Source organism: Streptomyces spinoverrucosus (genome assembly GCF_006539505.1).
Lineage (GTDB): Bacteria > Actinomycetota > Actinomycetes > Streptomycetales > Streptomycetaceae > Streptomyces > Streptomyces spinoverrucosus.
The window spans coordinates 110,993-167,634 of the sequence record NZ_BJND01000004.1 but is presented as its reverse complement, the minus strand read 5'-3'; the positions used below and the strand labels follow the sequence as shown (position 1 = coordinate 167,634).

Here is a 56,642-nt window from a genome sequence, read left to right as displayed (position 1 = left end):
GGTTCGGCTTCGTCGGCAGCGACCGCCGACGCGGCCTCGCCACCGAGCTGATCGACCGCCTCGACATTCACGCCGAAGGCCCCGACCAGCCCGTCTCCGACCTGTCCGGCGGCAACGCACAGAAGGTCGTCATGGCCCGCGCCCTCGCCTCGGACCCACGTCTGCTGGTGCTGATCAACCCCACCGCGGGCGTCGACGTGAAGTCCAAGGAATCGCTGCTGGCCCGTGTGGACAGCGCCCGTGAGGACGGCACCGCCGTGCTCGTCGTCTCCGACGAACTCGACGACCTGCGCCGCTGCGATCGTGTCCTCGTCCTCTTCCACGGCCGCGTCGTCGCCGAACACCCCGCGGGCTGGCGCGACCACGAGCTGATCGCCTCCATTGAAGGAGTGGACCATGGCTGACACCAAGGCGGCCCCGCCGCTCGCGCCCCTGCGCGCCCCCGCCGCCGCGTCCGCCAGAACGGTACTGCTGCGCCGCGCCCGCGAACTGGCCCTGCTCCCGGCGCTGTTGCTGCTCATGGTGCTCGGCGCCGTGGTCAACGACTCGTTCCTCACCGAGCGCAACCTGATCTCCATCCTCGGTGCCTCCGCCGCGCTCGCGATGGTCGTACTCGCCGAGTCGCTGGTCCTCATCACCGGCAAGTTCGACCTGTCCCTGGAGTCCGTCGTCGGCATCGCGCCCGCCGTGGGAGCGCTCCTGGTGCTGCCCGTCGCCCAGTCCGGCTGGGGCACCGAACTCCCGGCTGCGCTCGCCCTGCTGGCCATCCTCGTCGCCGGGGCCGTCGTCGGCGCCTTCAACGGCATCCTGGTGGTGAAGTTCCGGCTCAACGCGTTCATCGTGACGCTCGCCATGCTCATCGTCCTGCGCGGGCTGCTCGTCGGTGCCACCAAGGGCAAGACCCTGTTCGGCATGCCCGAGTCCTTCTACTCGTTGGCGACCACCACCTTCATCAACGTCCCGATGTCGGTGTGGCTGGCCGCCGGCGCCTTCGCGGCCGCCGGGCTGGTGCTCAAGTACCACCGGGTCGGCCGCGCGCTGTACGCCATCGGCGGCAACGCGGACGCGGCCCGCGCGGCCGGTATCCGCGTCGAGCGCGTCATGCTCGGCGTGTTCGTGGTCGCCGGAGTGCTCGCCGCGGTCGGCGGCATCATGCAGACGGGGTACGTCGGCGCGATCAGCGCCAACCAGGGCAACAACATGATCTTCACCGTGTTCGCGGCCGCGGTGATCGGCGGTATCAGCCTCGACGGCGGCAAGGGCAGCATGCTCGGCGCCCTCACCGGCGTTCTGCTCCTGGGAGTCGTACAGAACCTGCTCACCCTCGCCCAGGTCCCGTCCTTCTGGATCCAGGCCATCTACGGCGGAATCATCCTGGTCGCCCTCATGATCGCCCGGGTGACCACCGGCCGCGCCCAGGACTGACCGCCGCAGCCCTCTGCACCCGACCGAAAGGCCTGCTGTGTCTCCCTCTCCCGCCCGCATCACCGCCGTCGACACATACGACATCCGCTTCCCCACCTCCCGCGAGCTCGACGGCTCCGACGCGATGAACCCGGACCCCGACTACTCGGCGGCCTACGTCGTGCTGCGCACCGACGCCGCGGACGGGCACGAGGGGCACGGCTTCACCTTCACCATCGGGCGGGGCAACGAAGTCCAGGTCGCCGCGATCGAGGCGCTGCGCGGGCATGTCGTCGGCCGCCCGGTCGACGAGCTGTGCGCCGACCCGGGCACCCTGAACCGCGATCTGATCGGCGACAGCCAGCTCCGCTGGCTCGGGCCCGAGAAGGGCGTGATGCACATGGCGATCGGCGCGGTCGTCAACGCCGTGTGGGACCTCGCCGCCAGACGTGCGGGCAAGCCGCTGTGGCAGCTGCTCGCGGGCGCCGAGCCCGAGTGGCTGGTGCGTCAGATCGACTTCCGGTACCTCACCGACGCCCTCACCCCCGAGGAGGCGCTGACCATCCTGCGCCGGGGCCGGGAGGGCGCCGAGGAGCGCACGGCTCGGCTGCTGGAGCGCGGCTACCCCGCCTACACCACCTCACCGGGCTGGCTCGGCTACGACGACGCCAAGCTCACCCGGCTCGCCACGCAGGCGGTCGCCGACGGCTTCCGGCAGATCAAGCTCAAGGTCGGCGCGGACCTCGACGACGACATCCGCCGCTGCCGGGTCGCCCGCGCGGTCGTCGGCCCGGATGTGCGCATGGCGATCGACGCGAACCAGCGCTGGGACGTCGACGAGGCGATCCGCTGGACCAAGGCCCTCACCGAGTTCGACCCCTACTGGATCGAGGAGCCCACCAGCCCCGACGACATCCTCGGCCATGCCGCGATCCGCCGGGCCGTCGCCCCCGTCAAGGTCGCCACCGGCGAACACGCCCACAACCGGATCGTCTTCAAGCAGCTCCTCCAGGCCGGCGCCATCGACGTCCTCCAGCTGGACGCGGCCCGCGTCGGCGGCGTCAACGAGAACCTCGCCATCCTGCTGCTCGCCGCCAAGTTCGGCGTTCCGGTCTGTCCGCACGCCGGCGGCGTCGGCCTGTGCGAACTCGTCCAGCACCTGGCGATGTTCGACTATCTCGCGGTCTCCGGCACCACCGACGACCGGGTCGTCGAGTACGTCGACCATCTCCACGACCACTTCCTGGACCCGGTCCGCATCCGGGACGGCCACTACCTCGCACCCACCGCGCCCGGCTTCTCGGCCGCCATGCGCCCGGAGTCCATCGCGCGCTACACCTTCCCCGACGGCACCTTCTGGGCCGCCGACCGCGACGACACCAACAAGAAGGGGCAAGCGGCATGACCGACTTCGAGGGCATCAGGGCCCTGGTGACCGGCGGCGCCTCCGGCATCGGCCGCGCCACCGCGGAACTCCTGGCCGAGCGGGGAGCCCGGGTCGCCGTCCTGGACCTGGCAAAGGCCGACGCACCCTTCCTTGCCTACGAGGCCGACGTCACCGACGACGCCTCCGTACGACAGGCGGTGACGGACGCGGTCGCGGACCTCGGCGGACTCGACGTGCTGGTGAACAACGCCGGTATCGGCGCCCAGGGGACCGTCGAGGACAACGACGACGCCGAATGGCACCGGGTCCTGGACGTCAACGTCGTCGGCATGGTCCGCACGGCCCGCGCCTGTCTGCCGCACCTGCGCGAGTCGTCGCACGCGGCGATCGTGAACACCTGCTCCATCGCGGCCACCGCGGGCCTCCCGCAACGCGCCCTCTACAGCGCGACCAAGGGCGCCGTGTACTCCCTCACCCTCGCCATGGCCGCCGACCACGTCCGCGAGGGCATCCGCGTCAACTGCGTCAACCCGGGCACCGCGGACACCCCGTGGATCGGCCGCCTGCTCGACGCGGCCGACGACCCGGCCACCGAACGCGCCGCGCTTCAGGCCCGCCAGCCCACCGGCCGCCTCGTCACGGCGGCCGAGGTGGCGGGCGCGATCGCCTACTTGGCGAGCCCGCTGTCCGGTGCCACCACCGGCACCGCCCTCGCCGTCGACGGCGGCATGCAGGGCCTGCGCCTCCGCCCGGCGGGCCGGCGATGAGCGGCGCCCAGCTCGCCTTCGGCGCCGCCGGGATCGGCAACCTCTACACCGAGATCACCGACGAGCAGGCGTACGACGCCGTGGGCGCGGCCTGGCGACAGGGCATCCGCCACTTCGACACCGCCCCGCACTACGGCCTCGGCCTGTCCGAACGCCGACTCGGCGCGGCCCTGCGCGAGCACCCCCGCGAGGCGTACACGATCTCCACCAAGGTCGGCCGCCGCCTGGAACCGTCCGACGGCACCGGCGACGACCTGGCCCACGGCTTCGCCGTCCCCGCCACCCACCACCGCGTCTGGGACTTCACCGCCGACGGAATACGCCGCACCCTGGACGCCTCCCTGCAACGCCTCGGCCTCGACCGCGTCGACACCGTCTACCTGCACGACCCCGACGACCACGCCGAACAGGCCTTCCGCGAGGGCTACCCGGCCCTGGAGAAGCTGCGCTCCGAGGGCGTCGTCGGCGCGATCGGCGCGGGCATGAACCAGACGGCGATGCTCACCCGCTTCGTCCGCGACACCGACGTGGACGTGGTGCTGTGCGCCGGCCGTTACACGCTCCTCGACCACAGCGCCCTCACCGACCTCCTGCCCGCCGCACAGGAACGCGGGACGGCGGTGGTGCTCGGGGGCGCCTTCAACTCCGGCCTGCTCGCGGACCCGAAGCCGGGAGCCACGTACGACTACACCGAGGCGCCAGGTGAACTGCTCGACCGCGCCCTGCGGCTGAAGTCGATCGCCGAGCGCCACGGCACCACCCTGCGTGCCGCTGCCCTCGCCTTCTGTTCCGCGCACCCGGCGGTCAGGAGTGTCCTCGTCGGTGCCCGCTCGGCCGCCGAGGCGGACGACTGCGCCGAGCAGTTCCGCACGCCCGTGCCCGCGGCCCTCTGGCAGGAGCTGCGGGAGACGGGGCTGCTCCCCGCCGATGCCCCCGTACCCGCTTGAGGAGCCGTCATGAGAGTCGCCCTGCACACCAAGGTCCGCCCCGACCGCATCGACGCGTACGAGGCCGCCCACCGCGAGGTGCCGAAGGAACTCACCGACGCCATCCGTGCCGCCGGCGCCACCTCCTGGACGATCTGGCGCAGCGGCACCGACCTCTTCCACGTCCTGGAGTGCGAGGACTACGCCCGTCTCCTCGCGGAGCTGGAACAGCTGCCGGTGAACGTCGCGTGGCAGGCCCGCATGGCCGAGCTCCTGGACGTGGTCCACGACTACTCCCACGACGGGGCCGCCGCGGGCCTGCCCGTCGTATGGGAGCTGCCATGACCGTGGACGCGCACCACCATGTGTGGGACCTGTCCGTACGCGACCAGGACTGGATCAGCGGCGACGAACTCCTGCCGATCCGGCGGAACTTCACCGTCGCCGACCTGGAACCCGAGGCGCGGGCCGCCGGAGTGGATCGTACCGTCCTCGTCCAGACGGTCACCGTGCCGGAGGAGACCCCGGAGTTCCTCGCCCTCGCAGCCGCGCACGAGCTGATCGGCGCGGTCGTCGGCTGGACCGACCTCACCCGCCCGGACATCGTCGACGAGCTGGCCCGGCTGCGTGAACTCCCCGGTGGCGGCTACCTGAAGGGCATCCGCCACCAGGTCCAGAGTGAACCCGACCCGGAGTGGCTGCTGCGTCCCGACGTCCGCCGGGGACTCGCCGCCGTCGCCGACGCCGGACTGGTCTACGACCTCGTCGTGCTGCCCCACCAACTGCCCGCCTGCGCCAAGGCCGCCGCGGACCACCCGGACCTCACTTTCGTCCTGGACCACCTCGGCAAACCGCCCATCGCCTCCGGCGCACTGGAACCCTGGGCGAGCGCCGTCCACGCCCTCGCGGCGCTCCCCAACACCGTCTGCAAGCTCTCCGGCATGGTCACCGAGGCCGACCCGAGGTCCTGGACGGTCGACGACCTCCGCCCGTCCGCCGACACCGTCCTTGAGGCCTTCGGTCCGGATCGTCTGATGTTCGGCTCGGACTGGCCGGTGTGCACGCTGGCCGCGACATACGGTGAAGTGCTGTCGGTGGCAGCGGAGTTGACGGACGCGGCGGACCGCTCCCGTATCTTCGAGGGCACCGCCACCCGCGTCTACGACCTCTGAGCAGGCTCCGCCAGCCGCGTCGGCGGCAGATACTCCCGCACATATGTCCGGTCCCAGCACGCGCCCGTCTCACGCAGCTCCCGCCAGGTCGTGTACCGGTAGCGGAAGAGGCGGGCGCGGATGAAGCGCGGGGGTTCGTCGGGCGGGAAGGGGGAGCGGCGCAGCAGCTTCAGGGTGGCGCGGTCGTTCTCCAGCAGCCGTTCCACCAGGGCGCCGAACCACGCACCCGCGTAGGCCGGGGACAGCGCCGCGAACCACATCAGCCAGTCCAGCCGCAGATGGTACGGCGCGAACTGGCGCGGCCAGTGCCGTGGATCACCGGGCTTGCCCCTGAACTCGTACTCCCGCCAGTCGGAGTCCTCGCACGGTACGGCGTCGGCGGTGCCCTCGATGACCACCTCGTAGCGGATCCGGCTGACGCTGCCGAAGGCGCCGTAGGTGTTGACCAGGTGGAGCGGGTCGAAGGAGCGGTTCATGACCTGGGCGCGGGAGATCATGTTGGCGACCGGGCGGTAGCTGAGGAACGCGATCAGCGCGGCCACGGCCAGCACCACGACCACGTACCAGAGCGGGGCGTCCGGGACGGACGGCGGGTCGGCGGGGAACTGGATCGCCGAGAGGCCCAGCACGATGGTGATCCAGTTCAGCCAGGAGAAGTTGCCGGACAGGACCAGCCACAGCTGGGTGACGATCATCAGCGCGGCGGCGGCCGTGGCGATCGGCTGCGGGGTGAAGAGGAGCACCGGCACGACGAGTTGGGTGAAGTGGTTGGCGGCCACCTCCATCCGGTGCAGCGGACGGGGCAGATGGTGGAAGAACCAGCTCAGCGGGCCCGGCATCGGCTGTGTCTCGTGGTGGTAGTCCAGGCAGGTCAGCTTGCGCCAGCAGGCGTCGCCGCGCACCTTGATCAGGCCCGCGCCGAACTCCACCCGGAACAGGATCCAGCGCAGCAGGAACAGCACCACGATCGGCGGCGCCACCTCGTCGTTGCCGAGGAAGATCGCGAGGAAGCCGACCTCCAGAAGCAACGACTCCCAGCCGAACGAGTACCAGGTCTGGCCGACGTTGACGATCGACAGATACAGCAGCCAGGGCAGCACCCACAGCAGCATCGCCGCCCACAGCGGGACCATCGCGTCCACGCCGGCCAGCAGCGCCGCCGACACCGCGCAGCCCGACCAGGCGCACACCGCGAAGAAGCGGTCCGAGTAGTGGAGTTGGAAGAGGCTGGGCGCCCGCTTGAACGGCACGTACTGGGTGTAGCGCGGGACCGGGAGCATGCCGCGTGCCCCGATCAGCGCCCGGAACTGCAGGGCCGCCGTCAGGAACGCGACCAGATAGACGGCCGCCAGGGCCCGCTGGAAGACCAGCCGGGTCAGCCAGTAGTCGGGTGCGGTGAACCACTCCACGGTCGTGCGCTCCTCTCCTTCATTCTGGCGCCGTCACCCCTGCCTCCGGGCGTGATGTCACTGTCGGTAGTCATGCTCTCCGTTTGCGTGACCCGAGAGAGTGAAGCAGACAATAGTGCCGAAATGCCCAGGACGAGGCGGGAGAACGTGGTGCGCGTACCCACCGGAACCTTCGTCACGGCCTGCGCGCTCTCGGCGGCCCTGCTCGCCGCCGGCTGCGGCGTCGGCGGTGACGAGGGCACGAAAGCGAGCGGGGAGCTCTTCCTCCAGCCGGTCAAGGACCAGGGCCCGGACCCGTTCACGGACTCCACGGCCACCTCCTCGGCTACCCCGACCCCTGTCACCCGAACGCCGCAGTCGGCCCCGACGGCACACTCGGCCCCCGGCGTCACCGCCCCGGCGACCCTCACCGGCGTGCGCACGTACTCCGGCTGGACCCCCGGTCTCTACGGGGGCCGGGCCAGGTCCGGCAGCTGCGACGTCGACCGCCAGATCCGCCTGCTCACCGCCGACCAGGGCCGGGCCCAGGCCTTCGCCCAGGCCTCCGGCGTCTCCCGGGCCGCGATACCGGGCTATCTGCGCGGGCTCACCTCCGCCGAACTGCGCGCCGACACCCGGGTCACCAACCACGGATACCGCGACGGCCGCGCCACCGGCCACCAGGCCGTCCTCCAGGCGGGCACCGCCGTCCTCGTGGACAACCGGGGCGTGCCCCGTGTCCGCTGCGCCTGCGGCAACCCGCTCGGCGCGCCCGTCGCCATGCGGGGCACCCCGGGCAACAGCGGGCGGGCATGGCCCGGGTACCGGCCCACCGAGGTGATCGTGGTGACCCCGGCGCCCCAGGCGATCACCAACATCACCCTCATCAACGTCGTCAACAACACGTGGATCGAGCGGCCGATCGGGCACGACGTCCGCCGCGACAAGGTCGTACCCAGGCCGCAGTCGCAGTCGCAGTCGCAGCCGGACCGGCCGAGCCCGTCGCGCTCGCAGCCGCAGCCGCAGGTCACCGAGTCCGACGGCCTCCCGAGTGACGGTGCGTCCTCGGCGGAGGGTGGCGAGGAGGCGGCCCCGGCGCTGGAGGAGCCCACGACCGCGACGGCCACGCCGGTGGTGGAGAGCGACGCCCCGCTCCTTACACCGGAGGAGGGCAGCACGGCTCCCTCGCTGCCGGGCGAGCCGACCCTGCGGGAACCCGTCGAGCCCCTGGCCCCCTCCGTCGAGGTCGGCCCCGAGATCGGCCCCGAGACCGTCCCGGAGAGCCCCGACCTGCCCGACGGCGGCGGACTCATCCCGGACGACCCGGACGCGAGCGACGACATGGGCGACACGGACGCCTCGGACACCCCGGACGCCTCGGATGCCCCGGACACCCCGGAGACCGCCGACAGCATCTTCGGCAGCCTGACGGACGTCTTCGCGAGCTGAAGCGAACGCGAGCCGAAGCGCATCGAAGGAACGCGAGCCGAAGCGCATCGAAGGAATATCGAAGGAATTCAGCCAGAGAACCTGAGCTGATCCGGTCGAAGAATCGGTCGAATCCTGGCAAGGTGGGCCCATGGTTGATCGGGGAGCGAGCGCCCTGTCACTCCCGGACGACTGGCCCGCCCACCCGGACCCGATCCTGGCGCTCAACCAGATGGGCAGCTTCGACTGGGACCTGGACAACGGTCTGTTCTACATGGACGCCCAGGCCCACGAGGTCTTCGACCTGCGCCCCGAGGAATTCGACGGCTGCCCAGAGTCCCTGAACGTGCGCGTCCCGCCGGCCGAGGCACGGCGCCTGGACAGCCTGGTGGCCCAGGCCATCAAGGACGGCAGCGAGAACTACGGCGCGTACTTCCGCATCCGCCGCCGCGACGGCACCCCGCGCTGGACCCACACCCAGGGCTACATCCGCCGCGACGACACGGGCCGGCCGCGCAGGATCATCGGCATCGTCCGGGACGCCACCCGCGAGCTCAACGAGTCGGCCACGCGCCGCGACCAGACCGCCTGGAACCTGGACGGCCGCCGGGACAAGACCAACGTCGTGCAGCTCATCACGGCCGCCCTCGCCAACGCCCGCACCGTCCAGGACGTCATCGACGTCCTCAAGGACACCCACGGCGTCACCCACCTGGGCGCGACCAGCCTCGTCATGGGCCTGGTCGAGGCCGGGCGCATCCGGCTGGTCGCCGAGGGCCCCGAGGGCAGCTTCGTACCCGGCACCCTGATCACCCGGATCGACGAGCCGTACCCGATGAGCGAGGTCGTGCGCACGCTCAGCCCGCGCTTCATCGAGTCCCCGGAGGAGTTCGCCGAGGGCTACCCGATCCTGTGGCCGCACATCACCGACCTGGACATCACCTCGGCCGCCTATCTGCCGCTCATCGTCCAGGCCCGCCCCATCGGTGCGATGGGCCTGCTCTACAACGACCGCCACGGCTTCACGACCGAGGAACGCGACATCCTGGTCGCCCTCGGCAGCAGCATCGCGCAGAGCCTGCAACGCGCGATGTTCTACGAGCAGGAGAAGGACCTCGCCAGCGGCCTCCAGCAGGCCATGCTGCCGCGCACCATCCCCAGCGTGCGGGGCGCCGACGTCGCCGTCCGCTACCGGTCCGCCTCCCTCGGCCGGGACATCGGCGGCGACTGGTACGACCTGATCCCGCTGCCGGGCGGCCGGGTCGGCGCGGTCATCGGCGACGTCCAGGGCCACGACACGCACGCCGCCGCCGTGATGGGCCAGCTGCGCATCGTGCTGCGCGCGTACGCCGCCGAGGGCCACACCCCGGCCACGGTGATGGCCCGGGCCTCCGTCTTCCTGCACGAACTGGACACCGACCGCTTCGCGACCTGCCTGTACGCCGAGGCCGACCTCGCCACCGGAGTCGTCCAGGTCGTCCGGGCCGGCCATATCGACCCCCTGATCCGGGCCCCGGACGGCAGCTGCCGCCGCGCCCCCGTCCAGGGCGGACTGCCGCTCGGCCTGTCCGCCGAGTTCGGGCGCCTGGCCTATCCGGTCGGCACCATCGAGCTCGACCCTGGGCACACGCTGATCCTGTGCACCGACGGCCTGGTCGAACAGCCCGGCGCCGACCTCGACGACGGCATGCAGGTCCTCACCGCGCTCGTCGCCTCCGGCCCGCAGGACGTGTGGAAACTCGCCGACCTGCTCATCGACGTGGCCGAGGAGCGCGGCGGCGACGACGACGTGGCGCTGCTCCTGCTGCGCCGCCGCGGCGCGGACGTCCCGCAGAGCGGCGGCCGCCTCCAGCAGCACGTCGCGCCCGGCGACCCGGAGGCCCTGCGCCAGGCCCGGCACATGATCCGCGCCGCCGTGCGCGCCTGGGGCGCCGCCGACCGCTCCGACGACGTCGAACTCGTCGCCGACGAACTGGTCACCAACGCCCTGATGCACACCGAGGGCGCCGCGATCGTCACCCTGCGGGTCCTGACCGACACCGACCGCCGACTGCGCGTCGAGGTCGAGGACTCCTCCAGCGCCCTGCCTCGCCGCCGCGAGGCCGGCGTCTCCGGCGTCTCCGGCCGCGGCCTGCTCCTGGTCGACATGCTCACGGACGTGTGGGGCGTGGAGGCGCGGGGCGGCGGCAAGTGCGTGTGGTGCGAGTTCGTGGTGCCGGGACGGGACTGACCCATCGATGCCCGCCCATGAACCGTCGGCACCGCCGGTCCCGGATGGCACTCTGTACGTATGCCGGAACTGCCCGAGGTCGAAGCGCTCAAGGACTTCCTGACCGACCACCTCGTCGGTCACGAGATCGTCCGCATGCTGCCGGTCGCGATCAGTGTGCTGAAGACGTACGACCCACCCCTGTCGGCCGTCGAGGGTCACGAGGTCGTGGCCGTGCACCGGTACGGCAAGTTCCTGGACGTCGAGACGGACGGCGGCCCGCATCTGGTGACCCACCTGGCCCGCGCGGGCTGGCTCCAGTGGAAGGACCGCCTCCCCGACGGCCCGCCCCGCCCCGGCAAGGGCCCCCTCGCGCTGCGCGTGGCCCTGGAGACCGGCGCGGGCTTCGACCTCACCGAGGCCGGCACGCAGAAGCGGCTCGCGGTGTATGTCGTGCCCGACCCGCAGCAGGTGCCCGGCGTCGCCCGGCTCGGCCCCGACCCGCTCGCCGACGACTTCGACGAGGCCCGCTTCACCGCCCTGCTCCAGGGCGAACGCCGCCGGCTCAAGGGCGCCCTGCGCGACCAGAGCCTGATCGCCGGCGTCGGCAACGCCTACAGCGACGAGATCCTGCACGCCGCGAAGATGTCCCCGTTCAAACTGGCCGCGTCCCTCACGCCCGAGGAGACCCGAAGACTGTACGAGGCCCTGCGCACGACGCTCACGGAAGCCGTCGAGCGCTCCCGGGGCCTGGCGGCCGGGCGGCTGAAGGCCGAGAAGAAGAGCGGCCTGCGCGTGCACGGCCGCACCGGCGAGCCCTGCCCGGTGTGCGGCGACACCATCCGCGAGGTCTCCTTCAGCGACTCCTCGCTGCAGTACTGCCCGACCTGCCAGACCGGAGGCAAGCCGCTCGCCGACCGCAGGCTGTCCCGGCTGCTGAAGTGACCGTTCAGCGGGTCGGCGGCCACCACTCGACCAGCAGGATCGTCGCGTCGTCCCGGAGCCGGCCCGGCTGCGCGTCGAGGATCGAGTGGATCAGCTTGCGCAGCGTCTCCGGCGCCAGCTCGCCCGCGGCGGTGGCACGGATGACATAGTCGGCGAACCGCTCCAGACCGAACTGGTCGCCGTCCCGGGTCCGCGCCTCGGTGACCCCGTCGGTGTACAGCAGCACCCGGTCACCGGGCTGCAGCGCGGTCTCGTGCACTTTCCGCCCCTGTTCGGTCAGCAGCGACGGCAGCCCCATCGGCGGATCGGCCTCCCGCTCCAGCGCGTCTACGAGCAGCCGCTGGTCCCGGATCAACAGGGGTGCCGGGTGCCCGCAGTTGGTCCAGCGCAGCACGCCGCTCGCCAGGTCCAGCTGGGTGAGCACGCCGGTGCAGAACTGGTCCGGCAGCCACTGGGCCAGCGCGTCGTCCACGCTCTGCACCAGCTCCGGCAGGTCGGCGCCGGTGCGCCGGGCGTTGCGGCAGGCGGCCAGCGACACAGCCGTGGTCAGCCCCGACGCCAGGTTGTGGCCCATCGCGTCGAGGACGGCGGCGTGCAGGGTGGTCTCGGTGAGGGCGTGGTCGAAGGCGTCGCCGCCGAGCTCGTAGGCGGGCTCCAGTACGGCCGTGGAGACGACGTGCGCGGTGCCGATCGTGCGGGGCGGCAGAAAGGCGCGCAGCATCTCGGCGGGCAGCTGCATCGGTTCGGTGCGGGTCCGTCGTACGAAGGACTCCTTGTACGCCCGCGCGGACGTCACCATCATCGCCAGCAGCGCGGCGAGGGCCCGGCTGCGGCGCAGCGCGGTGGGGCTGAGCACCGGGCAGTGCACCGCGAGCACGCCGAGCCGCTCGGCCCCGTCCAGCAGCGGGAGCCACGCCGTGATGCCGCCGGTATCGGCCTCCTCCACGCGCAGGGACTGGGTGCGGTACGACCAGCCCGCGAGGGAGTCGTCGACGGGCAGTGCGGAGGCGACGTCGGTCAGCGGGACCAGCTGGCGCTGCTGGAGGTCGGCGAGGTAGACCACGCAGTGCTGCAGGCCGAGCGCCTTGGAGCAGCGGGCCACGGCGGTGGACAGGTCGAGTGCCGTGTTGCCCGGATCGGCGAGGAACTCCTCCAGCCTGCCCTCGCCGGGGTCCGCCGTCGCCACCTCGTCTCCCCTCGTCGGGACCGCGCCGCGGTCGGTCACGTCGTCCAGCAGTCTCACACCGCCGCCCGGGCCCTGCCCGGCGACCGGGGCGGGAGGGGCAACGAGGGGAGTGACGGCACCGCCGTACGGGTGAGAGTCCCGCCCGGCAAAGTCTCGGGCAAGGTCTCGGGCAATGTCTTGGCAAAAGGGACGAAAGTCATGAATAAGGGCAAGGGGGTCATGGGCAAGGGCCGTCGGGAGGAACAACCGCCACACCGGACCGAAAGGCTTCGAGGACCACACGATGACGACCGTCGTCACCACAGCCCCGACCGAGACCGCCCCCCGCCCGACCGGCGACGCCCCCGACACCGCAGCCGCCTTCCGCCGTCTCACCGTCCTGCCCGACGGGCCGGAGAAGGAGCGGGTGCAGGAGGTGTTGCTGCGGGCGTGGCTGCCGATGGCCCACCGGATCGCCTGGCGTTTCCGGGGCAAGGGGGAGAGCGCCGACGACCTGCGGCAGGTCGCCGCGCTCGGACTGCTGAAGGCGATCCGCCGGTTCGACCCGGGCCGGGGTCCCTTCGAGCCGTTCGCGATACCGACGATCAGGGGCGAGCTGCGCCGCCACTTCCGTGACCGGATGTGGGACGTGCGCGTGCCCCGCCGGGTCCAGGACCTGCGCAACCGGGTCCGGGCCGCCAGTGCCGAACTGGCCCACACCCCCGGCAGCCCGCACCCCACCGTCGCCCGGGTCGCCGACCGCACCGGCCTGTGCGAGGAAGAGGTCCGCGAAGGCATGACGGCCATGGAGAGCTACAGCGCGCTGTCCCTGGACGCGGCGAACGGCGACTCCGACGCCGACGGACCGAACCTTGCGGACCTCTTGGGTGAACCCGACGACGGATTCGATCTCGTCGTCGACCGCGAGAGCGTCAAGGACGCGGTACGGCGGCTGCCCCAGCGTGAGCGCGCCATCCTCTACCTGCGCTTCTTCGAGGACTGGACCCAGAGCCGGATCGCCGACCGGATGGGCATCTCGCAGATGCACGTCTCCCGGTTGCTCACCCAGACGTGCGCCCGAATCCGCGAGGAGACGCTGAGCCCGGCCGAATCCAGTGCGCCCTGATGCCGCATCCGGCGCGCCCTAGTGGGGATCCAGCGTCACCAGCCGCTCCCCGGTCGTCGTGCGCACCTCGTAGCGGTCGATCTGGTCGGGGTGCAGGGCGGTGGCGCCCTGCATGGTGTTGGGGCGGGCGTCGTGCCGGGGGACGGTCCAGTTGGTCGCCGTCTCCTCCGAGCCGTCGCCGCCGATCACGACCAGCCGGCAGGCCCGGGGCCCGGCCGCGTCCTTGACCTCCAGCACCACCTTGCTGCCCCAGGGCACGTCCTCGGTCGTGACCTGCGCCCACACGCCCGAGCGCTCGTCGGTCGCCGAGATCCGCCTCGCCTGGTCCCCGCGCTCGGCCACGATCGCGATCGCGGGTCCGGCGACGGCACACACCACCGCGGCGGCCACGGCGAACAGCCGCAACCGGCGCCCGGCCCGATGCCGCGCCGCGACCTCGCCCAGCAGCCGGTCCAGCAGCCGCGGCCCGGGCCCCGCCATGGGGTGCACCGAGCGCGGGGTGGCCCGCCGGTAGAGCATCAACTGCCGTGCCGTTGCGCCGAATTCAGTGACGTGCAGGGAGCACTGAGGGCACTCCATGAGGTGGTCCTCGAAACGGAAGGCGTCCGCCTCGTCCAGCACGCCGAGCGCGTACGCGCCGACGTCGCGATGCCTCTCCAGGGACCTCATGCCGAATCCTCGTGATCCTCGTGCCGGTGGGTGTGGGTGGGGTTACTCCTTGCTCCCACCGGTACGCACCAAGCCGGGGAATCACTCAAGCCCTATACAGAATCGCAACCAAGGGATTCGGAGCGGCTCGCCCCGAGGATTGGTCGGATTCCCGACGAATCACAGAGGGATCCAGAAGACCAGAGGGATCTAGAAGAGGTGGATGGCCAGGTGCCCCAGTGGCAGCCCCAGCTGCCACGCCGGTGTCCACACCTTCGGCCCGTCGTCCTCGCCCACCAGTGGACCGCCGCCCGGGACCGCGTTCAGGTCGGGCGCGAGCAGCTCGGTCTCCTCCAGCCAGCGCCAGGCCGCCTCCGCCAGCTCCAGGTCCGGCGAGGGCCCGCCGGACTCCACCGCCTCGCCGGCCACCTGCGCCATCCGCTCCCGCACCCAGTCCTGCCACGGCTGGTCGTACGCCGTCAGCGACAGCCAGGTCTCCAGCTGGGAGACGACCCGGATGCCGGAGAGCTCGCCCTCGGTGTCGGACAGGAAGATCGTCAGCGCCAGGGCATCACGCCCTGCGCGGAACTCGAAGGACGTCGGCGGCATCAGGTCGCCGGTCCGCAGCAGTTCGTCGGCGATGTACTCGGCGTACAACCACGCCATGGGGACGGTGAGTTCACCGCCACCGGTGCCGCCCGTACTCTGGTGACCTCTGTGCTGCATCCCTTCCTGCCTTCCTCCGGTGGTGCGCGTCGCCCGACCCGGGTCCCTGGGCCCGGGCCCAATCCGGAACACGGATGAGGACAGCCGATTACTCAACCGGGGTCCTCAGCAAGGCGCTTTACGGAGGTTTGACTCGGCGATTGGTTTCACCGCAGGTCGGCCGCGTATCCCGGAAGCACCCGGCGCAGGGCGCGCAGCGCGTAGTACGCGCGGGACTTCACGGTACCGGGTGGGATGCCCAGAGCCTGCGCAGCTTCCGCCACACTCGCCCCCTGGAAGTACACGAGCACCAGGACTTCACGGTGTTGCGGCGTGAGTGTCTTCACAGCCTCGCGGACGTCGAGGGTGGCGGCCGACCGTTCGGCGTGATCGGCGCACACGCGCGCGTTCTCCAGGATCGCGTCGCCGACCTCGGGCGGGCGTGCCTGGCGGGCCCGCCGGGCGTCGATCGCGAGCCGCCGGCCCACGGTCAGCAGCCAGGGCCGTACGGACTCGAAGGCGTCGGCGCGCAGCGCCTCGGGGTGTTGCCAGGCGCGGACGAGGGTCTCCTGGACCAGGTCCTCGGCGCGCTGCCGGTCGCCGTCGCAGAGCCTGAGCAGCAGTGCGAAGAGCGGTCGGCCGTGCTCCCGCTGGAGCGCGGCGAGCTCGTGCTCGGCGGTCGTCCCGTTGGTGATGGTGGTTCCGGCCGTCATGGCCGTATGGCATCGCAGGGTGCGGTTTCAGGACAGGGCGCGCACACGATGGTGCGACGGACGGTCAAACGCGTCGGCGAACGGTTCGACGAACGGTCCGGCTCGCCCGCTCGCGCGACGCGGACGGGTTAAAGGGGCCCCTGGGGCTGTTTGGGGCTGTGTTCAGCTTCGTACCTATTTGTAGGTAAGTACGACCACACTGGGGTGAGCTGATGCTCGTACACATCGCACGCAGACGGCAGGTGGCGCTGGCCCTGACGGCGCTGCTCGCCGCGGGTGCCGCCTGCCAGGCCCGCGACGAGGAGCCCGCTGCCCGCACGGGCCCGCAGGCCGCCGCAGCCACCGCCGCTGCCGGTCCTCGCGCCTTCACCCTCGTCGCCTCCGGCGATGTCCTGCCGCACACGTCCGTCATCGAGCAGGCCCGCTTCGACGCGGGCGGCGTGGGCCACGACTTCCGGCCCATGTTCGCCGCCGTGGCGCCCGTCGTCTCGGCCGCCGACCTGGCGCTGTGTCATATGGAGACGGTGTACGGCGAGAACGGCGACTATTCCGGCCGCGCCCCGTTCAAGTCCCCGCCGGAGATCGCCCAGGCCCTCGCCGCCACTGGCTACGACAGCTGCTCCACCGCCTCCGAGCACAGCCTCGACGACGGCGCCCGGGGCATCCGCCGCACCCTGGACGCCCTCGACCGGGCCGGCGTCCGGCATGCCGGGTCGGCGCGCACCGAGCAGGAGGCGCGCACGGTCACGATCCTGCCCGCGGGGACGGCGCGGGTCGCCCACCTCGCCTACACCCTCGGCGCGGGACGTCACCCGCTCCCCGCCGAGCAGCCCTGGGCCGTCAACCCGGCCGACGAGGGCCGGATCCTCTCCGACGCCCGGGCCGCCCGGCAGGCGGGCGCCGACGTGGTCGTCGTCTCCCTGCACTGGGGCACCGAAGGACAGGACGAGCCGGACCAGCGGCAACTGTCCATGGCCCGCACTCTCACCGCCGCCGCCCCCGGCGGCCGCCCCGAGATCGACCTGATCCTCGGCACCCACGCCCACGTCCCGCAGGCGTACGAGAAGGTCAACGGCACCTGGGTGATCTACGGCATGGGCGACCAGATCGCCGGCGAGATGACCGACCGCCGGGGCACCCCGGATCCGCGCGCCAACCAGTCCACGATCGGCCGCTTCACCTTCGCCCCGCCCGCCCGTCCCGGCGGCCGCTGGGAGGTGAAGAAGGCCGAGTTCATCCCGCAACTGTTCGACATCGACGCCGGCCGCGTGCTCAACCTCAACGCCGCCCTCGCCCAGGGCGCCGATGTCGTCGGCGTCCGCGACCGCATCCAGCGGGTCGTCCTCAGCCGGGGCGCGGCACAGGACGGGCTGGTGATGGGGGAGTAGGCATTCTCTAACGGCCGGCCAGCTTCGACTTCCGGTACGAGTAGCCGAAGTAGATCACCAGGCCCAGCGCGAACCACACGGCGAACCGCGCCCAGGTCTGCCATGCCAGGAACGTGATCAGCCAGATCGAGAAGATGACACCCAGCGCCGGCACGAACGGCATCCACGGCGTCCGGAACGTACGCGGCAGTTCGGGCTGCCGGTAGCGCAGCACGATCACCGCGATGCACACCACCACGAACGCCAGCAGAATCCCGATGTTGGTCAGCTCGGCCGCCTCGCCGATCGGCAGGAATCCGGCGATGACGGCCGACGCCACCCCGGCGATCCACGTCACCCGCGTCGGCACATGGCGGATCGGGTGCGTCTTGGCGAACCACGGGGGCAGCAGCCCGTCCCGGGACATCGCGAACCACACCCGGGTGACGCCCAGCAGGAATGTGAACATCACCGTCAGGATGCCGATGATCGCGCCCACCGCGATCACATTCGCCAGGGCGCTCAGCCCCACCGCATCGAACGCCGAGGAGAAGCCGCTCTCCGGGTCGATCTCGGTGTATCGCTGCATGCCCGTCAGCACCAGACAGGCGGCCACATACAGCACCATCGAGATCACCAGCGAGTAGACGATCGCCTTCGGCATGTGCTGCTGCGCGTCCTTCGACTCCTCGGCCGCCGTGGACATCGCGTCGTACCCGAACACCGCGAAGAACACGGTCGCCGCACCGGTGAACGCCCCGCCGACGCCGTACGGGAAGAACGGGTTGTAGTTCGCCGTGTTGATGTGGAACACGCCGACGCCGATCACCAGCAGTACCACCAGCACCTTCAGTACCACCACGACCATCTCGAAGCGGGCCGCGTTCTTGATGCCGAGGTTCAGCAGATAGGCGATGAACAGGCACAGCACCGCCGCGAACAGGTCGACCCGGTGCCCCTCGCCGGTGCCGGGCGCGCCCAGCATCCAACTCGGCAGGTCGGCGCCCAACTGGCCGACCAGGAAGTTGAAGTAGCCGGAGATGCCGATCGCCACCACCGCCACGATCGCCGTGTACTCCAGCAGCAGGTCCCACCCGATGAACCAGCCCGCCAGCTCGCCGAGCACCGCGTAGCCGTACGTGTAGGCGGAACCCGCCTTCGGGATGAGCCCCGCGAACTCGGCGTACGACAGCGCGGCCGCCGCGCTCGCCACGCCCGCGATGAGGAAGGACACCAGCACCGCGGGCCCGGCCGTGCCGTTGGCCACCGCGCCTGCGAGGGTGAAGATGCCGGCGCCGATGATGCCGCCGACGCCGATCGCGGTCAGCTGCCACAGGCCCAGCGTCCGTTCGAGCCGGGTGCCCTCGACGACTTCCGTCTCTTCGATGTGCTCGATGGGTTTGCGGCGGAGAATCCCCTCGCCCATGTGGAGCCGGGCCATGCGCCTCACCTCTTCGCGATCGCCAAACGGCTGACGGCGGATCATGATGGCTCAGTCGCGCACGCGAGGAAAGACGCCACGCACCTCTACGGCACGACTGTCACCGGCCAGCGTCCCGCCTTCACCAGCCTGATCGCCACCGAGCCGACGATCCGGTGGCCGGCCTGTTCGGAGGCGCCCACCACCACGGCGTCCGCCTTGAGTTCGTCCGCCGCCTTGACCAGCCCGTTGTAGGGGTCGCCGCGGAAGGTGTGGAACTCCCAGCGGACGTCGAATATCCCCTTGACCTGTTCGGTGGCATCCCGGATCTGTGCCACCAGGTCCTCGGCGATTTCGTCGGTGGTTGCCGCGACCGGCGCCCCGAGGGCGGCGCCCGCCGCCAGCACGGGCTGTACGTACACGAGCGCCAGCAGCGCGCGCTGCCGCCGGGCCAGGCCACCGGCGTAGGCCGCGGCCCGCAGCGAGGAGTCGGAGCCGTCCACTCCGACCACGATCACCTTCGGCCCGTCCGTACCACGCTCGAACTGGTGCGAGTGCTGTTCCGTCACGGCCCGAGGCTATCGGAAGCGGCACCACGGCCCGCCGGGGGCGGCTCCGCTCGACGCGCGGAGCGCGGGCGCTGTTCCTACAGTCGGAACCATGGGTGCCACCGTGGACGCCGCGACCGCCCGGGAGACCCCGGGCGGCCCGATACGGCGGCCGGGCACCGGCCTCCTCGGCAGGGTGCCGGAAGGCTTCGCGGCCTTCCTCGGCGCCCTCGGCGTGCTCTGTGCGCTGCTGGCCCTCATCCCGCCGCTGCGCACCGCGCTGCAGTCCGTCGTCAGCTTCCTCGAACTGCTCATCGTCCCCGTCAGCGCCAACCTCGCCTACGCCGTCTTCCTCTTCCTGCTCGCCGCCGCGACCGCCGCCCGCAAGAAGGTCGCCTGGTGGCTGGTCGTGATCTATCTGGGCCTGCTGGTCCTGACCGACGTCCTCGTCGTCGCCTTCGGCGACTACGCCGATTCCCTCCCCTCCCTGATCGTGTGCGCCCTCGCGCTGGTGCTGCTGATCGCCGCCCGCCGCGAGTTCTACGCCGCCTCCCGCCGCGGCGCCGTACGGCGGGCCATCGGCGTCCTGCTGGCCGGGCTGGTCGTGGGGATCCTGGTGGGCTGGGGGCTGGTCGAGCTGTTCCCGGGCACGCTGCCGCGCGGTCAGCGGCTGGCGTGGGCCGCGGACCGGGTGTGCGGCGGGCTGATCTCCGGCGGCGCCTTCGACGGGCGGCCGCCGCGCCTGCTGTTCTTCCTGCTCGGCCTGTTCGGCGCGCTCGCCCTGCTGAACGCCGCCGCGACGCTCTTCCGCTCGCAGCGCATGGAGGCCGCCCTGCACGACGACGAGGAGGCCCGCATCCGCGCCCTCCTCAAGGCGTACGGCGAGCAGGACTCGCTCGGCTACTTCGCCACCCGGCGTGACAAGGCCGTCGTCTTCTCACCCAGCGGCAAGGCCGCCGTCACCTACCGCGTCGAGGCCGGCGTCTGCCTGGCCAGCGGCGACCCGGTCGGCGACCGCGAGGCCTGGCCGCACGCCATCGCCGCCTGGCTGGACCTCGCCCGCCGGCACGCCTGGGCGCCCGCCGTGATGGGCGCCTCCGAGGCGGGCGCCAAGGCCTTCGCCCGCGCCGGACTCGGCGCCCTCCAGCTCGGCGACGAGGCGATCGTGCACGTGCCCGGCTTCGACCTCGACGGCCGCGACATGCGCGTCACCCGGCAGGCCGTCCACCGCGTCCGCCGCACCGGCGCCACCACCCGCATCCGCCGCCACGCCACCCTCACCGCCGAGGAGATGGAGGAGGTCGTCGGCAAGGCCGACGCCTGGCGCGACACCGAGACCGAACGCGGCTTCTCCATGGCCCTGGACCGGCTCGGCGACCCGGCCGACGGCGACTGTCTCCTCGTAGAGGCCCTCAGCGCGGACGGCAGCCTGCTCGCCCTGCTGTCCTTCGTGCCGTGGGGGAGGGACGGCGTCTCCCTGGACGTGATGCGCCGGGACCGGCAGACCGCGCCGAACGGCGTCATGGAGTTCATGGTCGCCGACCTGTGCGCCGCCGCCCCGAAGCTGGGCGTCCGGCGGATCTCCCTCAACTTCGCCGTCTTCCGCTCGGTCTTCGAGGAGGGCGCCCGCATCGGCGCCGGACCGGTGCTGCGGCTGTGGCGGCGCCTGCTGCTGTTCTTCTCCCGCTGGTGGCAACTGGAGGCGCTGTACCGCTCCAACGCCAAGTACCACCCCGAGTGGTATCCGCGTTTCCTCAGTTACGGCGACGCCGCCGCCCTCGCCCGCATCGGCCTCGCCTCCGCCATCGCCGAAGGCTTCGTCTCCGTGCCGTCGCTGCGCACACTCCGGCAGAAGGGGCACCCGAACGGCCGGCACCGGCCCGCGACCACCGAGGGCCTGCCGTCGCTGTCCGCGCTCGGCCTCGCCGCAGGGGACGAGGCCGGGCCCGCTGATCCGCTCGCCGCACTGCCGGAACAGGTCCGCGTCCGGCACCACAAGCTGGACCGGCTGCGCGCCTCCGGGACCGACCCGTACCCGGTGGGCGTCCCACCGCCCACCCACACCCTGGCCGAGGTCCGCGAGGGCGAGCAGGTGACGGTCGCCGGGCGGATCATGCTGGAGCGCGACTTCGGAGGCATCGTCTTCGTGCTGCTGCGCGACTGGTCGGGCGACCGCCAACTCGCCCTCACCCGCGACGACCTGGGATCAGAGGCGCTGGACCGCTTCACCGCCGACACCGACATCGGCGACCACATCACCGCGAGCGGCCGCGCGGGCGTCAGCGACAAGGGCGAACCGACCGTCTTCGTCACCTCCTGGCAGCTCATCGGCAAGTGCCTGCGCCCGCTGCCCGACAAACGCCGCGGCCTTGCCGACCCCGAGGCCCGGGTGCGCCGCCGCTATCTCGACCTGGCCGTCAGGCCCCAGGCCCGCGAGGTGATCCGGGCCCGCTCCACCGCCGTACAGGCGCTGCGGCAGGGCCTGATCGACCGCGGCTACCTGGAGGTCGAGACACCGATGCTCCAGCAGATCCACGGCGGCGCCAACGCCCGCCCCTTCACCACCCACATCAACGCCTACGACCTCGACCTCTACCTGCGCATCGCGCCCGAGCTGTATCTGAAACGGCTGTGCGTCGGCGGCCTGGAGAAGGTCTTCGAGATGGGCCGCACCTTCCGCAACGAGGGCGTCTCCTACAAGCACAACCCCGAGTTCACGATGCTGGAGGCGTACCAGGCGTTCGCCGACTACGACGTCATGCTGGACCTGACGCGGGAGCTGATCCAGGGCGCGGCGAGCGCGGCGTTCGGCAGCCCGGTGGTGCGCAAGGACGGCCGGGAGTACGACATCTCCGGGCCCTGGCCGGTCAGGACGGTGTACGGGGCGATCTCCGAGGCGCTGGGGGAGGAGGTGACCGTGGACACGGACCTGCCCGCCCTGAAGCGGCTGTGCGACCGCGCGGGCGTCCCCTACACCGCCGACGACGGTTCCGGCGACATCGTCCTGGAGATGTACGAACGCCTCGTCGAGGAACGGACCCAGCTGCCGACCTTCTACAAGGACTTCCCCACCGACGTCTCCCCGCTCACCCGGCAGCACCGCACCGACCCGCGGCTCGCCGAACGCTGGGACCTCGTGGCCTTCGGCACCGAACTCGGCACGGCCTACTCCGAACTGACCGACCCGGTCGAACAACGCCGCCGCCTCACCGCCCAGTCCCTGCTCGCCGCGGGCGGCGACCCCGAGGCCATGGAACTGGACGAGGACTTCCTGGACGCCCTCGAATACGCCATGCCCCCCACCGGCGGCCTGGGCATCGGCGTCGACCGCCTGATCATGTTCCTCACGGGCCTGACCATCCGGGAGACGCTGCCGTTCCCGCTGGTCCGCCGCCGATGAGGGGTTGGTCGCCGGGGTCCCCCGGACATCGGCCGCCCGGGTGTTTTCCTGCCGCCGCGCCGGTGGCGCTGTGGTGGGTCGGGGGCGGGTGGGGCGACTGATGAGTCATGAAGAAGGATCAGTTGCTCACGCGACGACGGGCGTTGCTCGCCGGTGTCGGTGCCCTGGGCGCGGCCGGTGTCGCCGGTCTGCTGATGCCGGGGACGGGCGGTGAGGCGGGTCCGCCCGCCGCGCCCGCCCCGGGGCCCCCGGCGCGCCGACCGCTCAGACCTTCCGCGTACCGACTCCAGCCCCTGGCCGGTTACGGCCCGCCGGCCGCCGCCGCCCGCACCCCGGTCCGCAGCGAACCCCTGCTGCGCATGTCCGGAGTCGGCCGCACCATGGTGCTGACCTTCGACGACGGCCCCGACCCGCGCTACACCCCCGACATCCTGCGCACGCTGCGCGAGTACGACGTACGGGCGATGTTCTTCGTGTGCGGCGAGATGGCCGCCGCGAACCGGGACCTGCTCGCCGAGATGGCCGAGGACGGCCACGTCGTCGGCAACCACACCTGGTCCCACCCCCTGCTCACCCAGCTCGGCCGCGCCCGTATCCGCGACGAGATGGTACGCACCAGCGAGATCATCGAGGAGACGTGCGGCGAACGCCCGCTGTGGTTCCGCGCCCCCTACGGCGCCTGGAACCGCGCCGCCTTCCAACTCGGCGCCGAGCTGGACATGGAACCCCTCGCCTGGACCGTCGACACCCTCGACTGGACCGAGCCCGGCACCCGCACCATCGTCGACCGGGTGGAGGACGGCGCCGGTCCCGGCGTCGTGCTCCTCGCGCACGACGCCGGGGGCGACCGGTCGCAGACCGTGTGGGCGCTGCGCGACTATCTGCCCCACCTGCTGGACGCCGGGTACCACATCACCGTGCCGCGCCGGTACCAGGTGTGAGCGGCGGCCGCCCGCCCGGTCGGGGCACGCTCAGCGAACCTCGACCAGGCGGGCGAAGGCGACGACGTTCCCGTCGTAGCCGTTCTGCTTGGAGAAACCACCGCCGCAGGTGATGACCCGCAATTCCGGGACGCCCTTTGAGCCGTAAACACGGTCGCCGGGGAAGTTGTCCTTCGCGAAGACCTCGACGCCGTAGACCTCGAACACGGCCGTCTTTCCGTCCTGCCGTACCACGTCGACCCGGTTTCCGCGCTTCAGCGCACCAAGGCCGTAGAACACGGCCGGACCGAGCTGGTTGTCGACATGGCCCACGACCACGGCGGTGCCCTTTTCGCCGGGTGACACGGCACCGGTGAACCAGCCCGCCAGATTGGGGTCCTCGGCGGGTGGCGCGTCCACCCAGCCCGCCGCGTCCAGACCGACCGGCGTGATGGGCGCGTCGACCTGGATCGCGGGAATCCTGATCCAGTCCGGCAGGGCATACGGCAGCGCCGGCGGGGTGTTCGCGAAGGTGCTCGGAGTGGAGCGGCTGTCCGCGGCCGCCGCCGACGCGGGTTGTGGCGGACCCACGTTGAATTCTCCCGAGCCATTCCGAATGAGCGCGAGTCCGGTCAGCAGCACAAGCGCTATCACGCCCCATGGGGCACGCTTCCGCCGAGGCTCCTCCTCTTCCTCCAGTTCGGAAAGGTACATGGTGTCATCCCCTCTCGACGCGGCCGTCGCCACGTCATTCAGCGCATGGGAGAACGCTAAGACGCCGGAGGGAAACCGGCGACGGGGGAGATACGAATGGGTGGTCCCGGCCCGGGGCGGTGCGCCATCCGAGTTGCCGCGCGCAGGATTTTTCTGACGGTCCGTGACCTGCGGCAATATCTGATTGTGTGGTTTACCCCCGGCGTGTTGCCTCACCAGGACGGACCATCGCCGAAATGCGAGTTTTCCTGTGGCAACTGAGGGTTTTGCTGGGAGACGCTTTCTCGCCGATCGACCGGGGACGGGCCCCGGGGCGTCTTCCGCGGAGGATGACATGCGAAACTCTCGTGCCCTGGCGGTCTCCGCCGCGGTGGCCGCCGTAGTCGGGGTCGCGGCCCCGGCGGCCGTCGCGGGGAACACCCCGAGCAATATCGTCGCCCTGCCCAGCGTCATCGCCCGCGGGGGCCAGATGACGGTCACCGTCGACGGCTGCCCAAGGGGCGGCACCATGACGTCCGAGGCCTTTTCCCCGGCCAGACTGTCGCCGATCAACGGTGCCAACGGAACCTCGAGGGGGCAGGCGACGATCGACAGCAACGCCGGCCCCGGCACCTACGACATCCTCATCCACTGCTCGGGCCGGCGGCTGATCCGCCCGAACGCCTTCACCGTCATCGGCGGTGTCCGGGGCGGTCTCGGCGGCAGCAGCACCACCGGGGCGACACCGGCCGACATGGCCATCGGCGGCGGCCTGGTCGCCGCGGCCCTCATCGGCGGCGGCGTGTTCTGGATGCGCCGCCGCTCCGAGAAGCGCCTCTGACGCGCCGCCCCGCGCCTGGAGACCTGATCGCACGTACGGACGTTGGCCCCGGACCCCAGGAGGTTCCGGGGCCGACGTCATGTGCGAGGTGTATTGCGCGCATCTGGATCCTCCGGTCCCCGAGGAGCAGCTGCAGATCTCCATTGCGATCGCACCGGAAATACTCCTCGTTGACCGAAACGCTAGGAACGGGAGTGCCTGCGCGCGATCGCAGTCGTGCGAACGGGGCAACCCTGTGGGCCGACCGGGGTACGTCGTTGCTGTGGCCGGGGGACGGCGGCGGCGCGCCACACGCCCCCCGACGTCAGCCCTTGGCGTCCGGAAAGAGAGCCAGGAACGGATCGTACGAGGCCGTGACGCCCCGGCTGTAGGGCGCGTCGAAGTCCCAGATCAGGAAGAGCAGAAAGGCGATCAGCGCGGAGAACAGCACCGCGAGGACCAGCTCGCGCGGGGTGCGCCTGATCTGCAGGGCGAGGATCATCCCGACGGTGATCACCGCCCCGGTGATGAGTCCGAACCACACCACGCCCGGCATGGTCGGCTGGGTCGAGTCCGCCCGCGCATGGCGCGCCCGGTCCGCCTCGGCCACCTGGTCGACGAGCGGCTGGTAGGCCTGGGCCTCGAAGTCGGTCCTCGGCTCGTAGTCCGTGACGCTCGCGCGCACCTGGTTCAGCAGCACGGTGCCGCGCTCGGTGACCTCGCCCTTGTCGGTCATCGCCTTCCACTCGGTGGTGACGACGTGTCCGACATAGGTGTTGACATCCTCCCGAATGCGGTCACGTACCTCGGGTGGATAGACCCGGACCCGTTCGGTGATCTCGTGCAGCGCCTGGGCCTCCGCCCGTACGTGCTCCTGGGCGGAGTTGCGGGCCTCCCAGACACCGGCGATGGCCAGGCCGAGCACGATGGCGTACACCACGCCGATCCACATCGTCATGTACTCGATGACGTCCGGCGTTTCGGAGGGATCCTCGTCCTCGGACACCGCACGGTGCCGCAGCAGGGTGATGACGACCACCAGAGCGCAGGCGGCCAGCATCGCGAGGGTGAGAACAAGCCATTCCGGCAACGGATGCCTCCAGGGATCAGCGGGGACGCAGCGCGGCGACGGCGAGCAGCGCGGGCACGGTGATGAGCAGGACGTAGGTGACCGGCGACTGACCGCCCTGCGACGGCCGGTTGCGCGGCGGGGTGCGGTAGCGGGGGTAGCTCACCGGGGTCACGGTCGGACGCGGGGTGGCCTTGGTCGACGGGGACGGTGACGGTCTGGGGGTGGGTGTCGGAGTCGGAGTCGGCGTCAGGGGTGGCGGGGGAGCCGGGGCTGGTGGGGGTGCGGGGGCCGGTGGCGGCGGTGCGGGCCGGGGTGGTGGCTCGGGACGCTGGCTGGGTGTGGGTGTCGGTGTGGGCGGGGGCGTGGGCTTCGGCTCGGGTGGGGGTTGTGGCGTCGGCGTCGGGGTCGGTGTCGGCGTCGGACTGTGGGTGGGACTGGGGCCGGGGCACGTCGGGGGAGTGGGCCACGTCCGGCTCCCCGCGACCGCCACCACCTCCGTGCCTCCCGGTCCGGTCGACGCGTACGCACAGGAGTCGGCCACGGCCGCGCCGACCGGGGCGCCGACGAGCGCCGCGGCCAGTGTGACCAGGGCCAACATGCGTACGCCGACAGACGATTGGGTCGGTTCGGAACCATGCACGGTTCGAGATCATGAGGCTTCCCGGGCCGCCACACGCCCGGGCTTCCGGGGGATTGCCCCGAACGGGGGAAGTGGGCGCCGCGGGGTTTGATCGGCGGATCCTCGGCCAAGGGCCCGGCCACAGGCCGATCGCAGGCCCCGATCGCAGGCCCCGATCACAGGTTCCGATCACAGGTTCGGGAAAGAAATCTCCGATCCGGTTGAACACAACCGGCGCCCGCGTTCGTACCCATGGTCGTGCGGCGGCGCAGCAGGGCGCTGCAATAACCCTTGCGATTATGGGAGTTGACGATGAAGACCTCCTGGCGGAGCGCCTCGCTCGTGGCGAGCGCCGCGGCCGTACTGGTGCTGACGACGGCGTGCGGTCAGGAAAGTGGCACCCCGCCGGCCAGTCAGAACGTGGGCGCGACCGCCCCGGCCGGCGGATACGGAAGCTCCGGGCTCGGCGCCACCACCGCCGGTACGGGTACCGGCACCGGAGCCGACGCGGGTGCCGCGGCGGGCGAGCAGAACGCCGGGGCGCAGTCCGCCTCCGCGGGCAAGCTGTCCGTCTCCGCCAACACCGAACTCGGGCAGGTGCTGACCGACAGCGCCGGCCGCACCCTCTACCGGTTCGACCAGGACACGGCCGAACCGCCCAAGACCAACTGCGAGGGCGACTGCGCGACCGCCTGGCCGCCCGTTCCCGCGGACGACGCCACCGCGGGCGAGGGCATCGACGAGTCGATGCTCGGCGAGGTCACCCGCCCCGACGGCACCAAGCAGCTGACCGTCGGCGGCTGGCCGGCGTACCGCTATGCGAAGGACGTCAACCCGGGCGACACCAAGGGCCAGGGTGTGGGCGGCACTTGGTACGCGCTGGCTCCCGACGGCAAGAAGGCCTCGGCCTCGGGTTCGGCGGAGGACCTGCCCGGACTGTCCACCCGTAACGACCCGAAGCTCGGCGAGATCGTCGTCGACAAGAACGGCCACACGGTCTACCGCTTCATGAAGGACTCGCAGTGGCCGATGAAGACCGCGTGCACCGGCGAGTGCCTGGAGAAGTGGCCCGTCATCGCGCCGGTCGACGCGAAGGACACCAAGGGCATCGACCTGCAGGGCTCCACTCCCAACCGGGGCTATGTCGTCTTCGACCGCCCCGACGGCATCAAGCAGCAGACCATCGACTGCATTCCGATCTACACCTTCGCGGGCGACAAGAAGCCCGGTGACACCAACGGTCAGGGCGTGGGCGGGACATGGTTCGCCATCCGGTCCGACGGCAAGCCGGTCGGCGCTCCCGGGGAGTAGCGGGCGCGTACCGTCCCCGGTTCGAGACCCGGCGCACAACCCAGCGGTCCGTATCCCACGCCACCACGCGGGATGCGGACCGCTTTGCCGTCATTCACCGGGAGTCTTCATGAATCACCGGTAGTCTTCTGGACTGTCAATTCGGCACGTGCCGCAGGCAGTGACCGGGAACGGACGGTCAATTTCCGTTTCGGCTCGCTCCGTTGGCGGGCGATCAGTAGCCTCTGCTCGAACACCGGATCGCCTACGCCTTGGAGAGATAGATGGAGCGTCCCGCCTGGGCCCCACGAAGCATCGACATCTCGGTGCCGAGTGTTGCGCGGATCTACGACTACTACCTGGGCGGTTCGCACAACTTCGAGGTCGACCGGGAAGCGGCCCGCAGGGCCATGGAGTTCATGCCGGGACTGCCGAAGATCATGCAGGCGAACCGGGCGTTCATGCGCCGCGCCGTGCGCTACGCGGCCGGCGAGGGCATCACACAGTTCCTGGACATCGGCTCGGGCATCCCGACGTACGGCAACGTCCACGAGGTGGCCCAGACGGCCAGCCCCGGCGCGCGGGTGGTCTACGTCGACCACGACCCGGTCGCCGTCGCGCACAGCCAGGCCGTTCTGGAGGGCAACGAGAACGCGGGCGTGGTCGCGGCCGATCTGCGCAAGCCGGGGGAGATCCTGTCCAGCCCTCAGGTGGAGCAACTGATCGACCTGAAGCGGCCGGTGGCGCTGCTGCTCGTTGCCATACTGCACTTCGTGGAGGACGCGGACGACCCGTACGGGGCGGTGGCTCAACTGAGCGACGCACTGGCGCCCGGCAGCATGCTGGTTCTCACGCATGCCTCGTACGAGGGAATCCCGCTGCCACCCGAGCGGGCGGGCGGCACGGTCGACGTATACAAGGACCTCCGCAACCCGCTGATCATGCGCTCGCGCGAGGAGATCGCGCGGTTCTTCGAGGGGTACGACATGGTGGAACCGGGACTGGTGCCGATGCCTGTCTGGCGACCGGACACCGCGCCGGAGGACGAGGATCCTTATGCCTTCTCCGGTTTCGCGGGCGTGGGGCGTACGGCGTGATCGCGGAGCCGGACGGGCCGGAGGACAGACTGCGGCGGTTCGCGACGATCTGGAGCCGGGCGGTCTACCCGGCCACCTCGACGTCGCTGACCAGACCGGAGTTCGAGGAGCTACTGCTGCCGCTGGCCCGGAGGTTGAGCGGGGCGCTGCGCGCCCGGACCTTCGACGCGGCCGAGGGCCGCGCGGTCGGCGCCGCCCTGGTCGACGCGCACTGCACCGACCCGGAGGCGCTCAGCCGGGCCCTGGACTGCGTCGACGCCTACCTGGTGCTCTACTGCGGTGACGACCGCCCCCAGGAGGACCTGCGGGCCCGGTCGGCACGGCTGCAGCACGCCATGGCCGCCGGGTTCGCCCAGGCGCTGCGCGCCCGCACCCTGGCCGAGCAGGAGTCCATCGCGCAGGCCGCGCTGCGCGCCCAGGGCGTGGTGGCGCAGGCACTGCACGCCAGCGAGGCCCGCTTCCGCGCGGTGTTCGAGGGCGCGGCCATAGGTATCGGCATCGCCGACCTCGACGGCAACGTCCTTGAAGTCAACGGCGCGTTGACGCGCATGTTCGGCGGGTCCGAGCAGAACGTGCGCGGCCGCAACGTCCGGGAGTGGACCCACGCCGACGACGCCCCCCAGGTCTGGCGGCTCTACGAGGAGCTGGTGCGCGGCGAACGCGAGCACTACCACGTGGAGAAGGCCTTCTACCGGCCCGACGGAACGGTCCTGTGGACCAACCTCACCGTCTCCCTGCTGCGCGACCCCGACGGCAACCCGCAGTACCAGCTCGCGCTGATGGAGGACACCACCGAACGGCGGCTGCTCAACCTCCGGCTGCGCTACGAGGCCACCCACGACGCCCTCACCGGACTGCCCAACCGCACCCTGTTCTTCGAACGCCTGGAGAAGGTGCTGAGCGCGGGCGAGGGCCAGCGCTTCGGCCTGTGCTATCTCGACCTCGACGGCTTCAAGACCATCAACGACAGCCTCGGCCACGCGGCCGGCGACCGGCTGCTCGTCGAGGTCGCCGACCGGCTCCAGGCCTGTGCCACCGCGCCCGGCGAGATGGTCGCCCGGCTCGGCGGCGACGAGTTCGTGGCGCTCACCACCGGCCCCGACACCCAGCGCGAGGTCGACGAGCTCGCCGCCCGGATCATGAACGCGCTGGTCGCCCCGATCAGCGTCGACGGCCGGGAGCTGACCGTGCGCGGCAGCATCGGCGTCGTCGAGGGCGCGGCAGGGGAGCGCAGCGCGGCCGAGGTGCTGCGCAGCGCCGACATCACCATGTACCGGGCCAAGTCGGCCGGCGGCAACCGCTTCGAGGTGGCCGACGCCGAGGCCGATGCCCGCGCCATCACCCGGCACGGGCTCACCACGGCGCTGCCGACCGCGCTGGAGCGCGGCGAGTTCTTCATCGAGTACCAGCCCCTGGTCCACCTCGGCGACGGCAGTGTGCGCGGCGCCGAGGCCCTGGTCCGCTGGCTGCACCCCCAGCACGGCGTCCTCGGCCCCGACCGTTTCATCCCGCTCGCCGAACACACCGGGCTGATCGTCCCGCTGGGCCGCTGGGTCCTGGAGCAGTCGGTACGCCAGGCCCGCGACTGGCGGGAGCGCTACGCCGGCACGCCCTCCGCGCCGCTGCGCATCAACGTCAACCTCTCCCCGTGCCAGCTCACCCACCCGGGCCTGGTCCAGGACACGGTCGAGATCCTGCAAGCAGAGGGTGTCGCGCCCGACGCCCTCTGCCTGGAGGTCACCGAATCCGCCCTGATCGGAGCCGACGACGACCTGCTCAAGCCGCTGCGCCGGCTGGCCGAGATGGGCGTCGACATCGCCCTGGACGACTTCGGTACCGGCTACTCCAACCTTGCCAACCTCCGCCGCCTCCCGGTGAGCATCCTCAAGCTGGACCGCTCCTTCACCCAGAGCATGCAGCAGTTCCCGGCCGACCCCGTCGACCTCAAGATCGTCGAAGGCATCGTCTCCCTCGCCCACAGCCTCGACCTCGCGGTCACGGTAGAGGGCGTGGAAACCGGCGCCCAGGCCGAACAACTCCGCATACTCGGCTGCGACACAGCCCAGGGCTGGTACTACGCCCGCCCGGGCCCCCCGGAGCGCCTACACGAGCTGGCCCTGGCCGACGCAACGCCGTAAGCTGCACGCCGCCAAGGGGCGCGGGGAACTGCGCGACCAGCCAAAGACAACCCGCACCCCCGAACGGCGCTGAAGCACAACGGCGCTACCGGAACCGACCCCCCTCACCGCTCAAGAAGCATCCGCTGCAACTCCCGAGCGGCCCGAGGCGGAGCCACATCACTCCGGTGCGCCAACGCGATCGTCCGATCAAGTCCGGGCCGGGCCAACGGAGTGACCCGCAGACCCCGCCCGGACCGCGCGGCAACCATCCGAGGCACCACAGCCACCCCCAACCCCGCCCGCACAAACCCCAACACCGCGTCCATCTCCCCACCCTCCACCGCGAAATCCGGCTCGAACCCAGCGGAGCGACACGCGGCGACGGTCAGCTCCCGCAAGTCGTACCCGTGCCGGAACATCACCAGCCGCTCCCCCTCCAGATCCGCGATCCGCACGGTCCGCCGCCCCCCACCCGGCCGCGGCGCCTCCGGCGACGACACCACCACCAGGTCCTCCCGCAGCAGCTCCACCGTCGTCAGCGCCGGCGACGGCGTCGGCAGCGGCAGCACGACGAGGGCGAGATCGAGCGCACCGCGCGCGAGATGCCGTACGAGATCGTGCGAGCCGCCCTCCTCGATCAGCAGCTGGATGCCCGGATAGCGGTCGTGGAAGGCGCGCAGCACATCCGGCAGCAGCCCGGTGCACAGACTCGGCGTGGCCCCCAGCCGCACCCGCCCCCGCCGCAGCTGCACCAGCTCCTGCACCTCGTGCCGCGCGGTGTCCGCGTCGGCCAGGATCCGCCGCGCCAGCGGCAGCAGCGCCTCGCCCGCGTCGGTCAGCGTGATGTTCCCGCGCGCCCGCAGGAACAGATCCGCGCCGAGTTCCCGCTCCAGCGCCTTGATCTGCTGCGACAACGACGGCTGGGCGACATGGACGAGATCCGCGGCCCGGGTGAAGTGCCGGGTCTCGGCCACCGCCACGAAGTACTGGAGCTGCTGGAACTGCATACAGCCAGCATAGGCCTCACCTATCGAATCAAGCCGGACCATGTCTTGGACTGATGAGGTTGCGCACGCCTAGCGTGCGTGACATGGCTCTGGCAACGCGGACGGACCGACGGCCGTCCATGGCGCGCACGATGTGGGACAGCTCCGTCGGCAAGAAGACCGTGATGGCGGTCAGCGGGCTGATCATGCTGCTGTACCTGGTCGCCCACATGATCGGCAACCTGAAGATCTTCTTCGGCGCGGGCGAGTTCAACGACTACGCCCACTGGCTGCGCACGGTCGGCGAGCCGTTCATGCACTACGAGTGGACGCTGTGGCTGATCCGCGTCGTCCTCGTCGTCGCGGTCGTCGCCCACGCCGTCTCCGCGTACCAGCTCAGCCGCCGCGACATCAAGGCGCGCCCCAGCAAGTACGTGCACAAGAAGCCGCGCGCCTCCTACGCGACGCGCACCATGCGCTGGGGCGGGATCATCCTGGGCCTGTTCATCGTCTGGCACATCCTCGACCTGACCACCGGCACCGTGCACCCCGGCGGCTTCGAGACCGGCAAGCCCTACCAGAACATCCTGGACACCTTCTCCACCTGGTACGGCAACGTCATCTACATCGTCGCGATGCTCGCCCTCGGCCTGCACATCCGGCACGGCTTCTGGAGCGCCGCACAGACCCTGGGCGTCGGCAGCCGCACCCGCGACCGCGCCCTGAAGACCGTCGCCAACGTCCTCGCGCTGCTGCTCACGGCCGGTTTCATCGCCGTACCCGTGGGCGTCATGACCGGAGTGGTGAACTGAAGATGACTTCCTACGCGGACTACACGACCGGCGAGCCGGTCACCGACACCAAGGCTCCCACCGGGCCGATCAACGAGCGCTGGGACAAGCGCCGCTTCGAGGCCAAGCTGGTCAACCCCGCCAACCGGCGCAAGCACACCGTCATCGTCGTCGGCACCGGCCTCGCGGGCGGCTCCGCGGGCGCCACGCTCGCTGAACAGGGCTACCACGTCGTCCAGTTCTGCTACCAGGACTCCCCGCGCCGCGCCCACTCCATCGCCGCGCAAGGAGGCATCAACGCGGCGAAGAACTACCGCAACGACGGCGACTCCATCCACCGGCTGTTCTACGACACCGTCAAGGGCGGCGACTTCCGGGCACGCGAGTCCAACGTGCACCGGCTCGCGCAGATCTCCGTCGAGATCATCGACCAGTGCGTGGCGCAGGGTGTGCCGTTCGCGCGCGAGTACGGCGGTCTGCTCGACACCCGCTCCTTCGGCGGCGTCCAGGTGTCGCGGACGTTCTACGCCCGTGGCCAGACGGGCCAGCAGCTCCTCCTCGGCGCCTACCAGGCCCTCAGCAGGCAGATCGCCGCGGGCAACGTCGAGATGCACCCCCGTACCGAGATGCTCGACCTGATCGTCGTCGACGGGCGGGCGCGCGGAATCGTGGCGCGGGACCTGATCACCGGAAAGATCGACACGTACTTCGCGGACGCGGTCGTACTCGCCAGCGGCGGTTACGGCAACGTCTTCTACCTGTCGACCAACGCGATGAACTCCAACGCCACCGCCGTCTGGCGGGCGCACCGGCGTGGCGCGTACTTCGCCAACCCCTGTTTCACCCAGATCCACCCCACCTGCATCCCGCGTACCGGCGACCACCAGTCGAAGCTCACCCTCATGAGTGAGTCGCTGCGCAACGACGGCCGTATCTGGGTGCCGAAGGCCAAGGGCGACACCCGGCCGGCGAGCCAGATCCCCGAGAACGAGCGCGACTACTACCTGGAGCGGATCTACCCGTCCTTCGGCAACCTCGTCCCCCGCGACATCGCCTCGCGCGCCGCGAAGAACGTCTGCGACGAGGGCAGGGGAGTCGGCCCCGGCGGGCAGGGCGTCTACCTCGACTTCGCGGACGCCATCAAGCGGATGGGCCGGGGGGCCGTCGAGGCCAAGTACGGCAACCTGTTCGACATGTACCAGCGGATCACCGACGAGGATCCGTACCAGGTGCCGATGCGGATCTACCCCGCCGTGCACTACACGATGGGCGGTCTGTGGGTCGACTACGACCTCCAGACGACCATCCCGGGCCTGTTCGCGATCGGCGAGGCCAACTTCTCCGACCACGGCGCGAACCGCCTCGGCGCCTCCGCGCTGATGCAGGGACTCGCCGACGGCTACTTCGTGCTCCCGGCCACCATCAACGACTACCTCGCGCGCAACCCGCACCAGGAGTCCATCACCGTCGAACACCCCGTCGTCCAGGAGGTGTTGGCCGAGACCGAGGACCGTCTCAACCTGCTGCTCTCCGTCGACGGCGACCGCACGCCCGACTCCTTCCACCGCGAGGTCGGCGAGCTGATGTGGGAGTTCTGCGGCATGGCCCGTACGGACTCCGGGCTGCGCAAGGCCCTGGAGCGGATCCCGCAGATCCGTGAGGAGTTCTGGCGGCGTATCAAGGTGCCGGGCAGCGGCGAGGAGTTCAACCAGTCGCTGGAGAAGGCCAACCGGATCGTCGACTACCTGGAGCTCGCCGAGCTGATGTGCCTCGACGCGCTGCACCGCTCCGAGTCCTGCGGCGGCCACTTCCGCGAGGAGTCGCAGACCCCGGACGGCGAGGCGGCCCGCAAGGACGAGGAGTTCTCGTACGCGGCCGCCTGGGAGTTCACCGGCACCGGCGAGGCGCCCGTCCTGCACAAGGAAGACCTGGTCTTCGAGTACGTCCACCCCACCCAGCGGAGCTACGCATGAAGCTCACCCTGCGCGTCTGGCGGCAGCAGAACGCCGACGCCGACGGCGCCATGTCCACGTACGAGGTGGACGGCATCTCGCCCGACATGTCCTTCCTGGAGATGCTCGACACGCTCAACGAGGAACTCATCCTCAAGGGCGAGGACCCGGTCGCCTTCGACCACGACTGCCGCGAGGGCATCTGCGGCGCCTGCTCGCTCGTCATCAACGGCGACGCCCACGGGCCCGAGCGCACCACCACCTGCCAGCTGCACATGCGGTCCTTCAAGGACGGCGACACGATCGACATCGAGCCGTGGCGGGCCGCCGCCTTCCCGGTAATCAAGGACCTGGTCGTGGACCGGTCCGCGTTCGACCGGATCATCCAGGCCGGCGGCTACATCACCGCCCCGACCGGCTCCGCGCCCGAGGCGCACGCAACGCCCGTGCCGAAGCCGGATGCCGACTTCGCCTTCGAGCACGCCGAGTGCATCGGCTGCGGCGCCTGCGTGGCCGCCTGCCCGAACGGATCGGCGATGCTGTTCACCTCCGCCAAGGTCAATCACCTGAACGTGCTCCCGCAGGGCGCACCGGAGCGCGAGAGCCGCGTCCTCGACATGGTGGCGCAGATGGACGAGGAGGGCTTCGGCGGCTGCACTCTCACCGGGGAGTGCGCCACCGCCTGCCCGAAGGGTATCCCGCTGATGTCCATCACCGGCATGAACAAGGAGTGGCTGCGCGCCACCCGCAAGGCGGCCAAGAGGTGAGGCCGCCCAGGTAGGGAAGACGTTCGCCGTAAAGGTGCGGACGGGCGGGACCGGGAGTGGTGCTCATCCCCGGTCCCGTCTCGCTTTGGGCCCACCCCTGGCATTCAACATCCGCACATCCCCGCTCCGGTCACAGGTAACGCGCACGCCAACCGGCATAGGAAGAACTGTGGCGGCAGGCCGACGACCCGGCCCGCCCGCTGCCGTCGTCGAACCGGCCCGTGACCAGGAGTGTGCCATGACCGGCGTTTCCACCCTCGACCGTCCCCCGCAGCCAGCGGCACCCACCCGCTACACCGTCACCCTCGCCCGCGACGAGGACGACGTACGAGCGGCGCAGAAGCTGCGGCACGACGTCTTCGCCGGCGAGATGGGCGCGATGCTGTCCACCGCGCAGCCGGGGCTGGACATCGACTCCTTCGACGCGTACTGCGACCACCTGCTGGTCCGTGACACGCTCACCGGCGAAGTCGTCGGCACCTACCGGCTGCTGCCGCCCGAGCGCGCCGCCGTGGCCGGTCGGCTGTACTCCGAGGGTGAGTTCGACCTGAGCCGTCTCGACCCGATCCGTCCCGGCCTCGTCGAGGTCGGCCGCTCCTGTGTGCACCCGGACCACCGCGACGGCACCGTCATCGGCCTGATCTGGGCGGGGATAGCGCGCTACATGGTCGACCGCGGCCACGAGTGGCTGGCCGGCTGCTGCTCCATCCCGCTGGCCGACGGCGGCGCCCTCGCCGCCGCCACCTGGGACCGGGTCCAGGCCAAGAACCTGGCCCCCGAGGAGTACCGCGTACGGCCGCTGCTGGAGTGGTCCGCGGACGGCGTCGCCCGCCCCGCCGGGCGCACCGAACTCCCGCCGCTGCTGCGTGGTTACGTCCGCCTGGGCGCCTGGGTGTGCGGTGAGCCCGCGCACGACGCCGACTTCGGCGTCGCCGACCTGTACGTGCTGCTGTCGATGCGCCGGGTCAACCCGCGCTATCTGAAGCACTTCCTCTCCCTCGTCCCGGCCTGATGAGCGTCTGGCTGCCCAGCGCGCCCTGCACCCCCAGGGCGTGCGTGGAGCCCGCGGGGCGGGGCGTGGCGGCGCTGTGGGGCGTGCTGCGGCTCACCGCGGTGCTGGTGCTGCTGCTCGGCGGGATCACGCTGCTGCCGCTCGGCCGGCGTGTCCCCGCCCGTTGGGTGCGCCGGTGGGCACGGACGATCGCCTGGGCGTCGGGGGTCCGGGTCCGTATCAACGGCTCCGCCGCACCCACTGGTGGCCTGCTGCTGGTCGCCAACCACATCTCCTGGCTGGACATCCCGCTGCTCGCGTCGGTCCGCCCGGCCCGGATGATCGCCAAGACCGAGATACGGCAGTGGCCGGTCGCCGGTCCGCTGGCCGCGAGCGCGGGGGTGGTGTTCATCGAACGTGACCGGCTGCGCGCGCTCCCGGCGACGGTCGCGCACATCGCCGACCTGCTGCGGTCCGGGGCCGCGGTCGGCGCCTTCCCCGAGGGCAGCACCTGGTGCGGCCGCGCCCAGGGCACCTTCCGCCGGGCCGTCTTCCAGGCCGCGCTCGACGCCGGGGTCCCCGTCCAGCCGGTCCGCATCCACTACCGCCTCGCCGACGGCCCCGCCAGCACGGCCCCGGCCTTCGTCGGCGAGGACTCCCTGCTCGCCTCCCTGTGGCGGGTGACGACGGCCCGTGGCCTGGTCGCCGAGGTGGACGTCCGGGAGCCGATCCCGCCGGGCACCCTCCCCGACCGCCGATCCCTGGCCGACGCCGCCCAGCCCGCCGCGACACCGGAACCCGGCTGGACCCACGCGGTACTGGCGTCCTAGCCCGCCCGTATCAAGGCTCTCCGGCCGCTGGATGCTCACCGGCGGCCGGAAGTCTTCTCCCCTCCGGTCGGCCCAGCCGGGGGTCAGGCCGAGCTACGAGCGGATGATCCCGGCCAACCGCCGGTACGAGTCCAGCAGCGCCTCGCGGTCGTACGTGCTGGTCGTGACGAGCACCTCGTCGGCGGCCGTCTCCTTCAGCACCGTCTCCAGTTCGTCGGCGACCTGCTCCTCGGTGCCCGCGATGTGGCCGGTCAGGCCGGACTCGTAGAAACCGCGCTCCTTGTCCGTCATTTCGTCCGTCATCCGCAGCTCCTCGACGCGCTCGGCGGGCGGCAGGGGCGGGAAGGTGCCGTGCGTGCGGGAGTACGCCATCGACCAGGCCTCGGGGATCAGCAGCCGCCGGGCGTCCTCGGGGGTCGCGGCCACGGCGACGGTGCCGGAGATGACGACGTACGGCTCGCTCGCCCACTGGGACGGGCGGAAGTGCGTGCGGTAGTGGTCGATGCCGCGCTGCATCTTCTCCCGGTCGCGGAGGTCGCCGATCACCATCGGCAGGCCCGCGCGGGCCGCGATCGCGGCGCCCTCGCCCATCGCGAGCACGAAGGGCGGCACGGTCAGGCCCTCCGAGGGACGGGCGTGGACCCCTGTCGGGGAGGTGCTGCGGAACCAGCCCAGCAGCTCCTGAAGCTGGGCGGCGAAGTCCTCGGCGACGTCCTTGTCCCGGCCCAGCGCCTTGCGCACGCCGTCGGTGAAGCCCACCGACCGGCCGAGCCCCATGTCGATCCGGCCGGGGAACAGGGACTCCAGCACGCCGAACTGCTCGGCGACGACCAGGGTTTGATGGTTGGGCAGCATCACCCCGCCGGTGCCCACCCGGATCGTCCGGGTCGCCCCGGCCACGGCGGCGGCCAGCACGGTCGGCGCGGAACCGGCGACGCCGGGCACACCGTGGTGCTCCGACACCCACAAGCGGTGGTAACCGAGTTCCTCCAGCTCCCGCGCCAGCCGCACGGTGTCACGCAGCGCCTCCGGGGCCGTATGGCCCTCGCGGGTGCGGGAGCGGTCGAGCACGGAGAAGCGGGCCGAGGCGATCACGGAGGTCACACAGGGTGCAACGCCTGACGGGGCTCGGCATTCCCGTCGGGTCCGGTGACAGCCGTATGGGCTCGCCGGGCCGGGCCGCAGGCTGTCTAGGGTGGCCGTGTGACAGCTCGTGATGAACGCCCGGTCGCCGTGTTCGACCTCGACAACACCCTTGCCGATACAGCCCACCGGCAGCGCTTCCTGCAACGCAAGCCGCGCGACTGGGACGGCTTCTTCGCCGCCGCCCCCGCGGATCCACCCCTCGCTCAGGGGATCGCGATGGTGCGCGCGAGCGCCGAGGAGTGCGAGGTCGTGTATCTCACCGGGCGCCCCGAGCGGTGTCGCCAGGACACGCTCGACTGGCTCGCCGCCCAGGGGCTGCCCGAGGGGCGGGTCTACATGCGGCGCGACGCCGATCGCAGGCCCGCCCGGCACACCAAGCTGGAGATCCTGCGCCGGCTCGCCCGGACCCGGGAGATCCGGGTCCTCGTGGACGACGACGAACTGGTGTGCGAGGACGCCGAGCGGGCCGGGTTCACCGTCGTACGGGCGCGCTGGGCGACCCCCTCCGCCGAGCTCAAGGTGGCACAGGAGCGCGAGGGGCGGACCTGACGGAGCAGGTCCTCACTCGGCGTCCTCCAGGCGGAAGCCGACCTTCATGCTCACCTGCCAGTGCGCGATCTGCCCGTTGTCGAGCTGGCCGCGCACTTCCGTCACCTCGAACCAGTCGAGGTTGCGCAACGTCTGCGAGGCGCGGTTGATGCCGTTGCGGATGGCCTGGTCCACGCCCTCGGGCGAGGTGCCGACGATGTCCGTGACCCGGTAGGTGTGGTTCGTCATGCGGGTACTCCTCTCCGCGCGGTGACGACGGCGTCACATGTGTCCCGCGTCACTCCACCGTGCCCCAAGCGGCAGCGGAGCGCGAGGCGTCTCCCGCCTTCCCCGGAATCCCTTGACCCCCGCATTGGTCCATACCAAAATCGGCACACCCGTACGAGCCAGCGCTCGTTCCCCCCACGTCGGGCCCTTTCCCCCTGTCCGCCAGACAGAACAGGACCGCCGTGAAGCTTCGTCGCCTTGCCCTCGCCTGCCTGTCCACCTCCCTCCTCGCCGGGTGCGCACTCGTCCCGTCGGGCGGGACCGAACGGCGCACGGTCACCGTGTGGCTGATGAAGGACAGCGCCTCGACGGAGTTCCTGGAGCGCTTCACCGAGGAGTTCGAGCGCACGCACAACGACCTCGATCTCGACATCCGCATCCAGGAATGGACCGGCATCGGCGAGAAGGTGCAGACCGCGCTGGAGGCCGACACCCCGGACGGGCCCGATGTGATCGAGGTCGGCAACACCCAGGTCCCGCAGTACGTCGACGGCGGCGGCCTGCTCGACCTGACACTGGAGTCCATGCGGGACTGGGGCCTGCGCGACTGGCTGCCCGGCCTCGCCGAACCGGGCCGACAGCGGTCGACGCAGTACGGCATCCCCTGGTACGCGGCGAACCGCGTCGTCATCTACCGCAAGGACCTGTTCGAGCAGGCCGGGATCGCCGGCCCGCCGCAGACGCGTGAGGAGTGGCTCGCCGCCACCGAGAAGCTCAACTCCGGCGGCAACCAGGGGATTTACCTGGCCGGACAGGACTGGTACACGCTCTCCGGCTTCATCTGGGACGAGGGCGGCGACCTCGCGCGGCAGGACGGCGGCGTCTGGACCGGCACCCTGGACACCCCGGCCGCCCTGCGCGGCATGGACTTCTACCGCCGGCTCCAGGCGCTCGGCGAGGGCCCGGTCGACGCCGACGAGGAACACCCGCCGCAGGCCGGGGTGTTCGCCGAGGGGAAGGTCGCCCAGATCGTGGCCGTACCGGGCCAGGCCCGGGCGATCGTCCGGCAGAACCCAGAACTCGACGGCAAGCTGGGCTTCTTCCCCGTGCCCGGCAAGTCCGCCGACAAACCCGGCGCCGTCTTCACCGGCGGCTCCGACCTCGTCGTGCCGAAGAACACCGACCAACGCGACGGCGCCATCGCCGTCGTCGAGGAGCTCACCGGCGCCCAGTGGAACACCGAACTGGCCCGCACCATGAACTACGTCCCCAACAAGACGACCCTCGCCGGGGCCGTCGCGGACGAGGAGGGGGTCGCCGCCATGGCGGCAGGTGCCGCGCATGGGCGGGCGACCCCCAGTACGCCCGAGTGGGCGGCCGTCGAGGCGGACAACCCGATCAAGGAGTACATGACCAAGGTGCTCACCGGAGCCGACCCGGCGACTCAGGCCCGCCGCGCCTCCCGGCGGATCACCGAGGCGCTGGCGGTCCCTCTGGGCTGATCAGCGGACGGTGCTCAGCGACAGTGCGAAACGGCCCTCGCCGTCGGTCCACCAGCGGGCCAACTCCAGCCCGACGGCGGCCAGTTCGGCGCGCACCCCGTCCTTGCGGAACTTCGCCGAGACCTCGGTGTGCAGTTCCTCGCCCGCCACGAAGTCGACGGCGAGGTCGAGCGAGGGGATCTTCACGGTCTGCGCGGTACGGGAGCGCAGCCGCATCTCGATCCACTCGTTCCCGGCGTCCCACAGGGCCACATGCTCGAAGGCGCCGGGATCGAAGTCGGCGTCCAGTTCACGGTTGATGACCGACAGCACGTTCCTGTTGAACGCGGCCGTCACGCCGGCCGCGTCGTCGTACGCCCGGACCAGCACCTGCTCGTCCTTGACCAGGTCGGTGCCGAGCAGCAGCGCGTCGCCGGGAGAGAGCAGGGCGCGCACTGCGGCGAGGAACTTGGCGCGCTCGTCGGGGAGGAGATTGCCGATCGTGCCGCCGAGGAACGCCACCAGTCGAGGGCCCGGCGTGTCGGGCAGTTCGAGCGCCACGGTGAAGTCGGCGATCAGCGCGTGCACGTTCAGGTCGGGCCGTTCCGCGATGAGCGCGTGCCCGGCCTGGGTGAGGGCGCTGTCGCTGACGTCGACCGGGACGTACGTGTGCAGCCCCGTCAGCGCGTCGAGCAGGTGCCGTGTCTTCTCCGAGGAGCCGGAGCCCAGCTCGACGAGGGTACGGGCGCCGGTCGCCGCGGCGATCTCGGCGGCGCGAGCGACGAGGATCTCCCGTTCGGCGCGCGTCGGGTAGTACTCGGGTAGTGCGGTGATCTGTTCGAACAGATCGCTGCCGTGGGCGTCGTAGAACCACTTCGGCGGCAGCGTCTTGGGCGAGCTCGTCAGGCCCTTGAGGACGTCGGCGCGCAAAGCGGCCTCCGTGGCGTCCTCGGGCAGGGTGCGGGTGAGAAGGAACGGACTCACGTACGGGGCTCCTTGGAGGGTGAGGCCGCCGAGGCGTCGCTCGGCTCCTTGAGCGGGGTGAGCTGCACATCGGTGCCGCTCGCCGTCAGCAGGGTGCGGTCGGGCACCTCGTGCCAGCGTGGATCGTCGTCGTAGGGTTCCGAGGCCACGACCGTGCCGCCGCCCGGCCGGGGGAGATACCACAGGGTGTCGCCCCAGGCCGTCGCGGCGACGGACGCGCCGTCGGTCAGCAGCAGATTGAGCCGCGAGCCCGGAGCCGCCGCGGCGATCTCCGGGACCGTGTCGGCCAGCGCCCGGCCCAGGTCGTCACCGGCGCGCAGCCGAGCGAGGACGAGCGCCCACACGAGCGCCGAGTCGTTGCGGGCCTCCAGGGACAGCAGGTCCACCGGGGGCAGGCCGTCCGCGAGCCCGGCGAGGGACTGCGGCCAGCCCGTGACGGCGCCGTTGTGGCTGAACAGCCAGGACCCCGCGGCGAACGGCGCCGCCGCGGCCTCCGCGTCGGCGCCCGCCAGTGTCGCGTCCCGCACGGCGGCGAGCAGCGTCCGGGTGCGCACGACGCGGGCCAGGTCGGCGAAGGGCAGGTCCGCCCAGATGGGCCCGGCCCGCCGGTAGCGCGCCGGCAGCGGATCGCCCTGCGCGTACCAACCCACGCCGAAACCGTCCGCGTTGACAGTGCCGTACCGCTGGCGTCGAGGCGCCCACGACTGCCGGTACAGGCCGAACGGGGGTTCCACCAGCAGCCTGCCGAGGGTTTCCTCGGGCCCGGTGTACGCCAGGTGACGGCACATCAGACGTCCCCCGAGCGTGCGGTGCGGAAGCCGGAGAAGATCTGCCGCCGGATCGGATAGTCCCAGTTGCGGAAGGTGCCCCGGCAGGCCACCGCGTCCACGGCGAACGAACCGCCGCGCAGCACCTTGTACTCGGGCCCGAAGAACACCTCCGAGTACTCCTTGTACGGGAACGCCCGGAAACCCGGATACGGCAGGAAGTCGCTGGCCGTCCACTCCCACACGTCGCCGATCAACTGCCGTACGCCCAGCGGAGACTCACCGGCCGGATAGCTGCCCGCCGGTGCCGGGCGCAGGTGCCGCTGGCCCAGGTTGGCGTGCTCGGGCGCCGGGTCGGCGTCGCCCCACGGGTAACGAGTCGAACCGCCCGTCGCCGGGTCGAAGCGGGCCGCCTTCTCCCACTCGGCCTCGGTGGGCAGCCGCCGCCCGGCCCAGCGGGCGTAGGCGTCGGCCTCGTACCAGCACACGTGCAGCACCGGCTCGTCGTGCGGCACGGCCTCGGTGGCCCCGAAACGCCGCCTGAGCCACTGGCCGCCGTCCCGGCGCCAGAACAGCGGCGCCTTGATGGAGTGGCGGCGGATGTGCGCCCATCCGTCCGCCGTCCACCAGCGCGGGTCGTCGTAGCCGCCGTCCTCGATGAACGCGAGATACGCGCCGTTCGTGACCGGCGTGGTGTCGATGTAGAACGAGGCCACTTCCCGCCGGTGCGCGGGCCGTTCGTTGTCCAGCGCCCATGGCTCCGTGGAGGTGCCCATGGTGAACGGGCCGCCGGGCACCAGCACTTCGGCCGGTCCGGTGAACAGCGGTACGGGCTCCGGGTCGGGGGCGTGCAGGGCCTGCGGGCCCTTGCGCAGCTGATGGGTGATCAGCATGGTCTCGTCGTGCTGCTGTTCATGCTGCGCGATCATCCCGAAGGCGAATCCCGCCTCCGTCAGCCGCGTCCCGTGGAACGCGGTCCCGGCCAGCACGTCCAGGGCCCGGCCGCGTACCTCGGCCGCGTACCGGCGGGCCTCGTCGGGCGGCAGCAGCGGCAGCGACGGGCGCTCCGCGCGCGGGTGCTCGAAGGCGTCGTACAGGTTGTCGATCTCGGGTCGTATCGCCTCCTGGCCGGCGACCGCGCGCAGCAGCCAGAGCTCCTCCTGGTTGCCGATGTGGGCGAGGTCCCACACCAGCGGGGACATCAGCGGCGAGTGCTGGGCGGTCAGGTCTGGTTCCTCGACGCAGCTGGTCAGCAGCGTGGTGCGGTCCCGCGCGGTGGTGAGCGAGGTCAGGGCCCGCTCGCGGAAGGCCTCGGTGTCGATCTCGATCTCCGTGTCGGTGGCGGGGTCGGTCATGAGCGCAGGTCCTTCCCGTGCGTGCGGCCGTCCGTGCCGCGCAGCCTGTCGAGCAGGTCGTCGGCGGGGCAGCGGCCCCGGATGACATAGCGGTCCCGGTACGCGGCGACGGCGTCGGTGACGTCCGTGGACGCGCCGAGCCGGGGCAGCGCCCGCAGCGCCGTCGCGAAACACTCGACGGCCACCTCGTGCAACTCCGGGTCGGCGAGCCCGTACCGGGCCGCGTCGAGCCACAGCGGGTTGTGCGGCGCGGGCAGCGCCTCGGTCCGCTCGGCCAGGGGTTTCACCGCGCGGTACGCGGTCTCCGCGGCCTCCGGGTCGTTGAACAGGGCCGTCGTCACGGCGAGCGGCACGATCCACCCGTCCTCGCCGGGCTGCGCGTCGATCATGCGCAGTTCGAGATGGCCGCGCGGCCGGACCGGCGGGAACAGCGTGGTCATGTGGTAGTCGAGGTCGTCCCAGGTCGGTGGTCTGGGCGCCCCCGATCTGGTCCAGTCCCGGAAGGTGAGCCCGTCCGGCACATGCCAGGGGCCGCCGTCCTGCCGTACGCACATCACCGGGGCGTCGAGCACGTGCCGGGCCCAGGCGCCCCGGGGATCGGCGTCCAGGACGGGCGCGCCCGCCCGGCCCGCGCCGATCTCCACCCAGCGCAGCTGCCGGGTGGACTGCCAGCCGGTGGGCTCGTGGCCGGCCAGTGGGGAGTTGGCGAACGCCGCCAGCAGGACCGCGCCCAGCTGGTGCGCCAGCCACCAGCGCCGTACATGGCCGAGCGGGCCGGGCTCCTGGTACCCGGCGTCCAGGCACACCTGGACCGACGCCGAGGTGCACATCATGGCGCGGCCGGCCGGGCCGGTGCGGTCGAGGCTGGTCTCCATCGCCTCGTAGCGCGGCTCGCGCAGGAACCGGCGGGGGGCGTGCCACGGGTCGTGGCCGATGCCGAGGAGGCCGAGATCGTGCTCGCGCAGTGCCGCGCGGACGGCGTCCAGATCGGCGGAGACGGTGTCCACGCACTCCATCAGGGAGGCGGCGGGCGGGGAGCTCAGCTCCAGCTGGCCGCCGGGTTCGACGGTCAGCGCCGACCTCAGAGGGACGGTGCGCAGTGCGGCGTAGGCCGCTTCGAGTCGTTCGGGTGTGACGGGGAGCTGCGGACCGCGCAGCTCGTGGACGAGCCATTCCACTTCGACGCCGACGGTGTGCGGCGGTCCGGTCTTGAAGCAGATGCCCCGGACCAGGGCCTCCACTTCCGGTTCGGTGACGGCTGTACGGGGCTCCGTACAGCCGCTGACTGAGTCGGACATGTCGGGATCCTCCTGAGATTCCACCATGCCGCCGATCCGGCAAACGGCAAGCCGGATCGACACACTCGTCCCACCCAAGACCCTCGTGTCGTTTCGCACAAGGGTGCACACCGGGACTTTGCGGACCCGATGCCGGTGCCTTGGCGGCCCGGGAAACTCTGTTGCACCGCAGGACCAATATCGCTCACGATGCGTTCATGAGCACGACGGGGGAGATCGCGGGGCGCGCGGTCGTGGCGCCCACGGGGGTGGCGCCATGAGCGCGCGCCTGCGCGCCATCGCGCGGGAGACCGAGCAGATCGTGGCCGCGGGCGCCTATCGGGCGCCGGACGGGCGCACGGTGTCCATCGCCGAGGCGGTCGCGGCCGCGCGGGACGGGACGCGGATGCACGGCCCCGAGCCGGTTCCGGTGGCGCCCGCGCCGCCGGTGGACACCCTCGTCGAGGTCACGGGCGAGAGCAGCCTGGAGGCGGCCCGCCGGATCGGCGACGCGGCGGTGCTGAACTTCGCCTCCGCGCGCAACCCGGGCGGCGGCTTCCTCAACGGCGCCCAGGCCCAGGAAGAGGCGCTGTGCCGCGCCTCGGCGCTGAACACGTGCCTGCTGCGGGCGTCGGAGTTCTACGACCATCACCGCGCCCACCGCGACCCGTTCTACACGGACCGTGTCATCCATTCACCCGCCGTGCCCGTCTTCCGCGACGACCGCGGCCGCCTGCTGGACGAGCCGTACACGGCCGGGTTCCTGACCGCGGCGGCTCCGAACGCCGGGGTCGTGCGCCGTACGGCGCCGGAGCGGGCGGCCGAACTCCCGCGTGCCCTCGCCGCACGCGCCGAGCGCGTCCTGGAGACCGCGGCCTGCCACGGCTACCGCCGGCTGGTCCTGGGCGCCTGGGGCTGCGGGGTGTTCCAGAACGATCCGGCGCAGGTCGCGGGTGTCTTCCGGGACCTGCTGGAGCCGGGCGGACGGTTCGCGGGGAGGTTCGAGCACGTGGTGTTCGCGGTACTGGACCGGACGCCGGGAGCGGTGACCCGGGCGGCGTTCGTACGCGCGTTCCCGGAGCGTCAGCTCCAGCCGTAGCGCTGCCGTAGCCGGTGCCGAACCAGGTTGAAGCGCATTCGGTCCAGGGCGCACGCCTCCCGCCGCATGCCCTCCTCGTGCAACCGCAGCACCCGGTCCACGTCCACCCAGGAGTCCCGCCCCGACCGGTCCCACGGCCCGTTCCCGATCGGCACCCACTCCCGGTCCCCGTCGTGCCGCTTGCTCGACAACTGCACGGCGAGGAACGTGCCCCCAGCTTCCCGGGCCACCACGAGCACCGGGCGGTCCTTGCCCCGCCCGTCGTTCTCCTCGTAGGGCACCCAGGTCCACACGATCTCCCCGGGGTCCGGGTCGCCGTCGTGCGCGGGCGAGTACTCGGTGCGCACCCGGCCGACCTCGCGCGGGTCGGCCTCGGTGGTCGCGGTGGGGCCGAAGCGGCCGGGGACGTTCTCATCCGTGAAGGCAGTCACGGGAGTCACGGTAACGGGCGGCGAAAACCCCTATGCCGCAGGGGACTGAGAGGCGACCTGCTCGGGCGGGCGCAGCTCGTGCCAGCGCAGGTCCGCCTCCAGTTGCGCGGCGAGCGAGACGAGCAGCGGCTCGCTGTGCGCGGGGCCCAACAGCTGTGCCCCGACCGGCAGTCCGCCGCTGACGAAACCGGCCGGAACGTTGACGCCGGGCCACCCCAGCACGTTCCACGGCCAGGCATACGGGCAGGCGGCGATCATCGCGCGGTCGGTGGCGAGACCGCCGAGCTTCAGCATCGCGCCGATCCGGGGCGGGGGAGCGGCCGTCGTCGGCGCGAGGACCACGTCGTACGACGAGAAGAACGCGCCGATACGGCGGTGCAGCGCCGCCTCCGCACGCCGGGCCGCCCGCAGCGGAGCCCCGCCGAGCAGTCGGCCCAGCCGCGCGGCGTGCCGGGTGCGCGGGTCGAGCAGGGCGGGGTCGGGGGCCTCACGGGCCCACTCGGCGACACCGGCCGTGGCACGGGGGACGAAGTTCAGCCCGATCTGGCCGTAGGGCGGGTCGGCCTCCTCGACCGTGTGGCCCAACGCGGCCAGTTTCTCGGCGAGTTCGACGACCCGGGCGCGGATCTCCGGGTGCAGCCGGGAGGGCAGCGCGGTGAACGGCGGCTTCAGCGCGAGGGCGATGCGCAGCCGGCCGGGGGCGCGGCCCACCGCCTCGGACACATCGAGCGCAGGTGGGCGGTACGGGTCCAGTTCGTGGTTGCCACTGGCGGCGTCCAGCAGCAGGGCCGCGTCCGCGACCGTACGGGCCAGGGTGCCGTTGACCGTGATGCCATGGAACGACTCGCCGCGCGGCCAGGTCGAGATGCGCCCGCGCTGCGGCTTGATGCCGATCAGGTGTGTCCAGGACGCCGGGATGCGCACCGAACCGGCGCCGTCCGAGCCGAGAGCGGCCGGCACCAGCCCCGCCGCGACCGCCGCCGCCGAGCCGCCCGACGAACCGCCAGGTGTGTGTTCGGTGTTCCACGGGTTCCGGGTCGCCCCGAACGCGGGTCCCTCGGTGAACGGCCACTGCCCGAGTTCGCAGGTGTTGGTCTTGCCGACGATCACGGCACCGGCCGCGCGCAGCCGCCGTATCGCCTCGCAGTCCTCGGCGACCGGCGCGAACGTCCCCGGGCAGCCGAACGCGGTCGGCTCGCCGGCCACGTCCATGTCGTCCTTGACGGCGACGGGCACCCCGAGCAGCGGGCGGCGCGTCCCGGCGGCCAGTTCCCGGTCGGCGGCCGCGGCCTCGGCGAGCGCCGCCTCGCTCCGGACGATCCGGAACGCGTTCAGCGTGCCCTGCGTCGCCTCGATCCGGGCCAGGGCCGCCTCGACCAGGGCGCGTGAGGTCACCTCGCCGTCGGCGAGCGCACGGGCTGTCTCCGCCAGGCCGGCGGACGGGTCGAGCGTCATGCGGGACACCTCCGGAGCGGGTGGTCTACCGAACGGTAACGTCGGCAGGGCTTCGGGGGGAATGGGGCGGAAAAGAAAGCCGGTTGGCGTCAGCCCGTATACCTCATGAACCACAGCTTTCCCACAAGCCTCGTTCCGTCGTGCGCGAAGCATTGACGCCCTGCGACCTCGCCCCTACTTTCTGACCGACTTGTCGAACTCTGTTCGGTATATCGAACCCTGGGTCGAAGCAGAGCCGCGCATGACCCCACGAGGAGAGCCGCACATGACCACACCCCGCCCCGCATCCCCGTCCCGCCGCACCCTGCTGCGCACCCTCGCCGCCCTGCCCGCCTCGGCGCTCGTGCTCGGCGAACTGCCCGGCATGCTCGGCACCGCCGCGGCCGCCGCCCCGCCCAGCGGCTCGGCCACCCGCTACACCATCGTCCCGTTCCTCAACAGCAACGACGGCACGGTGAACGTCTACCAGTCCGACGACGCCACCGACTTCAGGCTCGTGAGATCGTCGGCGTACACCCCGCCCAGCAACCGGATCCGCGACGCCGCGATCTTCCGGCACACCGACGGCTACTACTACATCACCTACACCACGAACACCTGGCAGGACACCAGCACCACGATCGGCTTCGCGCGCAGCTCGGACCGGGTCAACTGGACTTTCCTGTACGACTATCCGGTCCCGATCGCCCGTCTGTCCCGGGCGTGGGCGCCGGAGTGGTTCGTCGACAGCGACGGCAGTGTGAGCGTCATCGTGTCCTGCTCGACCACCGACAACGAGTGGATCTTCACCCCGTACCGGCTGCGGGCCACCAACTCGGCGCTGACCGCGTGGACGTCACCGGTCCCTCTGTCCGGTATCGGCGCCAACCACATCGACACGTTCATCGTGAAGATCGGCTCGACCTACCACGCCTTCCCGAAGAACGAGACCACCAAGTACATCGAGTACGCCACCGCCTCCAGCCTCACCGGGCCCTACACCATCCACCGCACCGGCGACTGGGCGGGCTGGGGCAGCTACCGCGAGGGCCCGGCGCTGGTGCAGCTGGACAACGGTGCCTGGCGCATCTTCTTCGACGGCTACGGCGACGGCACCTACTACTACAGCGACAGCTACGACACCTTCGCGACCTGGACCGCACCGCGCGCCCTGCCCGGAATCTCCGGCACGGCACGCCACTTCACGGTCATCAAGGAGACGGTGTCCGGCGGCGTGACCCTGGCCAGGAACGTCACCCGCTCCTTCCGCTCGGCCAACTACAACACCCGCTACTGGCAGCAGCAGTCCGCCCTGCTCAACCTGCCCGTGGTGACCGCCTCCAGCACCACCGCCGAGAAGCGGGCCGCCACCTTCACGGTCGTCCCCGGTCTGGCCGACGCCGGCGCGTACTCGTTCCGCGACTCCGCGGGCAACTATCTGCGCCACTACGGCTTCCGCGGCCGCTTCGACCCGAACGACGGCACGACGACGTTCGCCCGCGACGCCACGTTCATCGCCCGCACGGGCACCGCGTCGGGCTCGATCCGCTTCGAGTCGTACAACTACCCGGGCCGCTACCTCCGCCACTACGACTACCAGCTCCGCCTCGACCTCCCGGACGGCACGGAACTGTTCCGCCAGGACAGTTCGTTTGTGCCGGTGACGGCCTGGGCCTGAGGGTCGAGACAGCTGACTGCGCCTACGCGGCTCCGTCCCGCGGGCCGCCGGTCCGCAGGGCGAAGTCGCGGACCGCGCCCGCGAACAGCTCGGGCTCCTCGATGTGCCCCATGTGGCCGCTGTTCTCCAGTACCAGCAGCTGCGAGTCGGGGATCAGCTCATCGAGTTCGAGTGCCCAGCGAGGCCCGCAGATCACGTCGTGCCGGCCCACGACGACCAGAGCCGGCGGCTCCAGTCCCTTGAGGGCAGCGCGGTCGTCGATGACATCGGGTACGAGGTCCTCGTCCAGGCCCGAGATGTAGGTGGCCCGGATCGCGTCCCGGAACGGGGCCAGCCGCTCCTCGTTCCCCCAGTAGTCGGCAAAGTAGGACGGGAGCACACCGCGGGCGACCGTCACGGTCTGCTCGTCGCTGGAGATGGTGGACATCGCGCCGAACGCGGCCAGCACACCGGGCAGTCCGGGGTGACCGGCGTGCTGCGCGGCGAACGCCTCCACCCTGCGGCCCGCCTCCGCGCCGTGTTCGGGACCAGTGACGGGCGCGCCTTCGTACAGCACGACGCCCGCCACCTGCTCGGGGCGGTACAGGGCGTGGTAGGCGGCCACGAACGCGCCGTGCGAATGCCCCAGCACGTGCACCTTCCGCACGCCGAGCCGGTTGATCAGCACTTGCAGGAAGCGGCTGTACCTCTCCCGGGTGTAACCGTGCGGGTGCGAGGGGAGACGGCTGTCCTCGGCGGTGCCGACGGGCTCGACGTAGACCATCGTCAGATGCTCTTCGAGGGCGGGCATTCGCAGGTAGTCCCAGAAGATGCCGGGACCGCCGGGGAGCGCCACGCACACCGGGCCGCTGCCGTGCACGTGATAGCGCTGGACGATTCCGCCCGTCCGGTAGGAGTGGGTGCCGGGGGAGAGGGGGTCGGTGTGTGCGGTGGGTGTGTTCATCGGGATCTCCGTACGGTCCGCAGGTGTCTGTGACACCGACAAGACGCTCCGGAATCCGAGAAGTTTTATCGCCTTGATGTGATCTGGGTCATGTTGTTGGGGTGAGGTGGCAAGGCCCGGACTCAGGCCGCGGCAGGCGCGGGCGCGGCCTCGGGGCGTGCCGCGTGATAGAGGGAGACCCGGTCGAAGCGGCCGCCGTGCAACGACATGATCCAGGCGACCCCGGGCGGGCAGTGGTCCGGATCGTCGGGCGGGTTGACCAGTTCCATCTCCCAGACGACCAGGGACCGGCCGGCCACCACATGCAGGGGGCGCTGGCGCACACCCGCCGAGAGGTCCCAGTCCATCCCTGCCCGCAGGAGGTCGGCTCCGCCGAGCCGCCGGCCTCGGGTCAGCAGCGAGACCTCGGGGGAGTAGCGGTCCCTGACCACCTTGCCGAACTCACCGCGTTCTGCGGCCGCGAGTGTCTCGCGTACCTCCTGCCAGCTGGCTTCGGTACGGCGTGTCACGTCCTCGTGCGCCGAGGCCGCGGTGGCGGTCAGGGTCTGGGCGAGGGCGCCGCGTGCCTGGTTCAGCCGGCTGCGCACGGTGCTGACGGGAACGGAGCAGGCTTCGGCGATCTGCTGGTACGAGGTGATCCCGGTGGAGAAGTAGCGCAGGACGAGCGGCAGGCGCAGGGTCGGGGACAACGCCTCGACGGCCTCCCAGATCCAGTCCCGCAGTGCATGGGTCTGCAGGACCTGCTCGGGTGTGCCGCCGTCCGATGGCAGCGGTACCCACTCCATGGGCTCGATACGGCGCGAGGCGCGCAGCAGCGTCCGGCAGCTGTTGCGCACGACCATGCGCAGCCATGGCCCCACGGCTTCCGGATCGCGTACGTCCACGATCCGGCGCAGCGCCACCAGCGCCGCTTCCTGCATGACGTCGTCCACGTCCGGGCCCGGCCCCAGCAGGCTGAGCGCCACCGCGCGCATCCCGGGACGGTGACGCTCCAGCAGCAGGGCGAGCGCCGATACGTCGCCCGCCTGCGCGGCCCGTGTCAGAGCCGCGTCCTGCGCCGGCCCGATGTCTCCCGGTATCCCGCTCATGTCTTGTCCTCCCGGCCGCGACACGTGTCTTCTTGCGACCCTAACCGCACCGAGGGGCCCGGGGCTCAGTACATAGGCGGCCGTACACACCGGAGGAGGCGTTGACCGCCGTGTAGTTCCAGCTGGACTCGTGGTCCACGATGTCGCTGAAGCACTGGAACTGGTCGCCGGGCACCATCTGCGCGGCCATCGCCTGAATCTGCGCGACGCTGCCCGAGGCAACGCCGACGACGCTTCCGACAGCGGTGAGGACGACCGCTCCGTCCTGCGGCCAGGTCAGCCAATCAACACCCTGACCGCAGGAGTTCCTGTCTGGGGCAACGGGATTGGAGCCGCGGCAGGTTCACGGATGGGACAGGACAATCGCGCCGGATGTCTCCGGCTCCTCTGGCGGCGCCCGGAACCGTTCTTCAGGGGCCCTGGAGCAGTTCCGCGGTGGCGACCTCCCAGTCGATCTCGGCGAGCTCGCGACCGGCGGGAACCAGCTCGTAGGTGTGCTCCAGCCACTCCTCCAGCGGGGGCACGGGCAGCTCGAACAGGGCCGCCATGTCCCTGGATGCCAGCCGGAGCCGCGCGGTGGCCCCGTCCTCGGAGTGCGCCGGCCACATCTGGACGTCACCGAGGCCGCTCACCGAGTACAGCCCCTGCTGGAGGAGGTCGCGGCCGATCCGCCACAGGACACGCGGGCCGCCCTCGACGACAAGCTCCACGGACACGACCAGGGGAGCCTCCGGGTCGAACCGGAACTCCGCCCTGATGGCCTGCCGGGCGGCGACGTCCAGCACGCGCTCGATGTCCAGGATCAGCTCAGGGCGGGCGTGCGGCGCCGGGCGAGCCTGTACACCTGGTCGGTTGCTGCTCATGGCGGTCGGATCCTTCCCCGTGGCGAGAGCTGACCCGACCTACCCTCGTCGCTGCGGGAGCGGCGTACATAGGTCACTTGACCGTCCAACATTGCCGACCTCGACGGTGCATAGGGCCGTGAACATTAAGTCATTCGACTGTCGCCCCTGACCTGCGCCTGAACGATCCTGAAACTGTCACCCGCATGCCAGAGCCGGGTGATCGTCGTGCTCGGAGGGCCAGCCGTGAACACTCCCGTCGTCTTCATCCATGGCACCTGGCTGCACGCGCTGTCCTGGGAGTCATGGGCGGAGCGCTTCGCCGGCCGGGGGTTCCTCGTCTTCACGCCCGGATGGCCGGGGGAGGCGGTCGCCGTCGGGGAGACGCGTAAGGCCTCCGGGACGCTCGCGGGCATCGGCCTGGACGTACTGACGGATCACTACGCGGAAATCGTACGGTCGTTTGAAATCCCGCCGGTGATCGTCGGCCACTCCGTCGGCGGCCTCATCGCGCAGCATCTCATCGGCGCCAACATCGGCCGGGCCGCGGTGGCCATCGCACCCGCCCCGATCAACGCCATCCCGCTGCCCGCCTCCCCGGCCCGGCTGTGGAACCCCGGCCGGCCCGACGACACCGAACCACTGGTGTCCCTGTCCCCGGAGCATTTCCACCGCGCCTTCGCGAACACGGTCGCGGCGGAGGAGTCCGACCGGCTCTTCGAGCGCCATGTCGTGCCGACGTCCCGTCGGCTGCTCGCCGACCTGGGGCACGCGGGCACGGCGCGCAGCCCGCGTGCCGTGGTGGACGTCGGCAATGCGGACCGCGGCCCGCTCCTGCTGATCTCCGGGCAGGAGGACCTGCTGGTGCCCGACTCCGTCACGCGCGCGGTGTACAAGGAGTACGGCGACTCCACAGCCGTGACCGACCTCAAGCAGTTCGCGGACCGCGCCCACTCCCTCGTCATCGACAGCGGATGGAGATTCGTCGCCGACTACGTGCTCGGCTGGCTGGACGAGCGCGGCCTCCGCGCCTATCCCGCGTAGGGGCTCGGCGTGCCGCAGTCACACGTTCTGGTCGCCGGGGATCTTGCTCAGCGCGTCGCGGAGAGCGGCGCGTGAGGTGATGCCGAGTTTGGGGAAGACGCGGTAGAGGTGTGAGCTGACGGTGCGGGGTGAGAGGTGCATGCGTTCGCCGATCTCCTTGTTGGTCAGGCCGCTGGCGGCGAGGTCGGCGATCCGGCGTTCCTGCCAGGTCAGTTCGGTGAGGTGCACCGATGTGGTGCGTGTGGCCAGGCCCGATGCTCTCAGTTCGGCTCGGGCGCGTTCGGCCCAGGTGGCTGCGCCCAGTCGTTCGAAGGTTTCGGCGGCGAGGGTCAGTGAGTGTCGTGCTGTTTTGCGTCCTTGTGTGTGGCGTTGGTGGATGCCGTGGGCGAGGTGGATGCGGGCGAGTTCGAAGGGGAAGCGGGGGCCGGCGGGGTGGGCTTCGGCCTGGTGGTAGTGGGCCTCGGCTTCGGTGGGGTCGGTGGTGGTCATGGCGAGAGCGCCGTAGGTGATGAGGGCGAGGCGGGGGGAGAGGTGGGGCAGGCCTGCTTGGTGGGCGGCGAGGGCGTGTTGGCGTGCTTGTTCGGTGCGGCCGGTGTGGAGGGCTGCTTCGACGAGGTCGAGGAGGGTGCGGGGGGCTTGGTGGGCGTAGGGGGTGAAGGTGCCGGGGGGTGTGATGCCGATGGCGTGGAGGTAGGCGGCTTCGTAGTCGCCTTCGGTGAGGGCGGCGGTGATGCCTATGGCGTCGGCGGTCTGGGTGAGGAAGCCGATGCCGCGAGGGCGGGCCCAGGCGTCGACGGCGGCCTGCAGTTCCCGGGCGCGGTCCACCTGGCCCCGCAACGCGGCCAACAATCCCAGTTGCGCTTGGGTGTGATGAACGAACAGAGTGTGCCGGTGCGTTGTCGACAGCTCCAGGCAGCGCTGTCCGGTGTGCTCGGCCTCGTCCCACTCGCCGACCGCGATCTGATCCATCATGATCATTTGCAGCATGAAGATGGCGTTGGTCAGAGCTCCCGTCTCCACCTCGCGGTCCACGGTGCGCTGGAGATGCGGCCGGTACTGGCTGAGGGTGTCCACGTGGTAGGCGGCCAGGGCCAGCTTGGCGCCATCCGACGAGCCCAGGTCACGGAGACCGGAGAAGGCGTGTTCCAGCCGTTCCCGTACCCCGGCGCCGCGACGCACCACGTCGCTCCAGGCGTCCTGGTAGATGCGGGAACGTGAGGACACCAGGTCGCCCAATGAGTCCAGGAGCTCATGAGTCCGCTCCCATGCGTCCTGGTCACCCGCGTACAGGTTGACGGCCTGGAGCAGGTCGACCAAGCGGGTGAGCATCTCGTTCGGCTCCCGCACCCCGTCGGTGCGCATGCTCTCGATCGCCGCGAAGACCTGGCGCTGTGCGGACCGCATGTCCCCGTCCTCCCGCGCGGCAGCGAGGGACGCGATATAGCCCGGTACGACCGCCGAGTCCGGGGAGTCGTTGCTGCCGGAGCCGGTGTCCGAGCGGACCAGCTGCCGGGCCTGGTCCAGCCGACCGGCATCTCCGGCGACGAGGGTCGCGTTGCCCAGTCGCCTGGACCGTGCCTCGCGGTTCTCGCTGAGCTCCGCGGCACGGGTCAGCCAGGCCACGGCGGTCACCGCGCCGCCCCGCCGGGTCGCGGACTCGGCCGCCGCCTCCAGCGCGGCCGCCACCTCCTCGTCGGGGTCGACCGTCGAGGCCGCCAGATGCGTGGCCCGCCGCTCGGCGTCGTCGCGGTGCACCTCGGCGAGAGCCGCGTGCGCCGCGCGCCGCTCGTTGGGCGTGGCCATCTGCACCACGGTGGAACGCACCAACGGGTGCCGGAAGACGAAGTCGCCGCCGAGCGGGTCGATGTCCAGCAGACCGCAGGCCGCGGCCTCGTCGGCGTCGCGCATGCGGTAGCGCGTGCTCCGGGTGCGGTCGGCCGCCGTGCCCGCTCCGACGCCGTCCAGGGCACCGCGCAGCAGCTCAGCGCGCACTGGCTCGCCGAGGGACTTGATGCGCGCGCCGTACACCTGCTGCAGGCGCTGGGGCAGCGGGATGCCGGTGTACCCGAACAGTTCCCCGGGACTGCGTCCCGCCTGGCCGCCGTGCAGATAGGGCGGCAGTTCCAGCAGTGCCAACGGATTGCCCTGGGCCTCGTCCAGCACCAGACGGCGTATCTGAGGATCGAGGCCGGGGTGGTGCCTGTCCAGGAGTTGTTCGGAGACCTTCTCCGACAGCGTGGTCACCGCCAGTTCGGGCAGCGCGGCCGTGTCGAAGCCCGAGGGAACCTCGGAGCGCAGGCCGACGACGAACTTCACCGAGCTGCCCGTGAGCCGGCGGCCCACGAAGCCGCACACCTCGGTGCTGGAGGCGTCGAGCCACTGGCCGTCGTCGAGCACCAGCAGGAGGGGCTGCTGCGACGCCGCGAGGGAGAGCAGGTCGAGGACGGCGATCCCGAGCGTCATGACCGAAGGGGGTGTGCCCTCGCCCCGGCCGAAGACGACGTCGAAGACCCGCCGGTGCGCGTCGTCCAGCCGATCCATGTGGGTGAGCAGCGGATACAGGAACTGATGCAGACCGGCGAACGGCAGTTCCGACTCGGCCTCGACGCCGGCCGCCCTGATCACCCGGTGATTTGCGGCCGTCGCGAGTC

At 71.3% G+C, this 56,642-nt stretch carries 51 protein-coding genes and 1 pseudogene (2 of these 52 running past the window's edge); 28 read left to right on the top strand and 24 right to left on the bottom strand.

The window, feature by feature from the left end:
- The 7 genes in view from SSP24_RS02395 to SSP24_RS02365 are tightly spaced (at most 37 nt apart) and all read left to right on the top strand, a layout consistent with a single transcriptional unit that may run on beyond the window.
- Positions 1–404, top strand: partial view of a sugar ABC transporter ATP-binding protein gene (locus tag SSP24_RS02395; RefSeq protein ID WP_141306998.1) — the 3' end only. 1,093 nt of this gene lie to the left of the window's left edge; 404 of the gene's 1,497 nt are visible here — the last part of the coding sequence; its start codon lies off the left edge, out of view; the stop codon is at positions 402–404.
- Complete coding sequence (locus SSP24_RS02390) at positions 397–1,425, top strand: ABC transporter permease (RefSeq protein ID WP_141306996.1); 1,029 nt, start codon at positions 397–399, stop codon at positions 1,423–1,425. The genes SSP24_RS02395 and SSP24_RS02390 overlap by 8 nt, the downstream gene beginning before the upstream one ends.
- Positions 1,426–1,462: 37 nt before the next feature.
- The gene (locus SSP24_RS02385) at positions 1,463–2,809 is read left to right on the top strand and encodes an L-fuconate dehydratase (protein ID WP_141306994.1); all 1,347 of its coding nucleotides are present in this window, start codon (positions 1,463–1,465) and stop codon (positions 2,807–2,809) included.
- Entirely contained in the window at positions 2,806–3,558 is a 753-nt protein-coding gene (locus tag SSP24_RS02380; RefSeq protein ID WP_141306992.1) for an SDR family NAD(P)-dependent oxidoreductase, read from the top strand. The genes SSP24_RS02385 and SSP24_RS02380 overlap by 4 nt, the downstream gene beginning before the upstream one ends.
- Positions 3,555–4,505 carry an aldo/keto reductase gene (locus SSP24_RS02375; protein WP_141306991.1) on the top strand — a complete coding sequence of 317 codons (951 nt, stop codon included), beginning with the start codon at positions 3,555–3,557 and terminating at the stop codon, positions 4,503–4,505. The genes SSP24_RS02380 and SSP24_RS02375 overlap by 4 nt, the downstream gene beginning before the upstream one ends.
- A gap of 9 nt (positions 4,506–4,514) precedes the next feature.
- Positions 4,515–4,829, top strand: a complete 315-nt coding sequence (locus tag SSP24_RS02370) for an L-rhamnose mutarotase (RefSeq protein WP_141306990.1) — start codon at positions 4,515–4,517, stop codon at positions 4,827–4,829.
- Positions 4,826–5,656 carry an amidohydrolase family protein gene (locus SSP24_RS02365; RefSeq protein ID WP_141306988.1) on the top strand — a complete coding sequence of 277 codons (831 nt, stop codon included), beginning with the start codon at positions 4,826–4,828 and terminating at the stop codon, positions 5,654–5,656. Before SSP24_RS02370 ends, SSP24_RS02365 begins: the two co-directional genes overlap by 4 nt.
- Here SSP24_RS02365 and SSP24_RS02360 read toward each other — a convergent pair.
- Positions 5,644–7,065, bottom strand: coding sequence for a lipase maturation factor family protein (locus SSP24_RS02360; RefSeq protein WP_141306986.1), 1,422 nt, complete (start codon positions 7,063–7,065; stop codon positions 5,644–5,646). The genes SSP24_RS02365 and SSP24_RS02360 overlap by 13 nt on opposite strands.
- Positions 7,066–7,188: 123 nt before the next feature.
- Between SSP24_RS02360 and SSP24_RS02355 the strand changes: the two genes are divergently transcribed.
- The 3 genes from SSP24_RS02355 (at position 7,189) to SSP24_RS02345 (ending at position 11,626) form a co-directional block, all read left to right on the top strand.
- Entirely contained in the window at positions 7,189–8,493 is a 1,305-nt protein-coding gene (locus tag SSP24_RS02355; RefSeq protein WP_308439584.1) for a DUF6777 domain-containing protein, read from the top strand.
- Positions 8,494–8,623: 130 nt separating this feature from the next.
- Complete coding sequence (locus SSP24_RS02350; protein WP_141306984.1) at positions 8,624–10,702, top strand: SpoIIE family protein phosphatase; 2,079 nt, start codon at positions 8,624–8,626, stop codon at positions 10,700–10,702.
- 60 nt (positions 10,703–10,762) lie between these two features.
- Entirely contained in the window at positions 10,763–11,626 is an 864-nt protein-coding gene (locus SSP24_RS02345; protein WP_141306982.1) for an Fpg/Nei family DNA glycosylase, read from the top strand.
- 4 nt (positions 11,627–11,630) lie between these two features.
- Here SSP24_RS02345 and SSP24_RS02340 read toward each other — a convergent pair whose 3' ends face one another.
- A complete protein-coding gene (locus SSP24_RS02340) occupies positions 11,631–12,812 on the bottom strand; it encodes a PP2C family protein-serine/threonine phosphatase (protein ID WP_141307123.1) in 1,182 nt (393 codons plus the stop codon).
- Between the two features lie 283 nt (positions 12,813–13,095).
- Between SSP24_RS02340 and SSP24_RS02335 the strand changes: the two genes are divergently transcribed.
- Positions 13,096–13,917, top strand: coding sequence for a SigB/SigF/SigG family RNA polymerase sigma factor (locus SSP24_RS02335; protein WP_141306980.1), 822 nt, complete (start codon positions 13,096–13,098; stop codon positions 13,915–13,917).
- Positions 13,918–13,935: 18 nt separating this feature from the next.
- Here SSP24_RS02335 and SSP24_RS02330 read toward each other — a convergent pair whose 3' ends face one another.
- The 3 genes from SSP24_RS02330 to SSP24_RS02320 all read right to left on the bottom strand — a co-directional run bounded on the left by SSP24_RS02330 (position 13,936) and on the right by SSP24_RS02320 (position 15,983).
- Complete coding sequence (locus tag SSP24_RS02330) at positions 13,936–14,586, bottom strand: zf-HC2 domain-containing protein (protein ID WP_141306978.1); 651 nt, start codon at positions 14,584–14,586, stop codon at positions 13,936–13,938.
- Between the two features lie 189 nt (positions 14,587–14,775).
- Entirely contained in the window at positions 14,776–15,291 is a 516-nt protein-coding gene (locus SSP24_RS02325; RefSeq protein WP_141306976.1) for a hypothetical protein, read from the bottom strand.
- A gap of 146 nt (positions 15,292–15,437) precedes the next feature.
- Positions 15,438–15,983 carry a sigma-70 family RNA polymerase sigma factor gene (locus tag SSP24_RS02320; RefSeq protein WP_141306974.1) on the bottom strand — a complete coding sequence of 182 codons (546 nt, stop codon included), beginning with the start codon at positions 15,981–15,983 and terminating at the stop codon, positions 15,438–15,440.
- 212 nt (positions 15,984–16,195) lie between these two features.
- On the opposite strand from SSP24_RS02320, the gene SSP24_RS02315 reads away from it, so the two are divergent.
- Positions 16,196–17,371 carry a CapA family protein gene (locus SSP24_RS02315; RefSeq protein ID WP_141306972.1) on the top strand — a complete coding sequence of 392 codons (1,176 nt, stop codon included), beginning with the start codon at positions 16,196–16,198 and terminating at the stop codon, positions 17,369–17,371.
- 7 nt (positions 17,372–17,378) lie between these two features.
- Here SSP24_RS02315 and SSP24_RS02310 read toward each other — a convergent pair whose 3' ends face one another.
- The gene (locus SSP24_RS02310) at positions 17,379–18,791 is read right to left on the bottom strand and encodes an amino acid permease (protein WP_141306970.1); all 1,413 of its coding nucleotides are present in this window, start codon (positions 18,789–18,791) and stop codon (positions 17,379–17,381) included.
- A gap of 86 nt (positions 18,792–18,877) precedes the next feature.
- Positions 18,878–19,339: a universal stress protein gene (locus tag SSP24_RS02305; protein ID WP_141306968.1), complete on the bottom strand. Its 462-nt coding sequence runs from the start codon at positions 19,337–19,339 to the stop codon at positions 18,878–18,880.
- 91 nt (positions 19,340–19,430) lie between these two features.
- Between SSP24_RS02305 and lysX the strand changes: the two genes are divergently transcribed.
- Positions 19,431–22,718, top strand: a complete 3,288-nt coding sequence (gene lysX / locus SSP24_RS02300; RefSeq protein WP_141306966.1) for a bifunctional lysylphosphatidylglycerol synthetase/lysine--tRNA ligase LysX — start codon at positions 19,431–19,433, stop codon at positions 22,716–22,718.
- A gap of 107 nt (positions 22,719–22,825) precedes the next feature.
- Positions 22,826–23,659, top strand: coding sequence for a polysaccharide deacetylase family protein (locus tag SSP24_RS02295; protein WP_141306964.1), 834 nt, complete (start codon positions 22,826–22,828; stop codon positions 23,657–23,659).
- A 30-nt stretch (positions 23,660–23,689) separates the two neighbouring features.
- On the opposite strand, the gene SSP24_RS02290 is transcribed toward SSP24_RS02295, so the two are convergent.
- Positions 23,690–24,352 (bottom strand): class F sortase, encoded by a 663-nt coding sequence (locus tag SSP24_RS02290; protein ID WP_141307122.1) that lies wholly within the window; start codon positions 24,350–24,352, stop codon positions 23,690–23,692.
- 334 nt (positions 24,353–24,686) lie between these two features.
- Here SSP24_RS02290 and SSP24_RS02285 point away from each other — a divergent pair, with 334 nt between their 5' ends.
- Complete coding sequence (locus SSP24_RS02285) at positions 24,687–25,172, top strand: hypothetical protein (protein WP_167529485.1); 486 nt, start codon at positions 24,687–24,689, stop codon at positions 25,170–25,172.
- Between the two features lie 304 nt (positions 25,173–25,476).
- Here SSP24_RS02285 and SSP24_RS02280 read toward each other — a convergent pair whose 3' ends face one another.
- Together SSP24_RS02280 and SSP24_RS44865 are read right to left on the bottom strand one after the other, a co-directional pair.
- Positions 25,477–26,241 carry a bestrophin-like domain gene (locus tag SSP24_RS02280; RefSeq protein ID WP_141306960.1) on the bottom strand — a complete coding sequence of 255 codons (765 nt, stop codon included), beginning with the start codon at positions 26,239–26,241 and terminating at the stop codon, positions 25,477–25,479.
- Between the two features lie 16 nt (positions 26,242–26,257).
- Positions 26,258–26,386: a hypothetical protein gene (locus SSP24_RS44865; protein WP_260462195.1), complete on the bottom strand. Its 129-nt coding sequence runs from the start codon at positions 26,384–26,386 to the stop codon at positions 26,258–26,260.
- 768 nt (positions 26,387–27,154) lie between these two features.
- On the opposite strand from SSP24_RS44865, the gene SSP24_RS02270 reads away from it, so the two are divergent.
- The 3 genes from SSP24_RS02270 to SSP24_RS02260 all read left to right on the top strand — a co-directional run bounded on the left by SSP24_RS02270 (position 27,155) and on the right by SSP24_RS02260 (position 31,367).
- Positions 27,155–28,153 (top strand): SCO0930 family lipoprotein, encoded by a 999-nt coding sequence (locus SSP24_RS02270; protein WP_141306958.1) that lies wholly within the window; start codon positions 27,155–27,157, stop codon positions 28,151–28,153.
- Between the two features lie 263 nt (positions 28,154–28,416).
- A complete protein-coding gene (locus SSP24_RS02265; RefSeq protein ID WP_141306956.1) occupies positions 28,417–29,229 on the top strand; it encodes an SAM-dependent methyltransferase in 813 nt (270 codons plus the stop codon).
- Positions 29,226–31,367, top strand: coding sequence for a putative bifunctional diguanylate cyclase/phosphodiesterase (locus SSP24_RS02260; protein ID WP_141306954.1), 2,142 nt, complete (start codon positions 29,226–29,228; stop codon positions 31,365–31,367). Before SSP24_RS02265 ends, SSP24_RS02260 begins: the two co-directional genes overlap by 4 nt.
- A 104-nt stretch (positions 31,368–31,471) precedes the next feature.
- Here SSP24_RS02260 and SSP24_RS02255 read toward each other — a convergent pair whose 3' ends face one another.
- Entirely contained in the window at positions 31,472–32,356 is an 885-nt protein-coding gene (locus tag SSP24_RS02255; RefSeq protein WP_141306952.1) for a LysR family transcriptional regulator, read from the bottom strand.
- 119 nt (positions 32,357–32,475) lie between these two features.
- Between SSP24_RS02255 and SSP24_RS02250 the strand changes: the two genes are divergently transcribed.
- The 5 genes from SSP24_RS02250 to SSP24_RS02230 all read left to right on the top strand — a co-directional run bounded on the left by SSP24_RS02250 (position 32,476) and on the right by SSP24_RS02230 (position 37,666).
- Positions 32,476–33,147 carry a succinate dehydrogenase gene (locus SSP24_RS02250; protein ID WP_141307121.1) on the top strand — a complete coding sequence of 224 codons (672 nt, stop codon included), beginning with the start codon at positions 32,476–32,478 and terminating at the stop codon, positions 33,145–33,147.
- A gap of 2 nt (positions 33,148–33,149) precedes the next feature.
- Positions 33,150–35,099, top strand: a complete 1,950-nt coding sequence (locus SSP24_RS02245; RefSeq protein ID WP_141306950.1) for a fumarate reductase/succinate dehydrogenase flavoprotein subunit — start codon at positions 33,150–33,152, stop codon at positions 35,097–35,099.
- Complete coding sequence (locus tag SSP24_RS02240; protein WP_141306948.1) at positions 35,096–35,845, top strand: succinate dehydrogenase/fumarate reductase iron-sulfur subunit; 750 nt, start codon at positions 35,096–35,098, stop codon at positions 35,843–35,845. Before SSP24_RS02245 ends, SSP24_RS02240 begins: the two co-directional genes overlap by 4 nt.
- 238 nt (positions 35,846–36,083) lie before the next feature.
- On the top strand, positions 36,084–36,857 hold the full coding sequence (locus tag SSP24_RS02235) for a GNAT family N-acetyltransferase (protein WP_141306946.1): 774 nt from the start codon (positions 36,084–36,086) through the stop codon (positions 36,855–36,857).
- Complete coding sequence (locus SSP24_RS02230; RefSeq protein ID WP_141306944.1) at positions 36,857–37,666, top strand: lysophospholipid acyltransferase family protein; 810 nt, start codon at positions 36,857–36,859, stop codon at positions 37,664–37,666. Before SSP24_RS02235 ends, SSP24_RS02230 begins: the two co-directional genes overlap by 1 nt.
- Before the next feature lie 93 nt (positions 37,667–37,759).
- Here SSP24_RS02230 and SSP24_RS02225 read toward each other — a convergent pair whose 3' ends face one another.
- Positions 37,760–38,770 carry an LLM class flavin-dependent oxidoreductase gene (locus SSP24_RS02225; protein ID WP_141306942.1) on the bottom strand — a complete coding sequence of 337 codons (1,011 nt, stop codon included), beginning with the start codon at positions 38,768–38,770 and terminating at the stop codon, positions 37,760–37,762.
- Between the two features lie 99 nt (positions 38,771–38,869).
- Here SSP24_RS02225 and SSP24_RS02220 point away from each other — a divergent pair, with 99 nt between their 5' ends.
- Positions 38,870–39,361 (top strand): phosphatase domain-containing protein, encoded by a 492-nt coding sequence (locus SSP24_RS02220; protein WP_141306940.1) that lies wholly within the window; start codon positions 38,870–38,872, stop codon positions 39,359–39,361.
- 12 nt (positions 39,362–39,373) lie between these two features.
- Here SSP24_RS02220 and SSP24_RS02215 read toward each other — a convergent pair whose 3' ends face one another.
- The gene (locus tag SSP24_RS02215) at positions 39,374–39,589 is read right to left on the bottom strand and encodes a dodecin (protein ID WP_141306938.1); all 216 of its coding nucleotides are present in this window, start codon (positions 39,587–39,589) and stop codon (positions 39,374–39,376) included.
- Between the two features lie 221 nt (positions 39,590–39,810).
- Between SSP24_RS02215 and SSP24_RS02210 the strand changes: the two genes are divergently transcribed.
- Positions 39,811–41,070, top strand: a complete 1,260-nt coding sequence (locus tag SSP24_RS02210) for an extracellular solute-binding protein (protein ID WP_141306936.1) — start codon at positions 39,811–39,813, stop codon at positions 41,068–41,070.
- Here the strand turns inward: SSP24_RS02210 and egtD are convergent, their stop codons facing one another.
- From egtD to egtA, 4 genes are read right to left on the bottom strand one after another with little or no spacing between them, the layout of a single operon-like run.
- Complete coding sequence (gene egtD, locus SSP24_RS02205; protein ID WP_141306935.1) at positions 41,071–42,033, bottom strand: L-histidine N(alpha)-methyltransferase; 963 nt, start codon at positions 42,031–42,033, stop codon at positions 41,071–41,073.
- On the bottom strand, positions 42,030–42,821 hold the full coding sequence (gene egtC, locus SSP24_RS02200; protein ID WP_141306934.1) for an ergothioneine biosynthesis protein EgtC: 792 nt from the start codon (positions 42,819–42,821) through the stop codon (positions 42,030–42,032). The genes egtD and egtC overlap by 4 nt, the downstream gene beginning before the upstream one ends.
- Positions 42,821–44,155, bottom strand: coding sequence for an ergothioneine biosynthesis protein EgtB (egtB, locus tag SSP24_RS02195; protein ID WP_141306932.1), 1,335 nt, complete (start codon positions 44,153–44,155; stop codon positions 42,821–42,823). Before egtB ends, egtC begins: the two co-directional genes overlap by 1 nt.
- Complete coding sequence (egtA, locus tag SSP24_RS02190) at positions 44,152–45,453, bottom strand: ergothioneine biosynthesis glutamate--cysteine ligase EgtA (protein ID WP_141306930.1); 1,302 nt, start codon at positions 45,451–45,453, stop codon at positions 44,152–44,154. Before egtA ends, egtB begins: the two co-directional genes overlap by 4 nt.
- A gap of 256 nt (positions 45,454–45,709) precedes the next feature.
- Here egtA and SSP24_RS02185 point away from each other — a divergent pair, with 256 nt between their 5' ends.
- Complete coding sequence (locus SSP24_RS02185) at positions 45,710–46,531, top strand: TIGR02452 family protein (RefSeq protein ID WP_167529484.1); 822 nt, start codon at positions 45,710–45,712, stop codon at positions 46,529–46,531.
- On the opposite strand, the gene SSP24_RS02180 is transcribed toward SSP24_RS02185, so the two are convergent.
- Together SSP24_RS02180 and SSP24_RS02175 are read right to left on the bottom strand one after the other, a co-directional pair.
- On the bottom strand, positions 46,516–46,962 hold the full coding sequence (locus tag SSP24_RS02180) for a type II toxin-antitoxin system PemK/MazF family toxin (protein WP_141306926.1): 447 nt from the start codon (positions 46,960–46,962) through the stop codon (positions 46,516–46,518). The two genes, SSP24_RS02185 and SSP24_RS02180, sit on opposite strands and share 16 nt — an antisense overlap.
- 30 nt (positions 46,963–46,992) lie before the next feature.
- On the bottom strand, positions 46,993–48,417 hold the full coding sequence (locus SSP24_RS02175; RefSeq protein WP_141306924.1) for an amidase: 1,425 nt from the start codon (positions 48,415–48,417) through the stop codon (positions 46,993–46,995).
- A 265-nt stretch (positions 48,418–48,682) separates the two neighbouring features.
- Here SSP24_RS02175 and SSP24_RS02170 point away from each other — a divergent pair, with 265 nt between their 5' ends.
- A complete protein-coding gene (locus tag SSP24_RS02170) occupies positions 48,683–50,074 on the top strand; it encodes a glycoside hydrolase family 43 protein (RefSeq protein ID WP_141306922.1) in 1,392 nt (463 codons plus the stop codon).
- 22 nt (positions 50,075–50,096) lie between these two features.
- Here the strand turns inward: SSP24_RS02170 and SSP24_RS02165 are convergent, their stop codons facing one another.
- The 4 genes and pseudogenes from SSP24_RS02165 to SSP24_RS02150 form a co-directional block, all read right to left on the bottom strand.
- Positions 50,097–51,017, bottom strand: coding sequence for an alpha/beta fold hydrolase (locus tag SSP24_RS02165; protein ID WP_141306920.1), 921 nt, complete (start codon positions 51,015–51,017; stop codon positions 50,097–50,099).
- Between the two features lie 122 nt (positions 51,018–51,139).
- Positions 51,140–52,105: an RNA polymerase sigma factor gene (locus tag SSP24_RS02160; protein WP_141306918.1), complete on the bottom strand. Its 966-nt coding sequence runs from the start codon at positions 52,103–52,105 to the stop codon at positions 51,140–51,142.
- Between the two features lie 79 nt (positions 52,106–52,184).
- Positions 52,185–52,325 (bottom strand): annotated as a pseudogene (locus SSP24_RS43800) (lytic transglycosylase domain-containing protein); the annotation flags it as partial.
- A 190-nt stretch (positions 52,326–52,515) separates the two neighbouring features.
- Positions 52,516–52,968 (bottom strand): SsgA family sporulation/cell division regulator, encoded by a 453-nt coding sequence (locus tag SSP24_RS02150; protein ID WP_167529483.1) that lies wholly within the window; start codon positions 52,966–52,968, stop codon positions 52,516–52,518.
- 225 nt (positions 52,969–53,193) lie between these two features.
- On the opposite strand from SSP24_RS02150, the gene SSP24_RS02145 reads away from it, so the two are divergent.
- Positions 53,194–53,991, top strand: coding sequence for an alpha/beta hydrolase (locus SSP24_RS02145; RefSeq protein ID WP_141306916.1), 798 nt, complete (start codon positions 53,194–53,196; stop codon positions 53,989–53,991).
- An 18-nt stretch (positions 53,992–54,009) separates the two neighbouring features.
- Here SSP24_RS02145 and SSP24_RS02140 read toward each other — a convergent pair whose 3' ends face one another.
- Positions 54,010–56,642, bottom strand: the 3' portion of a protein-coding gene (locus SSP24_RS02140; RefSeq protein ID WP_174864574.1) for a helix-turn-helix transcriptional regulator. It continues 124 nt past the right edge of the window; the window shows 2,633 of its 2,757 coding nt (coding positions 125–2,757); its start codon lies off the right edge, out of view; its stop codon occupies positions 54,010–54,012.

Bases quoted from the DNA above. Each gene is read 5' to 3' on its own strand.
- SSP24_RS02150 (WP_167529483.1), bottom strand. From the start codon at position 52,968: ATGAGCAGCAACCGACCAGGTGTACAGGCTCGCCCGGCGCCGCACGCC.
- SSP24_RS02185 (WP_167529484.1), top strand. From the start codon at position 45,710: ATGAGCGCGCGCCTGCGCGCCATCGCGCGGGAGACCGAGCAGATCGTG.
- SSP24_RS02325 (WP_141306976.1), bottom strand. From the start codon at position 15,291: ATGCAGCACAGAGGTCACCAGAGTACGGGCGGCACCGGTGGCGGTGAA.
- SSP24_RS02160 (WP_141306918.1), bottom strand. From the start codon at position 52,105: ATGAGCGGGATACCGGGAGACATCGGGCCGGCGCAGGACGCGGCTCTG.
- lysX (WP_141306966.1), top strand. From the start codon at position 19,431: ATGGGTGCCACCGTGGACGCCGCGACCGCCCGGGAGACCCCGGGCGGC.
- SSP24_RS02380 (WP_141306992.1), top strand. From the start codon at position 2,806: ATGACCGACTTCGAGGGCATCAGGGCCCTGGTGACCGGCGGCGCCTCC.
- SSP24_RS02310 (WP_141306970.1), bottom strand. From the start codon at position 18,791: ATGGCCCGGCTCCACATGGGCGAGGGGATTCTCCGCCGCAAACCCATC.
- SSP24_RS02215 (WP_141306938.1), bottom strand. From the start codon at position 39,589: ATGACGAACCACACCTACCGGGTCACGGACATCGTCGGCACCTCGCCC.
- SSP24_RS02235 (WP_141306946.1), top strand. From the start codon at position 36,084: ATGACCGGCGTTTCCACCCTCGACCGTCCCCCGCAGCCAGCGGCACCC.
- SSP24_RS02245 (WP_141306950.1), top strand. From the start codon at position 33,150: ATGACTTCCTACGCGGACTACACGACCGGCGAGCCGGTCACCGACACC.
- SSP24_RS02265 (WP_141306956.1), top strand. From the start codon at position 28,417: ATGGAGCGTCCCGCCTGGGCCCCACGAAGCATCGACATCTCGGTGCCG.
- SSP24_RS02295 (WP_141306964.1), top strand. From the start codon at position 22,826: ATGAAGAAGGATCAGTTGCTCACGCGACGACGGGCGTTGCTCGCCGGT.
- SSP24_RS02350 (WP_141306984.1), top strand. From the start codon at position 8,624: ATGGTTGATCGGGGAGCGAGCGCCCTGTCACTCCCGGACGACTGGCCC.
- SSP24_RS02175 (WP_141306924.1), bottom strand. From the start codon at position 48,417: ATGACGCTCGACCCGTCCGCCGGCCTGGCGGAGACAGCCCGTGCGCTC.
- SSP24_RS02355 (WP_308439584.1), top strand. From the start codon at position 7,189: ATGCCCAGGACGAGGCGGGAGAACGTGGTGCGCGTACCCACCGGAACC.
- SSP24_RS02230 (WP_141306944.1), top strand. From the start codon at position 36,857: ATGAGCGTCTGGCTGCCCAGCGCGCCCTGCACCCCCAGGGCGTGCGTG.
- SSP24_RS02165 (WP_141306920.1), bottom strand. From the start codon at position 51,017: ATGAACACACCCACCGCACACACCGACCCCCTCTCCCCCGGCACCCAC.
- SSP24_RS02290 (WP_141307122.1), bottom strand. From the start codon at position 24,352: ATGTACCTTTCCGAACTGGAGGAAGAGGAGGAGCCTCGGCGGAAGCGT.
- SSP24_RS02370 (WP_141306990.1), top strand. From the start codon at position 4,515: ATGAGAGTCGCCCTGCACACCAAGGTCCGCCCCGACCGCATCGACGCG.
- SSP24_RS02240 (WP_141306948.1), top strand. From the start codon at position 35,096: ATGAAGCTCACCCTGCGCGTCTGGCGGCAGCAGAACGCCGACGCCGAC.
- egtB (WP_141306932.1), bottom strand. From the start codon at position 44,155: ATGACCGACCCCGCCACCGACACGGAGATCGAGATCGACACCGAGGCC.
- egtC (WP_141306934.1), bottom strand. From the start codon at position 42,821: ATGTGCCGTCACCTGGCGTACACCGGGCCCGAGGAAACCCTCGGCAGG.
- SSP24_RS02315 (WP_141306972.1), top strand. From the start codon at position 16,196: ATGCTCGTACACATCGCACGCAGACGGCAGGTGGCGCTGGCCCTGACG.
- SSP24_RS02330 (WP_141306978.1), bottom strand. From the start codon at position 14,586: ATGAGGTCCCTGGAGAGGCATCGCGACGTCGGCGCGTACGCGCTCGGC.
- egtA (WP_141306930.1), bottom strand. From the start codon at position 45,453: ATGTCCGACTCAGTCAGCGGCTGTACGGAGCCCCGTACAGCCGTCACC.
- SSP24_RS02365 (WP_141306988.1), top strand. From the start codon at position 4,826: ATGACCGTGGACGCGCACCACCATGTGTGGGACCTGTCCGTACGCGAC.
- SSP24_RS02270 (WP_141306958.1), top strand. From the start codon at position 27,155: ATGAAGACCTCCTGGCGGAGCGCCTCGCTCGTGGCGAGCGCCGCGGCC.
- SSP24_RS02250 (WP_141307121.1), top strand. From the start codon at position 32,476: ATGGCGCGCACGATGTGGGACAGCTCCGTCGGCAAGAAGACCGTGATG.
- SSP24_RS02390 (WP_141306996.1), top strand. From the start codon at position 397: ATGGCTGACACCAAGGCGGCCCCGCCGCTCGCGCCCCTGCGCGCCCCC.
- SSP24_RS02285 (WP_167529485.1), top strand. From the start codon at position 24,687: ATGCGAAACTCTCGTGCCCTGGCGGTCTCCGCCGCGGTGGCCGCCGTA.
- SSP24_RS02320 (WP_141306974.1), bottom strand. From the start codon at position 15,983: ATGACGGCCGGAACCACCATCACCAACGGGACGACCGCCGAGCACGAG.
- SSP24_RS02345 (WP_141306982.1), top strand. From the start codon at position 10,763: ATGCCGGAACTGCCCGAGGTCGAAGCGCTCAAGGACTTCCTGACCGAC.
- SSP24_RS02375 (WP_141306991.1), top strand. From the start codon at position 3,555: ATGAGCGGCGCCCAGCTCGCCTTCGGCGCCGCCGGGATCGGCAACCTC.
- SSP24_RS02170 (WP_141306922.1), top strand. From the start codon at position 48,683: ATGACCACACCCCGCCCCGCATCCCCGTCCCGCCGCACCCTGCTGCGC.
- SSP24_RS02335 (WP_141306980.1), top strand. From the start codon at position 13,096: ATGACGACCGTCGTCACCACAGCCCCGACCGAGACCGCCCCCCGCCCG.
- SSP24_RS02255 (WP_141306952.1), bottom strand. From the start codon at position 32,356: ATGCAGTTCCAGCAGCTCCAGTACTTCGTGGCGGTGGCCGAGACCCGG.